This window comes from Amycolatopsis sp. PSD-21, assembly GCF_055561455.1.
The window spans coordinates 7,355,034-7,412,704 of the sequence record NZ_CM145712.1 but is presented as its reverse complement, the minus strand read 5'-3'; the positions used below and the strand labels follow the sequence as shown (position 1 = coordinate 7,412,704).

Annotated in this window: 52 protein-coding genes, 2 tRNA genes and 2 pseudogenes (1 of these 56 only partly in view); 38 read left to right on the top strand and 18 right to left on the bottom strand. The window is 65.9% G+C overall.

Going from position 1 to position 57,671, the window contains the following annotated elements; translation table 11 throughout:
* Window positions 1-89 precede the first annotated feature (89 nt).
* On the top strand, window positions 90-1,391 hold the full coding sequence (hisS, locus tag ACZ1DY_RS34785) for a histidine--tRNA ligase (RefSeq protein WP_465482216.1): 1,302 nt from the start codon (window positions 90-92) through the stop codon (window positions 1,389-1,391).
* Between the two features lie 86 nt (window positions 1,392-1,477).
* On the opposite strand, the gene ACZ1DY_RS34780 is transcribed toward hisS, so the two are convergent.
* Both ACZ1DY_RS34780 and ACZ1DY_RS34775 read right to left on the bottom strand, forming a co-directional pair.
* The gene (locus ACZ1DY_RS34780; RefSeq protein WP_465482215.1) at window positions 1,478-1,717 is read right to left on the bottom strand and encodes a DUF397 domain-containing protein; all 240 of its coding nucleotides are present in this window, start codon (window positions 1,715-1,717) and stop codon (window positions 1,478-1,480) included.
* 41 nt (window positions 1,718-1,758) lie between these two features.
* Window positions 1,759-2,628 (bottom strand): helix-turn-helix domain-containing protein, encoded by an 870-nt coding sequence (locus ACZ1DY_RS34775; protein ID WP_465482214.1) that lies wholly within the window; start codon window positions 2,626-2,628, stop codon window positions 1,759-1,761.
* Between the two features lie 654 nt (window positions 2,629-3,282).
* On the opposite strand from ACZ1DY_RS34775, the gene ACZ1DY_RS34770 reads away from it, so the two are divergent.
* Entirely contained in the window at window positions 3,283-4,032 is a 750-nt protein-coding gene (locus ACZ1DY_RS34770) for a sigma-70 family RNA polymerase sigma factor (RefSeq protein ID WP_465482213.1), read from the top strand.
* 192 nt (window positions 4,033-4,224) lie between these two features.
* Window positions 4,225-6,885 carry an MFS transporter gene (locus ACZ1DY_RS34765; RefSeq protein WP_465482212.1) on the top strand — a complete coding sequence of 887 codons (2,661 nt, stop codon included), beginning with the start codon at window positions 4,225-4,227 and terminating at the stop codon, window positions 6,883-6,885.
* Here ACZ1DY_RS34765 and ACZ1DY_RS34760 read toward each other — a convergent pair whose 3' ends face one another.
* Complete coding sequence (locus tag ACZ1DY_RS34760) at window positions 6,886-7,287, bottom strand: winged helix-turn-helix transcriptional regulator (protein WP_465482211.1); 402 nt, start codon at window positions 7,285-7,287, stop codon at window positions 6,886-6,888.
* A 1,006-nt stretch (window positions 7,288-8,293) separates the two neighbouring features.
* Here ACZ1DY_RS34760 and ACZ1DY_RS34755 point away from each other — a divergent pair.
* The 25 genes and pseudogenes from ACZ1DY_RS34755 (at window position 8,294) to ACZ1DY_RS34635 (ending at window position 31,983) form a co-directional block, all read left to right on the top strand.
* On the top strand, window positions 8,294-8,848 hold the full coding sequence (locus ACZ1DY_RS34755) for a hypothetical protein (protein WP_465482210.1): 555 nt from the start codon (window positions 8,294-8,296) through the stop codon (window positions 8,846-8,848).
* Between the two features lie 770 nt (window positions 8,849-9,618).
* Window positions 9,619-9,804 carry a hypothetical protein gene (locus ACZ1DY_RS34750; protein WP_465482209.1) on the top strand — a complete coding sequence of 62 codons (186 nt, stop codon included), beginning with the start codon at window positions 9,619-9,621 and terminating at the stop codon, window positions 9,802-9,804.
* Window positions 9,805-9,882: 78 nt separating this feature from the next.
* Entirely contained in the window at window positions 9,883-10,581 is a 699-nt protein-coding gene (locus tag ACZ1DY_RS34745; RefSeq protein WP_465482208.1) for an SAF domain-containing protein, read from the top strand.
* Window positions 10,582-10,623: 42 nt separating this feature from the next.
* Window positions 10,624-11,451, top strand: coding sequence for a hypothetical protein (locus ACZ1DY_RS34740; RefSeq protein WP_465482207.1), 828 nt, complete (start codon window positions 10,624-10,626; stop codon window positions 11,449-11,451).
* Between the two features lie 224 nt (window positions 11,452-11,675).
* The gene (locus ACZ1DY_RS34735; RefSeq protein WP_465482206.1) at window positions 11,676-12,971 is read left to right on the top strand and encodes a CpaF family protein; all 1,296 of its coding nucleotides are present in this window, start codon (window positions 11,676-11,678) and stop codon (window positions 12,969-12,971) included.
* Complete coding sequence (locus ACZ1DY_RS34730; protein ID WP_465482205.1) at window positions 12,968-13,894, top strand: type II secretion system F family protein; 927 nt, start codon at window positions 12,968-12,970, stop codon at window positions 13,892-13,894. Before ACZ1DY_RS34735 ends, ACZ1DY_RS34730 begins: the two co-directional genes overlap by 4 nt.
* Window positions 13,891-14,796, top strand: coding sequence for a type II secretion system F family protein (locus ACZ1DY_RS34725; protein WP_465482204.1), 906 nt, complete (start codon window positions 13,891-13,893; stop codon window positions 14,794-14,796). Before ACZ1DY_RS34730 ends, ACZ1DY_RS34725 begins: the two co-directional genes overlap by 4 nt.
* 83 nt (window positions 14,797-14,879) lie before the next feature.
* Window positions 14,880-15,887, top strand: a complete 1,008-nt coding sequence (locus ACZ1DY_RS34720; RefSeq protein WP_465482203.1) for a hypothetical protein — start codon at window positions 14,880-14,882, stop codon at window positions 15,885-15,887.
* Window positions 15,880-16,134, top strand: coding sequence for a hypothetical protein (locus ACZ1DY_RS34715; RefSeq protein WP_465482202.1), 255 nt, complete (start codon window positions 15,880-15,882; stop codon window positions 16,132-16,134). Before ACZ1DY_RS34720 ends, ACZ1DY_RS34715 begins: the two co-directional genes overlap by 8 nt.
* Window positions 16,135-16,179: 45 nt before the next feature.
* A complete protein-coding gene (locus ACZ1DY_RS34710) occupies window positions 16,180-16,602 on the top strand; it encodes a hypothetical protein (protein WP_465482201.1) in 423 nt (140 codons plus the stop codon).
* Between the two features lie 107 nt (window positions 16,603-16,709).
* Complete coding sequence (locus tag ACZ1DY_RS34705; RefSeq protein ID WP_465482200.1) at window positions 16,710-17,072, top strand: TadE/TadG family type IV pilus assembly protein; 363 nt, start codon at window positions 16,710-16,712, stop codon at window positions 17,070-17,072.
* Window positions 17,069-17,518, top strand: coding sequence for a TadE/TadG family type IV pilus assembly protein (locus ACZ1DY_RS34700; RefSeq protein WP_465482199.1), 450 nt, complete (start codon window positions 17,069-17,071; stop codon window positions 17,516-17,518). The genes ACZ1DY_RS34705 and ACZ1DY_RS34700 overlap by 4 nt, the downstream gene beginning before the upstream one ends.
* On the top strand, window positions 17,515-17,928 hold the full coding sequence (locus tag ACZ1DY_RS34695; protein WP_465482198.1) for a hypothetical protein: 414 nt from the start codon (window positions 17,515-17,517) through the stop codon (window positions 17,926-17,928). The genes ACZ1DY_RS34700 and ACZ1DY_RS34695 overlap by 4 nt, the downstream gene beginning before the upstream one ends.
* A complete protein-coding gene (locus ACZ1DY_RS34690; protein WP_465482197.1) occupies window positions 17,925-20,837 on the top strand; it encodes a BTAD domain-containing putative transcriptional regulator in 2,913 nt (970 codons plus the stop codon). Before ACZ1DY_RS34695 ends, ACZ1DY_RS34690 begins: the two co-directional genes overlap by 4 nt.
* A gap of 1,978 nt (window positions 20,838-22,815) precedes the next feature.
* Window positions 22,816-23,463 (top strand): annotated as a pseudogene (locus tag ACZ1DY_RS34685) (AAA family ATPase); the annotation flags it as partial.
* 69 nt (window positions 23,464-23,532) lie between these two features.
* Entirely contained in the window at window positions 23,533-24,366 is an 834-nt protein-coding gene (locus ACZ1DY_RS34680) for a DUF7192 family protein (protein ID WP_465482196.1), read from the top strand.
* Window positions 24,367-24,483: 117 nt separating this feature from the next.
* Window positions 24,484-26,052 (top strand): ArdC-like ssDNA-binding domain-containing protein, encoded by a 1,569-nt coding sequence (locus ACZ1DY_RS34675; RefSeq protein ID WP_465482195.1) that lies wholly within the window; start codon window positions 24,484-24,486, stop codon window positions 26,050-26,052.
* Between the two features lie 90 nt (window positions 26,053-26,142).
* A complete protein-coding gene (locus ACZ1DY_RS34670; protein ID WP_465482194.1) occupies window positions 26,143-26,685 on the top strand; it encodes a hypothetical protein in 543 nt (180 codons plus the stop codon).
* Window positions 26,686-26,791: 106 nt separating this feature from the next.
* The gene (locus ACZ1DY_RS34665) at window positions 26,792-27,280 is read left to right on the top strand and encodes a hypothetical protein (RefSeq protein WP_125734599.1); all 489 of its coding nucleotides are present in this window, start codon (window positions 26,792-26,794) and stop codon (window positions 27,278-27,280) included.
* 388 nt (window positions 27,281-27,668) lie between these two features.
* Entirely contained in the window at window positions 27,669-28,397 is a 729-nt protein-coding gene (locus ACZ1DY_RS34660) for a hypothetical protein (protein WP_465482193.1), read from the top strand.
* A gap of 26 nt (window positions 28,398-28,423) precedes the next feature.
* Entirely contained in the window at window positions 28,424-28,723 is a 300-nt protein-coding gene (locus ACZ1DY_RS34655; protein WP_465482192.1) for a hypothetical protein, read from the top strand.
* Between the two features lie 38 nt (window positions 28,724-28,761).
* Entirely contained in the window at window positions 28,762-29,577 is an 816-nt protein-coding gene (locus tag ACZ1DY_RS34650) for a hypothetical protein (RefSeq protein WP_465482191.1), read from the top strand.
* A gap of 17 nt (window positions 29,578-29,594) precedes the next feature.
* Entirely contained in the window at window positions 29,595-30,098 is a 504-nt protein-coding gene (locus tag ACZ1DY_RS34645) for a hypothetical protein (protein WP_465482190.1), read from the top strand.
* A gap of 683 nt (window positions 30,099-30,781) precedes the next feature.
* Window positions 30,782-31,573, top strand: coding sequence for a DddA-like double-stranded DNA deaminase toxin (locus ACZ1DY_RS34640; RefSeq protein ID WP_465482189.1), 792 nt, complete (start codon window positions 30,782-30,784; stop codon window positions 31,571-31,573).
* Entirely contained in the window at window positions 31,570-31,983 is a 414-nt protein-coding gene (locus ACZ1DY_RS34635; protein WP_465482188.1) for an Imm1 family immunity protein, read from the top strand. Before ACZ1DY_RS34640 ends, ACZ1DY_RS34635 begins: the two co-directional genes overlap by 4 nt.
* Before the next feature lie 90 nt (window positions 31,984-32,073).
* Here ACZ1DY_RS34635 and ACZ1DY_RS34630 read toward each other — a convergent pair whose 3' ends face one another.
* The 11 genes from ACZ1DY_RS34630 to ACZ1DY_RS34580 all read right to left on the bottom strand — a co-directional run bounded on the left by ACZ1DY_RS34630 (window position 32,074) and on the right by ACZ1DY_RS34580 (window position 46,686).
* Entirely contained in the window at window positions 32,074-32,751 is a 678-nt protein-coding gene (locus tag ACZ1DY_RS34630) for a GIY-YIG nuclease family protein (RefSeq protein ID WP_465485744.1), read from the bottom strand.
* Window positions 32,752-32,969: 218 nt separating this feature from the next.
* Window positions 32,970-33,887 (bottom strand): restriction endonuclease, encoded by a 918-nt coding sequence (locus ACZ1DY_RS34625; protein ID WP_465482187.1) that lies wholly within the window; start codon window positions 33,885-33,887, stop codon window positions 32,970-32,972.
* Window positions 33,888-34,458: 571 nt separating this feature from the next.
* On the bottom strand, window positions 34,459-35,418 hold the full coding sequence (locus tag ACZ1DY_RS34620; RefSeq protein WP_465482186.1) for a C40 family peptidase: 960 nt from the start codon (window positions 35,416-35,418) through the stop codon (window positions 34,459-34,461).
* Between the two features lie 16 nt (window positions 35,419-35,434).
* Window positions 35,435-36,469, bottom strand: a complete 1,035-nt coding sequence (locus ACZ1DY_RS34615) for a replication-relaxation family protein (RefSeq protein WP_465482185.1) — start codon at window positions 36,467-36,469, stop codon at window positions 35,435-35,437.
* A gap of 65 nt (window positions 36,470-36,534) precedes the next feature.
* Window positions 36,535-39,036 carry a type IV secretory system conjugative DNA transfer family protein gene (locus tag ACZ1DY_RS34610; RefSeq protein WP_465482184.1) on the bottom strand — a complete coding sequence of 834 codons (2,502 nt, stop codon included), beginning with the start codon at window positions 39,034-39,036 and terminating at the stop codon, window positions 36,535-36,537.
* 33 nt (window positions 39,037-39,069) lie between these two features.
* Window positions 39,070-39,897 carry a GP88 family protein gene (locus ACZ1DY_RS34605; RefSeq protein ID WP_465482183.1) on the bottom strand — a complete coding sequence of 276 codons (828 nt, stop codon included), beginning with the start codon at window positions 39,895-39,897 and terminating at the stop codon, window positions 39,070-39,072.
* Window positions 39,898-39,956: 59 nt separating this feature from the next.
* Window positions 39,957-41,867: a VirB4 family type IV secretion system protein gene (locus ACZ1DY_RS34600; RefSeq protein WP_465482182.1), complete on the bottom strand. Its 1,911-nt coding sequence runs from the start codon at window positions 41,865-41,867 to the stop codon at window positions 39,957-39,959.
* Complete coding sequence (locus ACZ1DY_RS34595) at window positions 41,864-43,021, bottom strand: PrgI family protein (RefSeq protein WP_465482181.1); 1,158 nt, start codon at window positions 43,019-43,021, stop codon at window positions 41,864-41,866. The genes ACZ1DY_RS34600 and ACZ1DY_RS34595 overlap by 4 nt, the downstream gene beginning before the upstream one ends.
* Window positions 43,018-45,120, bottom strand: coding sequence for a TrbL/VirB6 family protein (locus ACZ1DY_RS34590; RefSeq protein ID WP_465482180.1), 2,103 nt, complete (start codon window positions 45,118-45,120; stop codon window positions 43,018-43,020). Before ACZ1DY_RS34590 ends, ACZ1DY_RS34595 begins: the two co-directional genes overlap by 4 nt.
* Window positions 45,121-45,184: 64 nt before the next feature.
* Entirely contained in the window at window positions 45,185-45,490 is a 306-nt protein-coding gene (locus ACZ1DY_RS34585; RefSeq protein WP_038522595.1) for a pilin, read from the bottom strand.
* A 173-nt stretch (window positions 45,491-45,663) separates the two neighbouring features.
* The gene (locus ACZ1DY_RS34580; protein ID WP_465482179.1) at window positions 45,664-46,686 is read right to left on the bottom strand and encodes a hypothetical protein; all 1,023 of its coding nucleotides are present in this window, start codon (window positions 46,684-46,686) and stop codon (window positions 45,664-45,666) included.
* A 524-nt stretch (window positions 46,687-47,210) separates the two neighbouring features.
* Here ACZ1DY_RS34580 and ACZ1DY_RS34575 point away from each other — a divergent pair.
* Genes ACZ1DY_RS34575 through ACZ1DY_RS34555 form a run of 5 tightly spaced genes read left to right on the top strand, consistent with a single transcriptional unit; the run spans window position 47,211 to window position 51,495 of the window.
* Entirely contained in the window at window positions 47,211-48,191 is a 981-nt protein-coding gene (locus ACZ1DY_RS34575) for a hypothetical protein (RefSeq protein ID WP_465482178.1), read from the top strand.
* The gene (locus ACZ1DY_RS34570; protein WP_465482177.1) at window positions 48,184-49,149 is read left to right on the top strand and encodes a DNA methyltransferase; all 966 of its coding nucleotides are present in this window, start codon (window positions 48,184-48,186) and stop codon (window positions 49,147-49,149) included. The genes ACZ1DY_RS34575 and ACZ1DY_RS34570 overlap by 8 nt, the downstream gene beginning before the upstream one ends.
* Complete coding sequence (locus ACZ1DY_RS34565; protein ID WP_465482176.1) at window positions 49,146-50,399, top strand: DNA-methyltransferase; 1,254 nt, start codon at window positions 49,146-49,148, stop codon at window positions 50,397-50,399. The genes ACZ1DY_RS34570 and ACZ1DY_RS34565 overlap by 4 nt, the downstream gene beginning before the upstream one ends.
* Window positions 50,396-51,265, top strand: a complete 870-nt coding sequence (locus tag ACZ1DY_RS34560; protein ID WP_465482175.1) for a DNA-methyltransferase — start codon at window positions 50,396-50,398, stop codon at window positions 51,263-51,265. Before ACZ1DY_RS34565 ends, ACZ1DY_RS34560 begins: the two co-directional genes overlap by 4 nt.
* Window positions 51,262-51,495, top strand: a complete 234-nt coding sequence (locus ACZ1DY_RS34555; RefSeq protein ID WP_233629710.1) for a helix-turn-helix transcriptional regulator — start codon at window positions 51,262-51,264, stop codon at window positions 51,493-51,495. The genes ACZ1DY_RS34560 and ACZ1DY_RS34555 overlap by 4 nt, the downstream gene beginning before the upstream one ends.
* A 404-nt stretch (window positions 51,496-51,899) precedes the next feature.
* Here the strand turns inward: ACZ1DY_RS34555 and ACZ1DY_RS34550 are convergent, their stop codons facing one another.
* Window positions 51,900-52,109: a hypothetical protein gene (locus tag ACZ1DY_RS34550; RefSeq protein ID WP_465482174.1), complete on the bottom strand. Its 210-nt coding sequence runs from the start codon at window positions 52,107-52,109 to the stop codon at window positions 51,900-51,902.
* A gap of 9 nt (window positions 52,110-52,118) precedes the next feature.
* On the opposite strand from ACZ1DY_RS34550, the pseudogene ACZ1DY_RS34545 reads away from it, so the two are divergent.
* Window positions 52,119-52,904: pseudogene (locus tag ACZ1DY_RS34545) on the top strand (site-specific integrase); the annotation flags it as partial.
* Window positions 52,905-53,149: 245 nt separating this feature from the next.
* Here ACZ1DY_RS34545 and ACZ1DY_RS34540 read toward each other — a convergent pair.
* Window positions 53,150-53,222 (bottom strand) — tRNA-Lys (locus ACZ1DY_RS34540).
* A 195-nt stretch (window positions 53,223-53,417) separates the two neighbouring features.
* On the opposite strand from ACZ1DY_RS34540, the gene ACZ1DY_RS34535 reads away from it, so the two are divergent.
* Window positions 53,418-54,638, top strand: coding sequence for a L,D-transpeptidase (locus tag ACZ1DY_RS34535; protein ID WP_371878824.1), 1,221 nt, complete (start codon window positions 53,418-53,420; stop codon window positions 54,636-54,638).
* Window positions 54,639-54,902: 264 nt separating this feature from the next.
* Window positions 54,903-55,109, top strand: coding sequence for a hypothetical protein (locus tag ACZ1DY_RS34530; protein WP_465482173.1), 207 nt, complete (start codon window positions 54,903-54,905; stop codon window positions 55,107-55,109).
* 86 nt (window positions 55,110-55,195) lie between these two features.
* On the opposite strand, the gene ACZ1DY_RS34525 is transcribed toward ACZ1DY_RS34530, so the two are convergent.
* Window positions 55,196-55,271: transfer RNA gene (locus ACZ1DY_RS34525), tRNA-His, on the bottom strand.
* 77 nt (window positions 55,272-55,348) lie between these two features.
* Entirely contained in the window at window positions 55,349-55,957 is a 609-nt protein-coding gene (gene orn, locus ACZ1DY_RS34520; protein ID WP_126732813.1) for an oligoribonuclease, read from the bottom strand.
* Window positions 55,958-56,069: 112 nt separating this feature from the next.
* Here orn and ACZ1DY_RS34515 point away from each other — a divergent pair, with 112 nt between their 5' ends.
* Window positions 56,070-57,599, top strand: a complete 1,530-nt coding sequence (locus tag ACZ1DY_RS34515; protein WP_465482172.1) for a helicase HerA-like domain-containing protein — start codon at window positions 56,070-56,072, stop codon at window positions 57,597-57,599.
* 46 nt (window positions 57,600-57,645) lie between these two features.
* Window positions 57,646-57,671, top strand: partial view of a DUF3224 domain-containing protein gene (locus tag ACZ1DY_RS34510; protein WP_257484711.1) — the beginning only. Its footprint extends 352 nt past the window's final position; only the first 26 of its 378 coding nucleotides appear in the window; it begins with the start codon at window positions 57,646-57,648; its stop codon lies off the right edge, out of view.

Here is a 57,671-nt window from a genome sequence, read left to right as displayed (position 1 = left end):
TGCCCGCCCCCCGGGGGCCGGTCCCGTCACCGGGTCGGGTGTTCGGCCAGAATGGCCACCCAACCAACCAAAAGCACGAGGGACGGTTCATGGCGAAGGTCGAGCCACCATCAGGAACCCGTGATTTCGTCGGCGACGAGGTTCGCCGACGCAAGGCCGCGTTCGACACGGTGAGCACGATCTTCGAACATCACGGTTTCGAGCCGCTGACGACACCGGTGTTTGAGCGGCTGGAGGTGTTTGCCGGGAAGCTCGGCGAAGAAGCCTCCTCGTTGATCTTCAAGATCTTGAAGCGGGGCGCGAAAGCCGCGACCGGCGAGGCGGACTTCGCGCTGCGCTATGACCACACCGTCCCGGCCGTCCGGGCGGTCGTCACCCACGGAAGCCGTCTGCCGATGCCGTTCAAGCGGTACGTCATCGACAACGTCTGGCGAGCGGACCGGGCAGCCCGCGGCCGGTTCCGCGAGTTCGTCCAATGCGACATCGACATCTTCGGCTCGGCGTCCCCGCTGGCCGATGCCGAGATCGTCTGGGCGATCAACGCCGGGCTGGAAGCACTCGGCGTCGAGTCGTTCACATTTCAGCTCAATTCCAGGCTGGCACTGGCGGGGCTACTGGAGGCCTACGGCATCCCGGACGAGTACGGCACCCGCGTGCTCGGCTCACTGGACAAGCTGGACAAGGTCGCCCCGGACGTGGTTGCCGCCGAGCTGGTCGACCGGGGCCTGTCCGCGACCGTCGCCGAGGGGCTGGTGGCCGACGTGACCGCCCCCGACGGCGATCAGGTCCGGGCACGGCTGGCCACGACCGAACGCGGCCGCGCCGGTCTGGCTGACGTGGACCGCCTGCTCGCCCTCACCACCGACCTCCCCGAAGGACGTGTCCGGTTCACCCCGCGCATGGTGCGCGGACTGGACTACTACACCGGCCCCATCTGGGAAGTCTCCGCCGAAGGATTCCCGGGCTCGATCGCCTCCGGCGGCCGCTATGACCAGCTGGTCGCCAAGCTCGGCGGCCCGGACATGCCCGCCTGCGGCGGCTCGATCGGACTGGAACGCATCCTCGCGATCCAGGAAGCCGAAGCGCCGGCCGAACGAGGACTCGACGTCGCGCTGACCGTGCTCGGCGCCGAAGACGAGATCGTGCGCCTCGCCGGGCAACTCCGCGCCCGCGGGCTACGGACCGGTGTCTACCTGGGCTCGTCGGGCAAGCTCGCGAAGCAGATGAAATGGGCCAACGACCAGCAGGCGCGCTGGGTCCTGCTCTACGGGCCGGACGAACAGAGCAGCGGAGCCGTGACCGTCCGGGACATGGTGTCCGGCGAACAGAGCCAAATCCTCCTCGCCGATGTTCCCGCGGTTTTATCACAACGATCATCTGCGGAACCGTAAGTGGCCCGCGGATGAGGGGACCCCGGCGTCGCACCCCGACGCCGGGGTCCCCTCATGTTGGGCCCGCGGTCTACGTTGACGATGTACTAAGTCGACTTCGGCGGGCGGAGCTTTCCACTGGCCACGCCTTCTGCGAACGCATCCCATTCTCCGTGATCAAAGACCAGCACGAAGCCGTTCGGATTGCGGCTGTCCCGAAGTCCGACGGCGTCGTCAGTGAAGGAGACTTCGACGCACTGGTTGTCCGGCGGATTGCTCAGCGGGGATTTCTCCCAGGTTGTGAAGGCGGTGTTGAGGTGATCCTTATGCGTGTTCTGGATCTTCATCTACTCGCTCGTGCCCCTTCTGTTCTCGACGTGCAGCTCGGCTACAACGACGAGGCGAGGTCGAGCAAGGTTCGGCGGGTCTGCTCGGGCCCGCTGGCTACTGCCTTCTGGTAGTCCCACAGCTCGAGGTACTGCGCCGTCCGCTTGCCGTTCTCGATGTACTCGCCGCCGTCATGGTGTTCGAGGTAGATGATGTCAACGGGCGGTGTCGTGTCATAGCCGAAAACCGTGTAGTCGTGTCCCTGCCCCATGTAGTAGCCGGCGTCGAACGGCACGATCTGCAGCTCGATGTTAGGGCGATCGATGACCTCGATGAGCTTGTTGATCTGCGCCTTCATGACCGAGCCACCTTCGGTTCGGCGGAGCGCGGCCTCGTCGACAATGAACCAGAAATGCTGATTGGTGTTGTCCAGCACATCCTGCCTAGCAAGACGGTTCGCGGCATAGTTGTCGATCTCATCTGAGGTCAGGGAGGGGCGCCAGGCGCGAGCGTTGGTGCGCATGTAGTCCTCGGTCTGCAGGAGACCCGGAACGACGAGTGCCTGATAGGAGGAGTACCTGGTGCAGCTCGGCTCCATGTCGATCAAAAGCCGAAGGTACTGGCGGAACCTGGTGCTGAACGCGCTGCGCTTGGTTCGGCGGGCGCTTTCGGCCTGGAGGTCCCGCGCGTAAGCGCGGTCAGATTCGATCGCGCCGTAGCGGTCGAGCAATGCGTTCAGCTCGATCAGCTTGATCCCGCTGCCGTTCTCGATGTGAGCGATCTTCTGCTGCGAGCATCCGAGCACTGTCGCCGCGTCGTCTTGCGTCACATCGGCGACTTCGCGCAACCGAGCCAACTGGTTGCCAAGGACGATCTTCATGACGGTAGGTGGCAACGCCAGGTGCTGCGTCACTGAGTCCTTCACCTCCACGGGGTGTCCTGCTACAGCAGGTAGCCCCAATTCACCCATTTGGGCCCTTAGTTAACTTGAGTACACAAGTTAACGTTGCAAGTGTTCGCGCAAGCTTCCCAACTCCTTGAAGGAAGGAGTTGTCTTGAGTACACAAGTTACCACTCCCGTCAGTTCGGCGACGAGCGTTCCAGGTGTTGCGAGTCAACTCCCTGAGTTGCCATGAACTGGTCGGGATGGCTGGAGCGGAACTTCCGTGCGTCGCGGTGCGCTCTCGTCTTCCGTGGGGCTTAAGGGTCGTCGCCCGATTCGGTGTCTCGCAGGCTGCGGGAAGTCGAAGGGGTGAAATTTGTCGATGGCTAACTAGTAAGGGTCGGCTGGATGGTGGCGAGTTCGCTTGCCGTGGCTGCTCGAATTTCTTAGTTAGCGAGAAGGCTAAAGAATTGGAGTTCACCCGTGGTGGCCAATCTTGCCTCCGGTTGTAGTGGATGGGACGAGCGGCGCAGGCATAACCGCCGTTCTTGCGTCGTTTGCTCGAATAGGTCGGGCGATGAGAAAGTGCAATCAGCTAAGCGGTATCCGGCCAGCGTGACCGCGCGGCGTCGACTGAGCTGTCCGACTAGGCGTGCAGCGGCAGTGCGGAACGCCGGGACGTCGAGTCCGCCTGGTCAGGCGATGGTCTCGTCGGCATGCAGAGATGACCGGAGTGTGGATCTTCAGCTAGCTGAAGAGGTTCGCGACGGGAATCTGCGAGCGTATGGCTCACTATATGAACGCCACGTCGTATCGGCCCGGAATCTCGCGCGTCAACTCGCACGCTCCGAAATTGAGGCTGACGACCTGACATCAGAGGCGTTCAGCAGGGTCCTGGATGTACTGCGCGCAGGTCGAGGTCCAGGTTCGAGATTTCGTGCATATCTCTTAACTGTCCTCCGGCATCTCGCTTACGATAGGTCATGTCAAGAGCGGAAGCTTAAAGTTGTCGAGGATATCTCCACGGCGGTCGCTCCAGCTCTCGTCACCGTGCCGTTCAGTGACACGATCCTGGACAGCCTGGAACGGGTCTGCGCAGCGAAGGCATTCGCTCGACTGCCGGAGCGTTGGCAAGCCGTGCTCTGGAAGACCGAGGTAGAGGGACGAACGCCCGCGGACATCGCATCTGAGTTTGGTCTCACAGCCAACGGCGTGTCGGCCCTGGCGCACAGAGCGCGAGAAGGACTGCGGCAGGCATACCTCGGTGCACATCTGCGAGAAACCGACGCCATGCGATGCGCCCCCACAATCGACCGCCTCGGCGCGTGGACTCGGGGCGGCTTGCCAAAACGTAAGGCGGACCAGGTCGCACACCATCTCGCAGAGTGCGAGTCCTGCAGTGCCTTGTCGGTGGAGCTCGCCGCAGCCAATCCTATCGCTGGCACTCGGTAGTTCGGGGAGACTCAGAGCGCTCCTGCCCGAATTTCTGAGCCTGAACACGGTAGGTGATGACGTACCTGCGATCGGGTGAAACTTCGCTGATGGTATCCAGACGACAACTCTCCGGGCATACCGTGGCTGGTCCAGACGTGTGACGTCTTCAACGGCGAACTGGATCACAACCGCGCGTGGTGGGGAGGCCAAATGCGGCGTGTGGGAGGGGCAGGCCTGATCGACTCGTTGAGAGTCGGCGAGTTTCGTGCGCTCTGGTCGGCAGAAGCGACGTCGATCCTCGGTGATCAGCTCGCGAGGGTCGCGCTCGCCGTTCTCGTCTTCGACAGGACGTCTTCGGCTGTACTGACCGCGCTGACTTACGCGCTGACGTTCGTTCCTGCCGTCCTCGGCGGCTTCCTTTTGTCTGGCCTGGCCGACCGGTTTCCGCGCAGGCGGGTCCTTGTCGTGACCGACCTGCTTCGTGGCGCGCTGGCGGCGTCGATGGCCGTCCCCGGCATGCCACTCTGGGCATTGTGGACCTTGATCGGTCTGCTGACCATGGCGGCGGCACCGTTCAAGGCGGCGCAACTCGCTCTGCTGCCGGACGCGCTGGGCGATGACCGGTACCAAGCTGGCCTGGCGCTTCGCCAGATGACGGTTCAGATCGCCCAGGTGGCAGGGTTCGGCTTCGGCGGCATCCTCGTCGGCGCGCTCAGCCCGTCAGGAGCGCTGATCGTTGACGCCGTCACCTTCGGGCTGAGTGCACTGATCATCTCCGTGGGCGTCCGGCCCGTCGAGGCGACGAAGAGGACTGCGGTCGCTGAGGCCAGCGCGGGCAGTCGACGGCGCGGTATCGACCTGAGGCTGGCCGTGCCGTTCATCCTCGGAGCGTTGATCGGGCTCTTCGTAGTCCCCGAAGGTCTTGCTGCCCCGTACGCGGGGGCTCTCGGAGCGGGCGCGATCGCCGTCGGCCTGCTGATGGCAGCCGATCCCGTCGGCAGTGTCATCGGCGCATGGTGGGCGGCCAAGACCAGCTCGTCGGCCACGCCGACTCAGCGAGCTGTCGTGGTCCCGGCGGCCCTAGCGGGTGTGCCGCTCGTCGCATGCGCGTTCGCGCCGGGAATCGCCTGGTCGATCGCGCTGTGGGCGCTCTCCGGCGTCTTTTCGACGATCTACCTGATCCGCTTGCAACCAATGATCGTCGCGCTTGTCCCGGACTCCCGCCGCGGGGCAGTGATGGGGCGATTCAGCACGACCGTCTATGCCGGGCAAGGCGTGGCGATCCTGGGCGGCGGTGTCGTCGCTGAACTGATCGGGCCCGGCTACACCATCGCGATAGGTGGCGTGCTGGCCACAGTCCTGGTCGTCGCCGTGGGCGCGGCCTGGAAGATGGCTCGTCCCCGACGCGTCAGGATCACCGAGGACGAGCCAGCACAAGCTGATCAGGCGGGACGAAGACGCTCAGACTTCCTTGTTACGCATCGCGGCCTCCTCCCGGGACGTCCGGCTGAAGGAGGAGGTCCCGCCGGCCAGGAAGCGGCGACTTCGGAGACCGGCCCCTCCTCCGAAGGGAACGGAAGTGCGGTCAGTATGCAGGGGAAGTCACAGAGCGCGCATGGGGGTAGCCCAATTGGACGCGTAGGTTGGTCCGTCTGGTCTCACTCTGTGTATGCGCGTGCGTTTGTCGTGTTCATCGAAATGGCCGCACTCGCGGCTGTTGGCGTCAGCGCGACCCTTGATCCGCCCTCATGGGCAGACGTTCGTGTCTGCTTGTTCGTGCTGGCTTTCGGCCTGATCGCGGCTGAGCTGGCGCGCAGCGTGGAACGGCGTCGGAGGCGCTTCGCGGACACTCCACACGTCAACTTCTCGTCAGTATGGACGCTCGCGGGCGCTCTCATCCTCTCCCCATCGCTCGCCGCCGGCCTCACTGTCGTTCTGTATGTCCACCTCTGGCTGCGTTGTTCGCGGGGCGTGGCGGGGACCTTTGCCTCACGGTTCGGGTTCAACGCGGCCAACGTGATCCTGTCCTGTCAGGTAGCCGGGTGGCTCGCCAAGCAGATGCAGCTCGTGCCGATGACGCACGAGTTCGACGGCTCGGACGCGCTGGCGTGCGCCGCGGTCGTCGCCGTGTACTTCACCGTCAACTCCCTGATCGCCGCGATTCTTATCGCGATCGTGCGTCCCGACCGGACGGCGACGCGGTTGCTCGGGCCCTTCAGCGAGAACGCGCTCGAACTCGCCACTTTGTGCATGGGCGTCGTGACCGCCCTCCTGCTCAGCATGCATCCCACGCTCGTCGTACTGATCTTCGTGCCGCTGTACGCGCTGCACCGGTCGGTGCTGATCAGGCAGTTCGAGCACGCGGCCACCACCGACGCGAAGACCGGCCTGCTGAACTCGACCGCCTGGCACGCCCTCGCCGAAGCGGAGTTCGCGCGAGCTGAACGCACCGGTACTCGGGTCGGTGTCCTCATGATCGACCTCGATCACTTCCGCAGGATCAACAACTCCTTCGGTCACCAAGCCGGAGATCGAGCCCTTCGCGCCGTCGGTCAGGTCCTCCAGAACATCGGCGGCGAGGACTACAGCGGCCGGTTCGGTGGCGAAGAGTTCGTGGTGATTCTGCCCGGCGTCACGCAGGAAGAGCTCCGCGCTATCGCTGACCGGACATGCGCGGCCGTCTTCAGCTTGCGCGTCGAAGGCATTCACGACCAGGCGGCAGGCGGGCAGCATCCGCTCAGCGCATCGATCGGAGCCGCGCTGTACCCGGACACGGGGAAGAGTCTCGAGGACGTGCTCCTGGCAGCCGACCTGGCCCTGTTCGCCGCGAAGGACGGCGGGCGGAACCAAGTTCGCGTGATGACTACCTGATCAAGCCTCGTCGGTCGTTACGGCGGTGTCTTTTGCCAGGCTGTCGCGATTCTGCTGCGCCCAGGTTGCCAACGGCCGGAGGGCCCTCAGCAGCTCCTTGCCGCTGGGGGTAAGTCGGTACCAGACACTGCCGCCGATCTGGCTTCCCTCGGCACGGCGCACGACCAGCCCGTTGTCCCGGGCTCGTTGCAGCGTGTCGGTCAGCACCTTGTCCGTGACCGGCTTCGGGTGCGACACCCAGCCGACGCGTTCTTCGACGCCGTTCACGTCCGCCATCAGGTCCTTGTAGCGCCGCTCGCCGAGCGCGAGCGTGGCGAGCACTGCCACCGTCCATTGACCGGAAAGGAGAGCCAGTGCCTCATGCAAGCTTTGGCGGTACGGGACGTCCCAGTCGTTGGCCACGCTTCTGCCTATCACGAGCGGCCTTGCGCCGGTGCGGATCCGCGGTCCCGTGTCCACTGTTCGAGTGAAGATCGCCGTACTGAGCCGAGACTCAGTACGTACTTACCTTGCAGATAGTCGGGGCTGACCAGCTAGAACCGAGAAGGCCCGGACGTTTCGCTCCGGGGACGGAAGTAGGTGACCGGCTCGGCCCGCTGCCGGCGAGCATGCCGGGACCAAGCCGGTCACCATCACCGATCAGGAGGGCGAGGCCATGACGATTCACTCAGGTCTGCGCGCTTCGCCGGGGAGCGTCGCCAGTGCCGATCGTGGAGTACACAGTTGGAGTCGGGAGCTTCGTAGCAGGACCGGCTTTGCTCGCCGTCGCAGAGCGCACGACGAACACGAAGATGGTGACCGGGGGTCGGCTACGGTTCGCGGTCACTGCCGCGGTGTCGGCCGCGACAGCAGTAGCGAGCTGGATCGGCTGGCTTCGGTTGGGTTCGGCGCCGACCTGGTTGGCGTGGTGCTGGGTTTGCGCACTCGGATACGGCCTCGCGCTCACGGATGTGAGGTGTCGGCGCCTTCCATTTCTGATGGTTACGACGTTAGCGGCTGGTTGTGTCGTGATTTTCCTCGGCACGGCGATCGTGGACGGGGGCTGGCCGAGGTTCGGTTTTGCCTGCGTAGCTGCCGTGGTCGCGTACGGTCTGGCGTCAGTGACCCAGCTCTGCGCTCCGGACCACACGGGGGGAGGCGATACGGCACTGTACGCCGCACTCGCGTTGTTCCTCGGTTGGTTCGGATGGGACGGCCTTCTGCGGGGCTTTCTCGTAGCCACCGGACTTACTGCAGTGGTCGCCCTCGTGATCGCGGTGTCGTCCAAGAGCGTGAATTCCACGTTCGCTGCTGGGCCGTCGCTGATCGGCGGAGCGTTAGTGAGCGTCCTCGTGGCTTAGTTAAGGCAGTGACCGTGCCCAGAGGGCCTGTTCGTACATCGATAGTGGTCAGCAATGGGGAGGAAGTCGTGAACAACGTCGGTACTTGTCGTGTGGCTTTGCTGGTTGCCCTGCTCGGATCGGCGGCGGTGCTGCTCGTGGGCTGTAGCGGCGGCACCGGCCAGGTAACGCCCTCGTCGCCGAATCTTTCCGCTCCGCAGCAAGCCGCGAGTTCTTCGGACCAGGACGAGCGGGCAGCGGTCGAGGCGGCTTACTCCGCGTTCTGGTCTCGGACTCTCCAGACCGACGACGAGCCGGAAGATACTTGGCAGGCCGCGATGGCAGCGGTAGCGGTGGATCCCCAGCTCACCACGACGCTGAACGCGATGCGTGCTCAGAGGCAAGCTGGGATCAAGGTCTATGGCGACGTCACTGCGCGGATTCAATCGGTTCAGGTTAACGGCGCATCTGCCGTAGTGAGGGATTGCCAGGACGCGTCACGTACGGGGCAGGCGGATGCGGCGACCGGTGATCCGAAAACCGTCGGGGTGCCGAGGAACCCGGTAAGCGCCGACCTGAAGCGGGACAGCTCGGACGGCCGGTGGCGAGTCGCCAAGGTCGTGTTCCCCGGTGGGACATGCTGATGACCCGGCCACGGAGCACGCGCGCGACTTCGATGGGCCTGGCTTGCCTGGTCGGAGGAACGGTTGTCCTTGTCATGCCCCAAGCCCATGCCGCGGTGCCACCGACCGCCGATGACGGTCAGGTCATCGTGGTGCCGGGCGACTCGTCGGGGCTTGTCGCTCCTCCGACGGTCGACATGGAGGCGCTGCGGCAGCGGGGGCAGGCTCCTGTCCGGCCAGGCGGACCAGGGAGAAAACCACTAGGTCAGGACCGGCGGGCGGCAGCGGGCAACGGAGCGCCGGAGCCGTCGGACGGGCTTCCTGCGGGCTGTTCGCTTGGTGGTTTCGGTGTTGGTGGCTCGCCTGGTGTCGGTCGTGCAGGTGGCAGTGCGTTCGGGATCCGCTGTCTTCCTTCGCTTCCTGTCGACGAACTCGCTGCTTCAGGTAGACCGGTGGCGCCGCCTTTGCCGACTCCGGCGGAACTCGCTGCGCGCGCATTCGAGCAGTTGCGGTTGCCGTTGCCGGTACCTCGTCATTCGCCGGATGTGCGGTTGCCCGATGGGCGGGCGGCCACGATTGTTGGGGAGAACACCTGGATCTGGACTGATCGAAGCGTGTGGAAACCGGCGGTCGAGCGGGTGCAGGCTGGCCCGGTGTGGGCCGAGGTGACCGCGACGCCGGTGGGAATGACGTTCAGCTCGGGTTCTGGCGGGTCGTTGGTCTGTTCGGGACCAGGGACGCCGTATGACCGGTCCCGTGGGTTGCATGCTGCCAGTCCTGATTGCGGTTTCGTGTACACCCGTAGTTCGGTCGGGCAGCCCAACGATCAGACCACCGCGGAGTGGGCGATCCAGTGGTCGGTGAGCTGGATCGGCTCGGACGGGACCGGTTCCGTCGGCGGCGACTTCCCGCTGATGCAGTCCCGGGCGAGAGCGACGTTCGCTGTCGCCGAGGTTCAGGCTCTGCGCGGGAATTAGAACCGCATTCCGCGCAACCGTTTCAATGACGTTCTGAGCACGTCGAACGTAATTCTTGGATTGTGAAGGAATACCGCTATGGGTACCGCTTTGTCTTTTTCGCGCCGACCGCAGGAGCACGGCAGTGACTCGGCGTTCGCCGAACAGCTCGGAGGTGACGAGCCGCCGCGGGTGCCGAGGCGACGGCGCTGGTGGCTGTTGGGGGTCGCGGTGGTGCTGGCCGCGGTCGTCGCGTTCGGCAACTATGCCCTGATCGCGGGGCAGGACGACCGTGTCGATGTCCTCGTGCTGACCCGTGAGGTGGGCTGGGGGCAGACGATCGAAGAGGGCGATCTCGGTGTGGTCAAGGCGGTTCCGGATCAGCCGCTGGCCGTTATCCCGGTCGGTGACAAAGCCAGGGTCATGGGGCAGGTCGCGCGGTCGATCTTGCCCGCCGGGACGGTGCTGGCGCCTGGGCAGTTGTCCGGGCAGCCGATTCCGGGGCCGGGCGAGCGGCTGGTGGGGCTTCCTGTGCGGCCGGGCCATTTACCAGCCCGCGGTTTATCGGCTGGGGATCTGGTGCAGGTCACTCCGATCGCGGTCAGCAACGGGCCGGACGTGGGGCAGTCCCCGGCGAGCACGTCCGGTCCGTTTCGTGCGCGGGTGCTCGGCGTCGGCCCGCCGGATTCCACTGGCGCGGTGACGGTCGATGTCGTCGTCGGCGCTGACGCCGCGCATGCCGCGACCAGTGCCTCCGCGGGGCAGGTCGTCATGGTCCAGCTCGGACCGGGCGCGTGAAAGAGACCGGCTGTCGAAAGGGATTGGTGAGAAGAGATGGCGATGATCGCGATCGTGTCGGGGAAGGGTTCGCCCGGCGGGACCACGTCGCTGGCCGCGTTGGCGGCGGCGTGGCCAGCGCCGGTGCTGCTGGCCGACTGTGACCCTGCCGGGGGCGATCTGGCGCTGGGCTGGCTGGGGCATTGGGTGGTGAATGGGCTTCTCCGTACTGATGTCGGTGTGTTGTCGCATTTCATCGAGACCCGGCACGCGACGTCCGGGGACCCGGGCTCGCTGATCGAGCACGTGCAGGCGGTGCCTCCGGCGCGGCATGTCGGCCTGCTGGCCGGGCTGAGTACGCCGGGCCAGCACACCGCGGTCGGCACGGCCGGATGGACCCGCCTGACCGTGGCGTTGGCCGCGTTCAAGACCGAGGCCGGGCATCCGGCTGACGCGCTGGTCGACCTGGGCCGTTTCAGCTCGGCGACGCCGTGGCCTGTGCTGCTCGCGGCGGATCTTGTGCTGGTCGCGGTGCGCCCGACGCAGCGGCATGTGCTCGCCGCGCGTCCCGTCCTGGCCGAGCTCGCCGAGCGGATTCTGCCGCAACGGCTGGGGCTGGCCGTCTGCGCGACAACGCCTGCGGGCACCCGCGAAGTCCGGGTGGCGCTGGGGCGGGAGGCCGCGGTGGAAGTCCCGATGGCCGCGCGGACGGCGGCGGTATTCTCCGACGGCATTGACGGAGGAACGCCTCCGCACCGGTCGCCGCTGCTGCGCACAGCGCGCCGTGCCGCGCGGCGCCTGCACGGTACCTACCACGCCTACACGCCGAGTGAACCGCGCATTCCGGCCACTGCCGCACCCTTCCGTCTGCTTTCCGGAGGTGCACGATGACGTTGCCGCGCAACGGGTTCCGCCCTCCAGATGATCGAGCGCCGCTGCCGTCTCCCGTGACGTTGCCGCCATCGCGCAGCGACTCGGCGGGACCCGCAACAGGGATACCGCGGACACCGCCGCAGGACAGTGTGCTGACTGGACGGATCGACCCCGAGGTTGTTCGGGAGATCCGGGAAGCGGTCGCTGCCCGGCTTGAGCGCGTCGCGGCGGGTGAGTCCTATGTGGACACACCACTAACGGGCGAGGAACAGCAGGCGCGGATGCGTGCCTATGTGGCCGACGAGGTTGCCAGCTGGGTGCAACGCCGCGCGACCGCCGGACACGCGCCGCTGCCCGTTGCCGAAGAACGCAGGCTGACCCGGGCGGTCGTCGCGGCGCTGTCCGGGCTGGGTGCCTTGGAGGAGCTGTTGGAACGCGACGATGTCGAGAACATTCACGTGCACGGCTGTGACCGGGTCCTGCTGGAGCTGGCGGACGGCACGGTCGAGCAGTGGCCGCACCCGGTTGCCGACACCGACACCGATCTGGTGGAGATGTTGGCGGCGATGTTCGCCCGCCAGGGCCAGACTTCCCGGGAGTTCAACGCCGGGCGTCCGCTGGGGAATCTGCGGATCGGCGCGGGTGGCCCGTTGGGGGCGCGGGTGGCCGCGGTGATGGAGGTGTCCGACCGGCCGCGAGTGGCGATTCGCCGCCACCGCCTGGTTGACGTCGGCCTGAACGATCTCGTGGCCAATGGCACGCTCGATCCTCTACTCGGCGCTTTCCTGCGTTCGGCGGTGCGGGCGGGCTGCAACGTGATCGTGTCCGGTGGCCCGGCCGCGGGCAAGACGACGTTGCTGCGCGCGTTGTGTGCGGAGATCCCGGACTACGAGCACGTTGTCACGGTCGAGGAGGAGTACGAGCTCGGTCTGCACATCGGCGCACGTCCCTTGGTCACACCGCTGGAGGCCCGTCCGGCGAACTCGGAGGGGATCGGGGAGATCTCCTTGGACGATCTGCTGAAGCAGACGCTGCGGCACTCGCCGAGCCGGGTGATCGTCGGGGAAGTCCGGGCCGGGGAAGTGACCGCGATGCTGCGCGCGCTCGGGAACGGCGCCACGGGCGGCATGTGCACCTTGCATGCCACGAGCGCTTCGGCGGTGTTCGACCGGATCGGCGCGCTCGGGCAGCTCGCTCATCCGCCGCTGGCGATCGAGGCGGCTCACCAGTGGACTGCTTCGGCGATCGACCTTGTCGTGCATGTCGCCCGCGCTGACCACGCCGCGGCTGGTGGGCGGCGCAGGCAGCGGTTCGTCACCGAGATCATCGAGGTCGGCCCGGTCGGGGATTCCGGCCGGCCGGACACCACCAGGATCTTCGCCCCACGTCCGGAAGACGGCCGCGCTGTCCCGGCCTACCCACCGAGCCGTGATCTGCTGGAGCGCTTGACGAGGCACGGGTTCGACCGCCACATGTTCGACACCGCCGGAGCCGACACCTGGCAGACCACCGAGCTGCCGGGCGGAGGAAGGCGATGACGGGCGTCTGGGCGGGCCTGCTCGGCGTCGCCGCGGCGGCGGCGATCGCCTGCGCTGTTGCGGCCTTCCGCCCACCTGACGCGCGGTCGACGACACCGCGCACGGCGCGCAGCGGGGGCTGGAAGACGTTCGCGGCACGGGTACCGCGGCGGCGGGTCGTCGTCGCGGTCGCCGCGGGCGGGGTCGTGTGGTGGGGCACCGGCTGGCCGGTCGCCATCATCCTGGCCGTCGCCGCGGCGCTGACGGTGCCGATTCTCGCCCGCGGCCACGACGCCCGCCGCGTGATCGCGAGGTTGGACGCCCTTGCCAGCTGGGTCCGGCGTCTCGCCGATGTCCTGGCCTCCGGCGCCGGCGGACTGGAGCAAGCGATCGCCACCTCCGCCCGCACCGCCCCCGAAGCACTGTGCAGCGAGATCGAAACCCTGGCGGTTCGTTTGCGGACGCGTGGCCTGGAGGCCGCGCTCCGCGCCTTCGCCGAGGACGTGGGAGATGAAGCCGCCGACGAAGTCGTGCTCGCGCTGATCCTGCGCGCCCGCGCGGGCGGACGCGGGCTGGTCGACATTCTCGACAGCAAGGCGACCGCCCTGGATCGCGAGGTCGTCGCCCGCCGCGACATCGAAGCCGACCGAGCGAAACCGCGCACCGATGTCCGCGCCATCCTGGGCATCACCGCGCTCCTGCTCACCGGCCTGGTGGTCTTCGCGCACGAGTTCCTTACCCCGTTCAATGACCTGCTCGGCCAGCTCGTGATGGCCGGGATCGGCGGTCTGCTGGGCGCTGCCGGGTGGTGGATGCACCTGTTGACCCGGACGCGCCGTCCCGCTCGCATGCTTGGCGCCGCCTCGAGGATCCCTCCCGGGGCACCGAAACCGAGGCGCACCCCGATCGCTGCCACCGATGTCGACGTGGAGGTGCCGCGATGAATCCCGGGATCACCGCTGCGCTGCTGGGCGCGCTGGGCGGGTTGGCTCTGGTCTGCGTGCTCCTGGCGCTGCTGCGCCCGGCTCCGGTCAACGTGGCCGCCGCGGTCGCCGAACTGGACGACCGTGCCGCCCGCCGTGCTGACGGAGCGCCGCCACGCAGCCGCTGGTCGACCCGGATCGAACGTCTGGCCGGAGTCTCCGGACGGTCGTCGAACCGCTGGTGGGGCATCCCTGCCACCGACCTCGACGTCCTCGATCAGACCGCCGACCGCTACCTTGCCCGCCGCCTGACCTGGGCTGCTGCCGCTGCCGGAACCGTGTTCGTGATGGCCGGGCTTAGCTGGTTCGGCGGCATCGACCTTTCCGCCCCGGTGGTGGTGCTGGCCGTGATCGCCGGCGCGGCGGCCGGATCGGCGGTGCCGGTCCTGGCCGTGCAGGAGGACGCCGCTCGGGCGCGGGAGGAATTCCGTCGCGCCACCGCCGCCTATCTCGACCTCGTCGCGCAGGAACGCGCCACCGGCCGCGCCCCCAGCCAGGCACTGGGGGAGGCCGCCGCCGTCGGAGACTCGTGGGTGTTCGCCCGGATCAGCCGCACCCTCGGCCGCGCGACCCAGGCCGGTCATACCCCGTGGGAAGCCTTGTCCCGGCTGGGGAAACGCATGGGCGTCGTCGAACTCAGCGACCTGGCCGACATCCTCGCCACCGCGGCCGACGGCGCCGCCATCTACACCACCCTGATCGCCAAATCGAGCTCCCTGCGCGCCGCCGCGCTGGCCACCGACAAAACCGACGCCAACGCCCGCTCCCAACGCCTCGCGCTCCCCGTCGCACTGCTGCTGGTCGCGTTCCTGCTCCTGGTCATGTACCCCGCCATGATCCGGTTGGCCGCAGGAGGGGGCTAGCCAAAATGCGCGACGCCTCCCGTCGCCACCTCCACTTCCCTTTCCAGAGGAAGAAATCGGCCCCGGCTGAAGGAGAAGTCTTGATGCACAACCATCAATCGCCTGCAACGGTGCCGCCGGTACTCGACTGCATGCTCCCCGACGGCTACGCCACAGTGCTGCTCAATCCTGCGATGACCTCCCGGCAGTGGCGGCGCAGGCAAGCCCTCAGTCTCGTTCGCCCCACGACCATCCTCAAAGGACTCTTCGCTGCAGGGCTGGTCATTCAGATGTCCCGCGGCGGTCACGGATTCGGCGAGAAGTTCGGCATCGGCCTGGTGACCTTGATCGTGGTGCTGGGTGTCTTTCGCCTCCTTGGCCACTCAGCCAGTGAGACCTCCTTCGAGTACGAAGGCGTACCGCGGCTTCGGCTTCGGTGGGGAGAGTTCTACCGGCGTCGCGATTTCGATGACCTGGGTGCAGATTCCCGTGAACTGGTCGCCGAGTTGCTGACGGGGATGCAGGTTCTGCACCGGAGTCCGGCGCTCGCCTGGCTCGATCCCGCATTGCCGGGTGAGATCCACACAGTGGTGTGGCGGGCTTTGTGCTGCCTCGACCGCAGCCGCGAGGCCCGCGCTCTTGCTCAGGAGGTCGCTGCCGAGCTCGACACGACCGATGACCTGGTCACCGCGACGCGGCGAGCGGTCGACGACATCGATTCGAGCCTGCGGGAGGTAGCGCGGCATGTGCGAGGGTGCGTGGTGCTCTGTCGTGCATGGGAACAGAAACTCCGGCGACACGATCTCGCTGCCCGCGTCGGTCACACCCTGACCACCATTCCGGGGCAAGAACACCTCGCCAGGTTGTCGCAGGACTCGGACGCGTTGCCGCGAAACGTGTTCGCTCACGTCACCGCGGCACGAGATATCACGCATTCCGGGGCATTCCCGTGGGAACAACCTCCGTCCGAGTGGCCCGGAGCAGGTCGCCTCCCGGTCGGGCGAATCAGCAACACGCCTAACCATGAAGAGGCAGCCGCGAACGCGAAGTCAACCGGCAAACCTTATAGGCCAACGACTTCATTGGGAAAGGAGAACGAGACTCATGCTTAACCAACTCAAACGCTGCGCTACCACAGCCCGGCGACGCGGCGCCCGGCTCGGGCTGTTCCTCACCGCCTGGGTGCTCAGCTACGTCGTGACTGCAGAAGACCACTGGTCGCGGGCCCGTGCATCGGGAGACCGCGGATCCGAGTCCGTGGAAAAGGCGGTCCTTGTCGCGATCGGCCTCGCCGTGGCGATCGGGCTTGGCTTCGCCATCCGTGCCGCCGTCCAGACCTACCAAGGCCAGATCAAGTGAACCTGTACGTACCTGGAAGCCCTTGACCGCAAAGGAGACCACACGATGCTGACCGCTGAGGAGATCGAACGACGTGTCGAAGTAGCAGACGCTGCTCGGAGTGAGAGGAGGTCCGCCGCGGCGCGGCGCGTCGGTGACTTGGCAGAACGCCACGCCGAGCTGGCCGAGCAACTCGGCGGCGTCGAACGCGAACTGGGTGAGGTGCTGGCCGAATCCGGCGACGTGATCGAGATCGACGAGCTGGCCGCCTTTACCGACGTCCCCGCAACCGAGCTTGCCCGCTGGCTCAACAACGCCAAACCCGGACGCGCCAAGCGGAAGAAGCCCGCTGGAACGAATCCTGCGAAGACCACCCAGGCCCGGAAGCCGACCACTTCACACCAGTCAGCGCACACCAATGTCGCCGCCGCGCAGGACATTCCACCCGTACGCGGCGGCACCGTTCCTCTCCCGGCGGTAGCGTCGTGACAACATCAACTTTCTCGCTCCGCCAGGCCGACCGGCCACTATGGACACGGTGCCGAGTATTCGTCCGGGCGCGGCTTCACGACGACAGGGGAGCGGAGTCCGTCGGCTTGGCCGTGCTGTTTCCGTTGGTGTTGCTGCTGATTCTCGCTGTGGTGCAAGGCGGCCTGTGGTGGCACGCGCATTCCGTGGCCGCTCAGGCGGCACAGGCCGGTGTGGACGCCGGACGTCCTGTCGGCGCCACGCAACCCGTCGCGGTCGCCGCCGCACGGTCGTTCGCCGACCGCGCAGGCCGCGGTGTCCTGACCGCACCCGAGGTTCGTGCCACCATGACCGCTGACACTGTCCAGGTCGCGGTGTCCGGCACGACGGTCCGGCTGCTGCCGATCCCCGGGCTTGATATCGGGGTCGAAGTGACCGCGCGAGCGGTCAAGGAGCGCTTCACCACGTCGTTGACCGGGGGCGGCTCGTGACTCGCCGCGCACGTGCGCTTCGTTTCGGTCGGTTGTGGACAGATACGGGTTCCGTCAGCGTCGAAGCCGCAGTGCTCGTGCCCGCCGTGATCCTCGTGGGGCTGCTGATCATCGCGGGTGCTCGCATCAGTTCCGCGGAGCAAGCCGTCGACAACGCCGCCACCGCGGCTGCCCGCGCCGCGTCGATCGCCCGCAGCCCTCACTCGGCGCAGCAGGCCGGAGCGGCTGTGGCTCGTGATCGTCTCGGACGTGAGGGCATCACCTGCCAGGAAACCAGTGTGTCGGTCGACGCCAGCCAGATCGCCGTCGGTCGCGCCGGCTTGGTGAGGGCCAGCGTGACGTGCCGTGTCGCGCTCAGCGACCTCGCCCTCCCCGTCCCCGGCGGTACTCGCCTGATCACCAGTTCGTTCACCAGCCCCACTGATCCGTACCGGGGACGGCCATGATTACCGTGGCACGGCCACGGGATGCCGGGTCGCTCAGCGTGATGATCGCGGTCCTGGTGCCCGCGTTGCTGTTCGTGCTCGCCTTGGTCGTCGACGGCTCCGCCCGGCTGCGGACCATCGCCCGCGCTGACGCCCTGGCCGCCGAAGCCGCCCGCGCCGCGAACACGGCCGTGGACACCCGCAGCCTGCAGGTCGGCATCGACACCGCCACAGCCGCCCGGGCCGCGGGCGACTACCTCGCCCGTACCGGGAACCCCGGCCAGGTCAGCATTACCGGTACCCGCACAGTCCGGGTGACGGTCACGGTCACCGAGCCCGCGCCTATCGGACTGCTCGGCCGTAGTGTCCAGGCCACCGGTACCGCGGTGGCCGAACTCGGCGTCGGGACCCGCGACGGCGGACTCCCATGACGTCCCCGGCGGCACAGCGCGTCCGCGGCACGCTCGCCGCGCTGGCTCTGCTCGCGTTCGTCACCGGCATCCCAAGCGGGCTCCTGGCCCTTGGCGCCGATCCCGCCCGCCTGATTCCCGAGCGCTGGCCAGACCCGGTACAGATCACCCAGTGGCCCGAGCAGATCTGGGCCATGCTGCGCTGGGCGTGGATCACCGGCGACCTGGTGATCTGGCTGATCGTCGCCGTGGCATGGACGGGCTGGCTGGCCCTCACCGTGTCCGTGATCGTCGAAGTGATCCGCCAGACCGGCCGAGCCGCCCGCGGCCCGCTGCGGCGAATCCCGACCGGCCGGTGGATCGCCGGGCTCGTCGCCGCCGTCCTGATCGCCACATCCGCAGGCACCGCGGCAGCGTCCGGACTCCCCGCCACACCGACCGCGGCCACCGCGCCACCACGGCCTCATCCGAACCCGGCCGGCGCGCCCCGCGATTCCGCCGCGGCCACGGCGACGACAACCACGCACGGCGCGATCCCGTACATGGTTGTGCACGGCGACACCCTGTGGGACCTCGCCGAACGCCATCTCGGCGACGGCAGGCGCTACCACGAGATCGTGCGGCTCAACCCCGGCCTGCTCGCCGGCAACCCGGATGACCTCGAACCCGCCTGGACCTTGCTGCTTCCGCTAGACGCCGCCGGTCTTCCCCCGCGCCATGCCATCACCTCGGAGACCGGACGGACCGTGACGGTGCAGTCTGCGGACACACTCTCCGGCATCGCCGAGCGCCACTTCGGCGACCCGGACGCCTGGCGCGTGCTCTTTGACCTCAACGCCGGGCGGCCCCAGCCCGATGGCCGTGCCCTGCGCCACCCCGACCAGCTCCTACCCGGCTGGACGCTCGCCCTGCCCGCCACCGCGCCAACCACCCCACCGGCAGAACCCCAGGAACCACCGCCGAGCATGTCCGCACCCGCACCCCTGGACGATCCACCCGCAGCCGGCCAAACACCGCCGCACACACCCGGGGACGAACTGCAGAAACCCGCGGCGTCCGGAGACGGCGGCGTGTCGCTGCCGGGCGGGGCGTTCGTCGGCCTCGGACTGGCCGCTCTCATCACCCTGGCGACGGTCACGGTCCGAATGCGACGTCGCCGCTGGTACCGGCCTGGTATCCGAACCGACGACGATCCCACGGGATTGCCGGTCGTGCGCGCGCTGCGCATCGCCCACGACGTCGCCACGCAACCTCCGGCCGACCAGGAGACTCCGGCGACCGAACCGGCGAACTCCCGGCACACCCGGCAGGTCGAGCTGGACACCCGCGACCGAGCTAAAGCCGTCGTCCGCGCCGCACACCCGACGACACCCGGGACCGCAGTCGGCATCCGGGACGGACACACCATCGCGCTCGACCTCGCCCGGACACAAGGCCTCGGGCTCGTCGGTCCCGGCGCCCGCTCCGCCGCGCGAGCCCTCATCGTCACCCTGCTCGCGCAAGCCGCCAGCGACGGCCTCGACGCCACGATCGTCATCCCGCACCCTGTCGCCCGCTCGTTGTTCGGGCACACCCTCCCAGACCGTGTACCGGAACGGCTGAGAATCGTCGACGACCTGCCCGCTGCTCTCAATGTGCTGGAAGCCGAACTGCTCGCCCGCACGCACGGCCAGAGCCTCCCCGGGAACGACCCGGATACCCAGACACCGCACCCGTCGAGCCGCCCCGGTCCCTTTCTCATCGTGGCCGCGCCCAGCGCGGACGCCGACCGGCGCCTGCACACCATCCTCGAGACCGGAGCCCACCTCGGCCTCACCGGATTGCTCCTTGGCCCATGGCGTCCCGGCGGTACCGTGCGCGTGACTGGTGACGGCATCGTCGACACGGCTTCCCCGGCACTCACCGGCAACCTCGCCGGCGCGCGGCTCTTCTCCCTTCCGGGCGCCGACGCCCTCGACCTACTCACGCTGCTCCACGCCGCCGAGCCCGACCGCACCGAACCGTCACACCGCTCCACCTGCGTCGATAGCGTGGCCACGACCACATCCGAATACGAATTCAGTAAAGCTGGTCCCGAACACGGCCCTGAAGCGCCTCAGGCGACTACGCAACGGGACGTCGGGACGGCAGAGACCAGCACCGCGGACCGATCCCCGGATCGGTCGCTGCGGCTGCAGGTAGTCGGCCGTCTTCGCCTGAATCGCACCGGCCCAGAACCGTATGACCTCGTTGAAGCGCTCGCGCCGCGACAACGGGAGATCCTTGTCTACCTGGCATTGCACCGCGAAGGCTGCCGCCGCGAAACCCTTAGCGCTGCGCTCTGGCCCGATGCACCGGCTGATCGCCCCTACAACACCTTCCACGCAACCCTGTCTCAGCTCCGCCGAAGCCTCCGCCGCGCCACCGAGAACGACGCCCTCGACATCATCACCACCCAGGACGGCCACTACGCCCTCAACGAACAGCTCGTAGCCGTCGATCTCTGGCAGCTGCACGACGCGCTCACCGCCAGCCGAACCAGCACACCGGCCGACGCCACCCAGGCGCTGAACACCGCCATCGCGCTCTACCGCGGAGACCTCGCCGAAGGCATCACCGCAGACTGGATCGACGGACCCCGCGAAGCGCTCCGCCGCGAGGTCCTCGATGCGTTCAGTACCCTGATCCGCGCAACCCGTCGCGACGCGCCCGAACACTCTCTCACCCTGCTGGAACAAGCCCGACGGCTCGACCCCTACAACGAAGCGATCTACCGCGACCTCATGCGCACCCAAGCCCGCCTCGGCCAGTACGACAGCATCCCGCGCACGCTGCGGCTGCTAATTACGGTGCTATCCGAACTCGGAGAACACCCTGCCCGCGACACCATCACCCTTGCCGCCGCACTTCAGCAACCGAGGAATGGCGTGCCGGACAGGCAAGCTAGCTGACCTGACAGAGCAGCGCTTCATCGAGGCGGCAAGAGCTTGTCCGCCTACTTCTCCAGCTTCCTTTCCGCCTTCCTCTCCGGGGGCCTGCTAGAGCGGAAGGGGCAGCGAACGGGCTTTTCGCAGCACAGGTACGTCGGCACCCCTTCCTCTGTGCCCTCCAACTTCGGTGCCAGCAGGCATCTGAACAGTCTGTCGGGTGGGTGGCCGGCTTCCGTCTGTTTGGATTCGGCGGTCACGTTGGGTGCGACGGCTGCGTTCGCGTGCGAGGGGCTTCCCCGACATCCGAAGTATCCTTCCGCCCGCCAGTCGCTGGCCGCGGGGCCGGCCTGCTGGCAGCCGTGTTGTCATGCCCTCATGACTGTCCACTATGGACCATAATGCCGTCCCTTGAGATAGGGGACGACGCTTAGCGGCCGCTAAGCGCACGTGTGGTCGGCTAAGCACGACTAAGGCGCCCCTGGGGCTCGGCTAGGCACTAACGGGACTCTGCTTAGCTCACGGGTACAGGGCCTGACGTGGGCCGTACCTAAACGACCCAGTTTGGTTCTGGGGCACTGATCGAAGCGCGACGCCTTAACTGTGTGTCACCCGGCAGTGCCTCCGGTCGCACCGGCTCCTGACGCCCGGGCCAAACATCTCGCGCTGCCCCAATCGAGTGACGTTGACTTCCTAGATCTCGCGCTTGACCTGCGCTTTTAGGCCAAAGTGCAAGAAAGAAGGTGCGGGGAAACTTGCAGATCCCCGTACGGGGTGCTTGTATAGATGACGTACCGCCGAAAGCGAGGCAGGAGAGGTTCTCCGGCTGACGCAAGAGCAGTACTTCGCACCACTGTTGATCTTTCAAAACCGCATGCACTGCGAGCCGCTCCCTGGGCTTAGATCACCGTTCTCTCGAACGGAAACCGCTTGCTGGTCAAGATGGGGAATGAAGTCCTGCCGTGTCACGCAACGCGCTTAAGTCGCGTGACGTGGGACCCAATTCCAGCTAACCGCAAGGGAAGGGGCGTCATCATGGCGCATTCCGGCCGGACCATTGTCCGGTGAGGAATGAAAACCCGCTCTGATGTCTCGCTGTGCAGCACCTAAGCGCGCTTAATGCGGTTTAGATGCTTGACACATACATAGTGAGCTTAGCTTTCAAGGGCCCGTATCCGCTGCTGTATGTCGGATGCGCAAACGTTTAGCGGTTCGCCTCCGCGCCGGATTAGCTCGTCGACTTGTCCGACCTATATCCAAATGCGGCCATTGAAAGCGCAGTGCCCCGGCCCTGGTGAATGGCCTATGTGTTGAGCGGTGACAGTGCTCAACGTGCATGTCGTAGAGATTAGCGGATCGTAAGCGCGGCTACGTCGCAAAGTCACTACTACGTGCAGCGTAAGCAGCAAGTCGGGTTTTCGCGCGGCACTTTAATACCGGAGTTTCCGGGGGCCTTCTGGCTAGGAAGCCTTCAGTTTCAACGGCTGTAGACCGGTTCAATTCCGGCAGAAGGTGCAAATTTGTGACCCAGAAACGAAAATTTTAGGAGCTGATGAAAGATGCTTATCAAGCACTCAAAGCGCACGATACGAAGCGGCTGCAAGAAATGCGGCGACAAATCGCTATATTGGGCCCATGATACGGCGCAGTCAGGTGGTGATCACTGTGACAAATGTCAAACTTCCGGGAAATGGGTCCTCATCGACGCTGCGGGGGAGCCGCACAAATGCGGCAGTGATGTTTCCCCGGTGGCGGAAAAGATGGATGCAGGAAATGTCAGTGTCGAGGTCAAAGCGACGAATGTGCACGAGGGAGACTCTGTGTCTGATTCAACTGATCACGCAGCTCCTTTGACTGGTGGAGGGGATGCTTTTGCTGCGTTCCAATCGCTGGTTGCTAGCCTTGCGCCTAAGGTTGATCGGGACGAAGTTTCCGCGATGATCAAGCGTGAGCTGGACAACGTCCTCGTGCCGACCCGAACCGTTGTCGAGCAGGTACTGGTAAGAGCACTATTGCGGAGCAAGCAGCCGAGAGTATCGGTATACCGTACTATTCGATCAGTCTTTCTCCGATGACTTCCGCCTCGCAAATACTTGGATACATGCAGGCTGAGGGCGAGTATGTCAGGTCTCTCTTTCGGGAAGCATTCGAGCACGGCGGTGTGTTTCACTTCGATGAGTTCGACAACGGACACCCGAGCGTCCTGGCTGTGATCAATGCAAGTTTGGCGAACGGTCAGATGGCATTCCCTGACCAGATGGTTAAGCGAAACCCGGACTTCCGCTGTGTTGCGTCAGCCAACACTTATGGGCGTGGGGCTGATCGGGCCTACGTGGGTCGGCAGCAAATCGACGCGGCTACGCTCGATCGCTTCTCGGTTGAAACAATCGGTGTGGACGAGGCGCTGGAAACGTCACTATGTCTCGCAACGGGACTCGACAAAGTCATGATTGACAAGGTTCTCAAATTCGTGCGAACCCTGCGCGAGAACGCGGAAGAGCGCGCTATGTCGGTCGTCATCTCCCCGCGTGCAAGCGTGGGCATGTGCCGATTGCTTGCCGCTGGTAAGTCGTGGGACTCGGCTGTTGAGTCTCGCATCCATCGTGGAATGAGCGAAAAGGACTGGAATAAGCTCAGTTCCAATAGGTGACGTTCGGTGACATGGTTGTCCGACTCCGGTTGTGATTCCTTGGTAGATTCCGTCGAAGGAGTTTGAGTAATGAGAGCCAGTGAAAGCGCTAGGGAGATCGTGCACGTTTACGAGTCGGTAGGCGAACTGGCGGCGGTAGGGATTGGCAACTTGGATCTCTTTTTGCGTAGTCGGGAACTGTGTGAGGAATGGCATGGTGTAGGCACCCTTGACGATTTACGTGCGCTGGTTTCTGACGGATGGCTAAGTGAATCTAGTGTGGCAATGGACGTCGCATCCGATGCGGTCGAACTGGTTGAGCAAGAGCACGACCTAACAAGCTTTCGGCCAATGTGGGACGTCTCTGGTTGTGAGGTCGACGTAGGTCGGTATCTCGCAGGGGAGCCGGACAACATGATTGACTATGAAATCACGCAAACTGCGCGATCCGGCCGTGTAATCGTACTGTGTGCCTCGGCATCCTACAGCGGTGCAGTATCGGGTGACACTATCAAGAAGCGCGGCCATGGCATCGCAGCTCTGGCTTTCGCTCTCTCCAAACTGGGTTTTGCAACTGAACTGTGGGTTGACGTGAGCAGTCAAGGTCCGGATGGGAAAACTGCGGGACGGTTCCGGGCTAAGGTTAAGGGTCCCAATGATGCCCTGGACCCGGCGTTGATCATGTTTGCCTACTCTCATCCGGCCGTGCTTCGTACTCTTTTTATGCCAGCGATGCATGAGGTTCCTGAACGGTTCCAAGAGGCGCTAGCCGTTGGTGCTTCCTATGGAACTCCTCTAGATCCTAAGCGGGACTTGGAGGAAGGGGCGATTTATCTGCCTGCCGTCAGTTCAAATGATGATGTTCCCGAAGCCAGGGAAGCCCTGCTGGTGCACTTGCGCGAACTCGGCATATTGGACAGCTGAAAATTCTTTTGACAAGTGACTGTGTTGTCTCGGTGCCGCGCGGTTGATGTCTCCGCGTGGTCGCCGTGACCACACAATCAGTGCCGATTTCACTGCTAACCGGGAAGGGAGGTTGGCGTGGTCAGCCTGAATAAAATTGCTATGGCTGTAGCCTTGGAACTAGGAGAAGAATGGAGTGTCGAACCAGGTCAAAGATTCGACGGCAGAGATGTCTACCTGCGTGGTGTAGGCGACATTCGCCTACGTGTTGCTACGGAACACCACCGAAAGTACGGAAGCAACAGACTCTTCATCTCGGAAGCAGTCGGCGGCGAATTGCGTAGGTTTGTTCAATATGACGTGGTGATCAGCGTATCGAAAGACAGGGCCGCCAAGGAAGTCGCGGGAGAGATTCGGCGACGCTTGCTCCCGGGGGCAGAGGAGGCAATCGCTAAGGCGCGTGTTGATAAGGCTGCGAGTGACGCGCGCGACGCTGAACATCAAGCAATGTGTGAAGCCATGGCCAGCGCGCTTGACGGCGCGACCTACAGTCATGATCCGAATAAAGTCCACTTTGGTTCTAGCAGTGATGGTGTCAGCGGGTCTGTCGAAGTTCGAAAATTCGGCGACAATGTCAAATTTGAGATAGCTGTCCCAAAACCTCTCGCGTCGGCAATGGCCGAAAGCGTTTCCCTGCTGCGTCGGGTGGAAGTGTCGAAAGGATGTGATCCCCAAGTGGTTTCCGAAACTGTTCCCAAGCAAGAAACGCCTACGCAAGGTCGATCTGACGAGACGAACGGTCGGAGCGGAAGGCGCAGGCAGCTCACACCCGAAGAACGTAAGGAGCGACACGACGCCCTGAACGGAAAACTTGCCGATGGCATCGCTGAACTGGCAGAAGACGAGGACCGGTGGGCGGAGTTCCTCACGGCGGCGCAGGGCTTAGCCGCAGCGTGGAGCTTCAACAACATCATGTTGATCCTGCTGCAAGCAGCAGAGCGAGGCTTCACACCGTCGATGGTGAAAACGTCCAGGGCATGGAACAAACTCGGACGCAAGATCAAGACAGGTGAGAAGGCCCTCTACATCTTCGAACCGATGAAATACCGCCTCTCACTGGAGGAGGCGCAGAAACAAGGCAAGAATGGCTTCGACAGTGACGGCAAGCCGCGGATGACGATTCGCGGCGTGCGACCTTCACCTCGCTTCGACGTCACTCAAACCGAAGGAGAGCCGATCCCCGAGGACCGGACCACCCGTGCCCCCGTCACCGAAGACGAGATCGCGGAAGTCTGGGAGACGGTCGCCACCGAGATCCGGGCAACCGGCTTTGAGGTGACAGGCGGCCCGCCCGGCGACGTCGACAGCTACACCGACCCAACCGCCCGCGAAGTATGGGTCTGCGACACCCTGGACGACGAAGCGGCTATCACAGCGGCACTCCGAGAGCTGGCACACATCCGGCTCAATCACCTGGCCGACGCAGACGAGTACCGCCAGCACCACGAACGGATGGACCGCGAGGCGACAACGGTGGCGATCATCGCAGCGGGGGCCCTCGGCCTCAACACCTCGTCGCATGACCAACCTGCCCTCACCGGCTGGCTAGAAGGCAACGCCGAGTTGCTCGCCGAGACCGCCGAACGAGTAACGGCTACAGCTCAGGAGATCATCCGCGCCTTCCAGGAACCCGCCATACCCGAGTAGTCACGCGTGCCAGCCGAAGGCCGTGCCGTAACGGTCGCGCGCATCTCGGATGCGCGCGTGCCGTGGCCACACGGAACACGGAGGAGACCGATGGACGACACGACACATGAGCACCACCAGCTTACGAAACGCCGAGACCGGCAGGACCCGGTCGCGTTCCGGCTCGCCACGCCGGCGACCGTAGGCGGATACACGGTCATCGAGGCCGCGTTCTTCACTCCTCAAGGTCCCGGATGCCACGCCTCAGCGTTGGCCGTGACCCGCCGGGGCACGAACTACAGCACGCACGTCTTGCTGTACGACGAGAGCCAGGATGCCTGGTCGCTCGAGGTCGGGCACTACGACTTCGCCACGTTGCCGCTGGCCCAGGAAGACCTCGCCGCACGGGCGAACATCACCCTCGGAGGTGCCGTCCCGCCGATCGAGGTCAAGGAAATGCAGGACGTAACCCACCTGCCGTCGACGGGGACACGCGAGCAGATCGTGGAGTGGGTCCGAGAGCATCAGGGGAAGACCCCGGCAGAGATCGCCGCAGGACTTGGGCTCGGACGAGACCAGGTCCGGCAAGCATGCCGAAGGATGGTGCGCGATGGCCAGCTGCGAAGCACGCCCGGAGGCACCTACTACCCCTGACCGGCTACGGTGTCACTCGACGCACGCTGAACAGGCGGAACGGCGGATTGGTCCGGCCTCAGCGATCGGACTGCCGCGAACGCGCGGTGACACGGAAGTGCAGGTGATGACGCAGGTGGAGCCGCTGGAGCTAACGCCGGAGGTTCAGACGGTCATCGATGCCTGCCGAGAGTTCATCACCGGAGGCGGGGGCTCCTCGATAGAGGCGCTCTACGGCGGCAGCGATCTGCCAGAGCTACAGTCCGCGGTCCGTGAGCAGGTCGACCTCCTGGTGAGGCTCGCGCGGGCTGGCCAGCTCGTCGGTGTGGAGCTCGAACCGCCCATGGGTGGCGAAGACTCGGACGACGATGCCGTCGCGCGCTGCTCGCGTGCCGTCGCCCGATGGAGGGTCAGCCGGGACCTGCACAAGAACCTCCGGGCCCGGACGACGCAGGCGAAAAACGACGAGCGCGAGAAGCAGCAAGCCCGAGACAAGGCCGTGCTGGACCTGGCGGCCGCGCGACCGGACTGGGGCACCCAACGAATGGGTAAGGCAGTCGGCCTCCCGGAAAAGACCTTGCGCGACATCCTCACGAAAGCCGCCAATCCGCGCTAACAGCCCAGCCAGCTTGCCCGCGAGAGCAAGCTCTTCAAGATGTTAAGGGCGCACCCGTCGATTCAGGCGATTAAGCCGATATCTGAACCGCGCCCAGCCTGAACAGCTGAAGTACGAGCGCGGCCGTGCATGCGTGCCCTCACTGCCGTAGAGCCGTCCATCTATCACGCCTTGCGGGTTTCAATAGCTCGCATGTCCACGCGACTTCCCCGAGGTTGATGTAGCAACCGGGGCATAACGCCAGAATTCGTTTGTGCATCGAGGACGTGCGCAGGCCACTGTGGAAGATTTGTAATCCCTCGCCTGTTGGATGCTCTTCAAATTTCTCCACATAGGGACAGTTATTTAATCGATCGGCCAAAATGAGTATCTCATTTGAGGAGTAGTCATGGTTACGTCGGCTAATTTGAACGCGGCAAGCAACGAGGTCTATGTCGCCTTGCTGGTGCCAGACGCGCCATCCTTCCCTGCAATTGTCGATGATGAGAGGTGGAACACCTTTGCGGTGCCGAGGTTTCGGCGCGCGACTGCTGAAGCGGTCGCGTCGTGGCTCAATGCCATGCACGAGGAAGACCCGCGAACCTGGCCGGGTGGAGCCGCTTTTGGTCCGGACGGCGTCCTGACCGTGCTGGAAGGAGAAGAACGCGCGACCGTGCGGGTTCTTCCGGACGCGGAAGGCAGGTACGCGATCGGCTTTCAAGGTTGGGCGTGGGTACTTAGCGCTCCGACCATTGACACGCATCGCAATGCTGAATTGCTCGACGATCGGGCGCGGCTAACGGCGGAGAGTCGCGAAATCCTTGTCACCATCAACATCGATGGCACGGACCCCGTGTTTCCCGCGCTGCCCTCGGCGGAGCACGGCTGGTCCCGGTCGGGGTGTCCGCGGTTCCGGCGCGAGGTCGCCGAGGTGGTCGTTGCCTGGATCAATGACGTCGCCCGCAGCAGCCCAGAGGGCGCAGACCGCGCGTACTGGGACGCCGACACGATCGTGCTGCTCGACAACCAGGCAATCGCCGACGACGGCTACCTGCCAACCCGAATCGACGCCGATTCCGACGGGCGGTACGCGATCGGAACAACATTCGAATGGGAGCTTGTCGATCAAGAACTATGAATTCGTAAGCCATTCGAGGAGGAAACATGGAAGAACGAGACGACATGGTCGTGACACTGGATATGCCCGGAACCATCGCGGAGTTCTTGCAAGATCTGGATATGGAGGACGACGAGATCGAGGCATACGACGGTGCGCGATTCATCAATCGGTCTCGCGGATACACGCTCCGCGTCACGGCGACACTGGCTGTGCATAGAGCGTTTCTCGGCCGTTGCTGGACATTTGAAGGTGGCGACGGCATCGAGTCGAGCTCAACCGAACGATCGGCTTACCGCGCGTACGCGCAGCGGATAGAACGCGCAGAGCATGACCCTAGTAGGTAATCGATACCGCATGCAAGCACGCCAGAAGGAGTGGGAAGATGGTCAATAATCACGAACCAAAATACCCGTTTCGGATTCTGCGGACTGCTAAGAACGTCCGCCGAGTCTCGATTCCCTATGACACACGCGAAGCGCGGGATGCAGCGGGCAGCCGTTATGCGGAGCAAGACGCCGCGCGGGTCCTGCTGGAGTTCTGGAGCGAAACTCACCCGCAGGACCCGCTGAACGAAGGGTGGGCTTGTGACGGACATGTCGATCCACCCGGAGCGGCCCCGGCAGGCCCGTTGGACGATGCCTCCGCACTGCTGACCCGTATCCGCGATGCGCTGATGCAGATCGACGACGCCGCCCACATGGCCGAGGACGCCGACCGGGCAGGGACGTCTGGTGACGAAGACACGGCACATGAACGGCGCGAAGCCCTTCTCGATGACCTCGTCGGGTCGGTGGACGTCCTGGACAAGCTGCTCTCCGAGGGCGGTGCCCTCCCCGGAGCGTGGTCGCGGCGCAGCACCAAACAGGCAGTGACCTACGCCGCGGTCACCCCCGATGTGTCGGACGTCTGCCTGACCCAGGCCGGAGCGAAACTCGGCCCCATGGTCGTCCAGGGCGTCGAGGACGCCACGAATGCCGGTGTCTATCACTGCCGCTGGTGCAGCAACGCCTTCAACCGGCAGCAGCAGGCAGTGCTTGCGCGGCATCCGAACGAGGACGAGCTCCACGGCTTCCACGAAGCCTGTGTCGGGGACTTCGCCCTCAACTACCTCCCCATCGTGGTGACCGTCCGGCCGGACCGCTCAGCCCAGGTCACCGGCCCGCCGAACACCAGCGTCACCGTGCTCATCGAGGACTAGCAACTAGGAGGAAGGCCATGCAGCAGAGGACAAGAACGATCTACGTCGCCGTCCACCGAGTCACTGGGCAGGAGCTGGAAGCAGGCTCGCCGGTGAAGGTCGCAGGCCCGCACGGGCGTGGCGCTGTGTTCCTCCACGTCGTACGGCCTGATCGCCGCGAGCCGCACCGGGAGCTGGCCGAGGTTCACGTCCGCTGGGACGCGAACGGCCGCACCAGCGACTGTTGGGCGCGAGACGTCGGGATCCGGGTCGAGCCACGCGAAGTACCCATCACAGGCACGACGCCGCTCGTACCGGTAACGGCGCGCCAGCAGGACGCCATACGCCACGCCGTTCCCACGGCCCAGCTGGACGGTTGGCATTTCGGCACAGGGAGCATCGTCGTGCCGCACCCTCCGCTAGAGGCACTCGCGGTAGTCCAACGGGCCTTCGACTGGGCGGCGGAGAAGTACGGCGCAAACAAGTTCCCTGCGGCTTCACTTCGCTCTGTGCTGAAGAGCCTCAAGGAGAGGACGAGCTAAGACCCGAGGGACTTCGGTACGTGCAGGTCGGCGCGGGTACGCCGATAAGTGCCCGCGCCGACCTCAAGTCCTAGCAGACCCATCGGCGGCACGTCGTCCCACCGCTAGCGCCTTCCAATGACAGCGCGAGGGCAAGCGGACAGGACGTGCCCCCTCGAATCGCAACCGGCTTGGAGAAGAGACCATGACTGCGCGCCCCAACAGCCCCGACCCGTCCGCCTTCCCTCTGGAGGCGACATGCCCTGCCTGTCACGTTGAAATCGGACAAGCTCATGAACATCGCTGCGAGGTCGCCCGCTGCTTGGCCACCGGCCGACAACGCAACGGCCACATGTACTGCCGTTGTCCCGAGGACGTATGGACGGGCCTGATGTCCGGGATGGCCGAATGTATCGAGTTCGGCTGGATGCAAGAAGGAGACCCCAGCCTCCCCGACCTCAACCGCCTCTACACCGCCGCGACCTGGGACCCTCGCAGCCGCCGCTGGAACCGGCCCTGATCGGCTGACCCCGCATAACCACAATCGAATGATCCGGTCATCCGGGAATGTGAGAAGCACCTCCGTCACCTCGACCGCACGGCGCCGTCGATTATGGACTCTGCCGCCGCAGGTCATCGAGCTCAGCTCCTTTGTCAGACCCTCATGTCATGATCCAGGACAGGTCCTGACAGGGGGAGTCAACGTGAGCGACATCGAAACGATCGTTGCGACGTTGGAGACAGCCATGGCAGCGATCGACCAGGCAGAGCGGGCAGGCATGCATGCGGCCAGCGGGTTCGAAGAGTCCTCCCAGCACCTTGGCCAGGCCGTCTCCGGCACCAGCGACGCCGAGGTAGCAGCCTTGCCGGGGCTGCTGAACCAGGCCCGCGAGGCAACGGAGCAGGAATCCGGCCGCCTACACGCTGCGAAGGCGAAGATATCGGCTTACCTAACCAAGCTCGGAGGCTCGAGCGGGCCGGCGGAGCACGACGCTACCGAGCCAAGCCCGCGGGCTGATGCTCGTCGGCGGGAGCCGGATGCCGAGACAGCAGCCCAGTCCAAACCTGATCCGGTTTCACAGGACAGCGTCGACGAACTACGGCGCAGCCTCCCACCGCCCGTCCAGCCGAGCGAGCGGCAGAAGACTCACGGGGAGTGGGTCGCCGGTACGGGCGGCGACGAGGTCGGTGGACGCATTGTCAGCGGGCGGGATGACATGGAAGCCGCAGCCGTCCAGTTCTTCAAGGACCAGGGGGCGCGGCGGATGCCTTCCACCGTTGCCGACGTCGAGGTCAAGCTCGCTGTTCACATGCAGAACCAGGGCATCACCAGCGCAACGGTGGCTGTCAACAACGAAGTCTGCAAAGGCCCGTACGGCTGTGACACGCTTTTACCTAAGATCCTGCCTCAAGGAAGCGCGCTCACCGTCTACGGGACCATGCCTGACGGCGAACCGACCGGGGCAACCTACCTGGGACAGAGAAGGAAGCCATGATCGAAGCTTGGTACGACAGCAACGCATCGGGGGCGACTACGGTCACCACCGCGGAAGACCTCGACAGAGTCCTGGACGCCGTAGCGGCCATGGAAGGACCGACGCTCGCCGAGCTGTACACCGACGGTGACCCCGATAAGTCATCGCTCGAAATCGGCCTGGACGGCGAACGTGCCAGCTTGCGATACCTGGGCGACGACGCCCCGAACGGGGCCTACTCGAAGGGCGGGATGTTCGTACCCCCGCCCGGCGGTGAAGTGCTGTACTACTACATGAGAAATCCCCGTGAGTACCCGGCTGACGCGGAGATCCCTGTAGACGTAGCGAGGAAGGCTGCACATGAGTTCCTTGTGTCCGGCGGACAGCGTCCGACCGGCTTGGCTTGGACCAAACAGGAAGGACCGCTATAGGTTCAGGTCAGTTTCCGAGCGGAGTGGGATTTTTGCGGCCCTCTTATCGTGTCGCCCATCGGAACGGCGCGATAAGAGGGCTGTCACGAGTCAATCGACCTTGTCTTCTACGGCCCAAACTTCCCAAATATCATGAGTTTCATTGGAAAAATAAGGCCGCTGGAACTCGATATTAACCTCTTGGCCAGCTTGCAGCGGGTATCGTCCGGACTCTCCGAGGTCGGGATCATGCACCCGTCCAATGATCTGGTCTCCGTCGGTGAGCCGGAACCGTGCCCACAGATCTGAAGAGTGCTCGGTAGTGGCAGCAGAAGTTAGCGCGACGGCAGATAGCGCGAATTCGATCGTCCCGACACACCGACCGCAGCAGCACGACACATCTTCATACCGGACTCCGACACCTTCAGCTATGTGGCGCGCGACGGTGAAGGGAATGGCTTGAAAGTACTCACGGCCGCTCGTGCGCCACCCTAGTTTCTCCAGCCGCCGAACTAGGAGATCCTCAGCCCGAACTGCGTCATTTGCGGGTCCGGACCAGAAGTTCACCACTTCCAGTCCAAACCGGGCTCCGTCGCGCGTATGATCCGCACGGCGGACATCCACCTTGGATGTTCGCCCCACTTTGATTACGCCGTTGTCAAACTGGATGAGGTACAGGCTTCCTGGGACAGGACGTGCGCCGTGCCTCTTAGGGGGCCGTGTTGCCGCTCGTGTAGTTGAGACAGTCACGTCGGCAACTCTAGCCGGAAGGTATGACAACCAGAGCATTGCACCGAATTCCGATCGCATCGTCCTCTGATGCTCCCCCTGGCACGTGAAGCGAACCTTGGCAGCTCGCCGGCTGGGCCGGTTCGTGGGGGGCCCTCGACGGTGGCCCCGCAGGGGTCCATCGGGGTCTACCGTGGCTTGCCAGATTGATGTTCATGGCAGTGTGGGTTCAAAGGCGTGCATGATCGTCATTGTTCAGAGCATGCCGGTGAACCAGATCAGGCTCCTATTTCTGTCGTGCTGATACCTAAGCCAGGAGTGCGCATGGTCGTCAGCCATTGGCGAATGGCACTGTGGTCGGCAACATCGATCCCGTAACCACGTGCGTCGATCGTTTTGGCCGCACCAACGGACAACGTCGACGTTGTGGCAACCAGGCCGCGCATTGACGAGTTAGCTACGACATCTGCCCACAGCGCCTTGACGATCACCTTCTCGACCTTTGTCTGCTGCCTTTTGCATTGAACGATCACAAGAGGCGGTTCGCCCGCCTGTGGCTCTGCTGGCCACATCCGGATGTCGACGCCATCGTCAGAACCGCCGGGCCCCAATTGCACGAAGTAGCCCTGTCTGTGCAGATACTCGGCAACAAGTCTCTCGAACTGACGCCAGTGAATATGCGATACGGCATCAAGGTTTGCGCATAGGTGGTCAATAAAACGTTGATCAATAAAAGTCCCTTTCGGGCATGGGGCAGCGCTCTTTTTGTATAGACTAGACAAGTCGAGGAGATCTATTGCTGTTTCGCGATGAATTCTCCACCACGGGTCTAGGTGCTGTTCGCATCGGTACGTGTGGAGAATGGCTGCGCAGTCGTCACGTACTTCTCTGCCGTATCTCGTCAGGGCCATACCCAGGAAGTGGTTGTCATCGAGGGCTGTCAGACTCGCTTCTGAGATGTACCGGTCATCCACACTTGCCGCAGCGTAAATATCCGGGTCGTATCCAAGCTTGGCAATAGTCTTACTCGTGAGCCGATCCGGCACAATCAGTCGACAGTGGGGGCCTTCCGTGTGCGTGAACCGGCCGCTTCCCAAGTCCTGTTGGTGAATTTCCTGGTGCAGTAGGTCTGCCGCTTTAATGTAGCGTTGCTCGCCTATTCTGAATATCAGATTCAGTCGCGGTTGGTAACCCATGGACGTCCACGTGTCCCCCGCGGAGTGGAGAACGCTGAATGTGAGCCTTTTGAAGTCGGAAGCTCGCATTCTAATGCCGACCGCCTCGGGTGGTAAATCCGAAAAAACTTCCTTGATGTGCGGGTTCAGGTCTGACTCGGACCACGCCAGCCCGGTTCGAACACCGACTATATTACTCAGCTCGTCACGGAGCCTTTCAAAAGATATTGGAAACGATCCCATGTCAACCCTAAGCGGTCTGTGTCGAGCGAGCACCCGAACTCAAATTGATGAGTGCGACTATACAGTCTATCGGTCGGGGAACGGGGATGTCTGGCCCTGTGGGGCGTCGGGCTGACCAGCCATGGGAACGCGATCCGCGGCTCGGGTCACGCCTCGGAGATCCCCGACTTCCGTGGGGCATCCACTGTAACACAGGCAACGGACATGCCCCTTCGGCTGCATGGCGCCCGGAAGACGTGCACTGTCGCTCGATCACCGAAAGAACTTTCCGCGGCATCTGGTCACGAGATCATGCATATATCATCTAGGTGTGGAACACGTCATGTTCCTCCGGAACTAAAAATAGTTCCTATTTCGATGGCCTGGTGGCACCCGCGTAGTCGTCTCCTGGATGGCGATGGTTGTCGATCTGCACGGGTTGGCCAAAGGTAGGGGCGTTGATCATTTTGCCTTGTCCGATGTAGAGGCCGACGTGATGGATCCTGGCAGGTGTGCCGTAGAAGACGAGGTCGCCAGGTAAGAGCGGCTGCCCGTCGGGCACTCGGGGTCCGGCGTGAAATTGAGTGTGTGCGGTGCGGGGTAGTGCGATCCCTGCTGCGCTGTAGGCGGCCTTGGTCAGTCCGGAGCAGTCGAAACCGTCATGTCCGTTGTCCGGGCCGTTTCCGCCCCAGACGTAAGGTAGTCCACGCTGACGGCAGGCGTAGGTGATCGCGGCTGTCGCGGCGGGAGTGGGCGCCTGGATCGCATTGCAGTCGCCGGATCCGCTGGTTGTACAAGTCGCGCCATGGACTGCGGCAACGATCTGGCGAGCGGCTGGTTCGAACTGGGCGTAACGGCCGGGGAAGCCTGATCGCTGCACGGTTTGGGCGGCTTCGGCGACGGGCATGGTCTGCCAGTTCGGCAGCGCCATGAGATGCCGGTAGAACTGCTCGCTGCTGTAGTTCGGGTTCATGATCTGGGCGACGGAGCCCCAGCCTTGCGAGGGGCGCTGCTGGAAGAGGCCGATGCTGTCGCGGTCGCCGTAGCTGAGGTTGCGCAGTCGCGACTCGGTGATCGCGGTCGTGATCGCGATGACCCAGCCCTTTGCGGGAACCCTCATCTGCTTGCCGACGGCGACGATCGTCGTCGCGTGACCCATTTCTTCGGGTCCGTATCCGGCTGTCGGTGCGCCGGTTGCGCCCGCGGGGATGCAACTCGTGCTTTGAGCGGAGCTGCCGACCACTGCTTGGACGACGGCGATCGCACCTCCGCCGATGAGAAGAAGCAGCACGACGAAGAACGCGACGCCGGCTAAAGCGAGCTTAGCCATCGCTTAAGGAACCCCCTTAGCTGTTAAGGCGTGAGGAAACGGCTGGCGGCATCGGCGTGGGCGGCTCCAGCCCCGGTCGCGTGGCGCGCGTGGCATCGAGGTTGCGCCCACCGCTCGACGGCGGGGATGCGGGTAGATGCGGCCAAAGCTTCGGAAGCTCGGCCAGGGCTACCCGTCCCAGAGCTCCGGAGTCATCGACCCGGAGCCACCGGGATGCGGTCATGTCGAGTGGATCAGCGGAGGACTCGCCGCTCGTCGTCGCCACTGGCACTCGCACGGGGCTGTCGAGACCTCGCAGGACTTCGGCCAGTACGCGGCGCGCGTTGGCTTCTCTGGCGGCGGTGGGAAACCAGGCCAGAACGGGTGTGGCGATACCCGTGGCGTCGGCGAGGCGCTCGTAGCGGACCAACTTGTTCGCCAGGCGGGGCAGTGTCTCTGTGCCGAAGTCGAACTCGACGAACCATTCGATCTCCCGTCCGGCTTCACGCCACCTGCCGTAGCCATCCGGGGTGACGATGTCGCCCCAATGTCGTCCGCACCGGGCCGCCGACCACCAGGTGGTGAGCTTTGCGGTGGCCTCGGGTTGGCGGGACGCGCGAATCAGGGTGGTGAAGAGCGCGTTGCAGCCCACGGTATGGGCGAGTTGGAGGGAAAAAGCGCGGCCCACTTCGCGTTCGCGGCTGTAGTCGAGGTCTTTGAGCTCAAGGCCGTCTTCATAGGCGATCGCCGCGGCTCCTGCGGTATCGAGGACGTAGTGCATCGGGTGCGAGCCGAGGGACCGGTGCGGTTGGAATCGGTGCACGACGCCCCACCGGTAGAGGTTGTGCAGGCGCAGGTTCGCGGCGCGGCGTCCGGGGAAGGCGATGTCGACGATCTGAGTGCTGGTGAGGACGTGGTGCTCGAACAGCATCCGGCACAACCAGCGGTCGCGGTCGGTGAGATGCCGGGCGAGCCAGGCGTGGTGCTCGGCGCTGTTCAGTACGCGTGGTGCGGGACGTTCCGGCCGGTGTGCTCGCAGCTGTCGTTGCGGGGTGGGGTTGCTGATCTTCATGTGGTGCACCTCCAAGTGCGCCAATGCGCGGCGGTGGGTTCAAACGACGAATGGGGAGTGCCGGGTCAGGCGGCACGCCGGGGATCGAATGCTGCGGGTCGTGCGTGTGCGGCAGTGTGCGGTGTGCTCGGAGCCTTTGCGTTGGTCCGTGCGAGCTGGCGGATCTCCTTAGCGCGTCCGGGTATGGCGGGCGGGAGTTTCTCTGTGACAGCGGTAAACGGGGGTGCTTCCTCGCTGTTGAGCATTAGCCGTGCGGCGATGTGGTAGCGGCCCAGGTTGGCGAGGTCGTGTTCGGAGAGCTGGGGCTCGGTGTGCCGCGCGAGGTCGCGCGCGTCTTCGGGCGATGCGGAGAAGATGATCTTTGATCGGGCGTTGGCGCTGATGCCTTCTTCCAGCTCGCGGGGGAGTTGGCGGAGGTATTGGTGGGCCAGGGTCATCGACATCCGGTAGCCGCGGGCTTCGGCGAGCATGTCTTCCAAGGGGTAGGCGAGGGACAGGAAGTTGTGGCATTCGTCGATGTAGAGCGAGCTGTCGAGCCTTTCCCGCTGGGGGATTCGGACGCGTCGGGTGGCGGCTTGCCAGGTTCGGGCGACCACGATCGAACCGACCAGCCGGGCGGTGTCGATCCCGAGCGAGTTCTTGCTCAGCCGGACGAGGCAGATGCCGCCGTTGAGGACCGCGTCCATGTCGACGGTGGATTCGCCGCCAGCGAGGGAGGCCCGGATGAAGGGGCGCAACAGTAGGCCGCGGAGCTTGTTCATTAGCGGGGCGACGACCTGGGCCTTGCTGGCGTCGGATAGGTCGTCGTACCAGGCCCAGAAGCCGCGCAGGACGTCGTCGGAGACCTGTGCGAGTGCGCGTTCCCGGAAGCTTGGCACCGTGAGCAGTTTCGGCAGGTGGGTCAGGGTCGGGGTGCCGGGGAGTTCGCGCAGGGTCAGCAGCCCGGATCGGAGGATGTCTTCGGTGCGTGGGCCCCAGCTGGAGGAGTACACGTGGGAGAAGATCGACACCAGGTCATCGACGGTGCGAGCGGTGTCGGCACCTTCGAGCGGGTTAAGCACTGGCGGTCGGGACCGGCTGTCGGCGTCGAAGAGCACGACCTTGTCTCCGAGCCGTGACGGAAGCCGCATCAGGACGTCGGTGATCAGGTCGCCTTTCGGGTCGATGACCACCAGGCCGCGGCCGGCGTCGGCATCGTCGAGAATCATCCGCGCCATCAGTTCGCTCTTGCCGCTGCCGGTGGCCCCGAGGATGTGCAGGTGGTGACGGGCGTCAGAGACACGCAGCCCGACCGGACGGGTATGGCCGGAGTCGCTAACCCCGATCGGCTTCACTCCGGCTCCGCCGGTGGCGATGCCCGGTGGCGGTGGGACAGCCTTTGCCCCGGCGCGCTGCAGGCCGGGTATGGCGTCGTCGGTCGGGAGGTGCGCGAGCGCGGCCAGTTCGGTGATGGAGAGCAGGTCGCCGTCGGCGAGGCGGCGTTCGGTGACGGCCTGGATTGGGCGGGTAAGCCGGACGCGTCGGTAGTAGTTGTGCTCGCTGTAAGCCGCGAACGCACTGGCGATGGCGTGGCCGCGTCCGGTCAGGTGCTCGTGCACCGGCGAACGTTTCGCGTCGGTCAGGTCCTTGTCGACGAGGGTGGCGACGGCGTAGCGGACGCGGGTTTCGTACTGGGGGCCGCGCTGCTTGGCCACGATGACCCGATCTTGGGACGAGGTCTCTAAGACTGTCTGGCGATCGGCGACCGGCTTAGTCGCGTTGGCTCGGGATCTGCGTCTCTTCGTGTGCGGGGTGATCAGGTCCAGGAAGCGTCCCGCCACTTTCGCGGAGCTTCCGGTGCGGACGTGGCGGGCGGCTCGGCGGGCCTTGCGGACACGCGCACCGGTGACCGGTCGCGCGAGGATCTGCACGACGGCGCGTTCGCGGGAGCCGAGCCCTGCCGGTGCGCCGAGAAGTGCGCGGACCGGGTCGGCCGGGAAGTCGGAGCGGATCGGCAGCGCTTCGCTGCGAGCGAGCCGCATTTCCCCGCCGACGGCCTCGACGGCTTTTCCCACGGGCGTGGATTCCGGGATCGGTGGTTTGGCCGGGGTGGTGCGGGTGTGGGCGCCGGGCCAGGCCGCTTCGATCGCGCGTTCGGCCATGCCGGGCGGGACGATCCCGGGCAGCCATACTCGGATGGCGACTCCGGCGTGGGAGAACACGTATTCCCATACGATGTGCGGCTGGCCGTGGATCCGGCGTTTCCAGCCGGGACGTAGGAGTCCGACCAGGTTGGAGAAGAGCGCCTCGGCGCCATCCGGGTCCACGGTGGGCGGGGCGAGCACCGTGACCAGCCTGGCTCCGGCCGCCATCCGGTCGTGGCGGCGTCGCATCCACCACCGGCGCCCGAGAGTAGCGCCGGTCCAGGCCAGCGCGAGCGCGGGACCGGTGACCGGTCCCCACGAAACGGCGACGTCTCGCACTGCGGCGAGCAGGGCGTGCACTGCGCCTCCGGGGTCGCGGAGGTAGTCCTGCAACGGAGAGGTAAACGCCTCCGCGTAAGCGGCCACGGATGGGGCAGAAGACATGAGCACTCCGTTCTGTACTGAGAAGTCAGGCGGTCAAGCTGCGCGACGATCGGAGTCCGCCAGGCGCGGAAGGTTCGACGGCACCGCCGGGCTCGTGCCGGGTACGAGCCGGAGGTGTCGGCGTCGTTTGCGGGCACGGTCGGCGTCGATTTCGGCCTGCCATTCCGACAGTCGCCGCCCGTCCATCCGTTTGAGGAAGTGCGGGATGTTGTTCGCGGGTACCCCGACTAGCCGCGGGCCGAGTACGGCCAGCAGGTCGGAGGCTTCTTGCGAGGACCATCCGGCCGCGGTGATGGCGTCAGTGTCGGGGAAGACGTCGGCGACCCGATCGCGGCTGGGGTCGATGTGGGCGTCTTCTTTGCCGCCGTAGCTGTAGACCCACAGGAAATTGCTGGGCGGATCCGGCTCGATCAACCGCTTGAATCGAAGGACTTCCTTGGTATAGGCATAGAAAGTCACGTCCGGGCAGGCGCGCATGACGCGGCACCATGCGAGCGTGTAGGGGTCGTCGAAGAAGTCTCCGGCGTCGTGGACGCGGATGAATTTGCCGGTGAACCGTGACGCTGAGAGTTCGCGGATCATCGCCGTTTCCCAGCCGGGCAGGTCGTCGAGGACGAAGGCGAGATTGGCTTGGTGGCGGGCTTTCACGGCAGGGAAGCGGTAGGTTCCGTTGCGGGCGTAGCAGATCTGCGCGCAGGCCGAGGCCGCGGGACACGTCACCTGTGTGCGCCCGTCGGGCAGCCGGGCCGCCAGCGCGGGCAGTGTCCAGTTCCAGACGCCGATGGCGCGCATCGCCCGGTTCTGCGTCAGCAACCGTACGGGCCGGCTGACGTTAGCCAATTTCGTGCCGGGTAGAGACATAAAGCACCTCACACAAGCAGGCAGGAGCAAGGAAAGGGAGCGGCTAAGCGGGCTTAGCGTCAGGCGGCGGGATCGACGTCGATGTGACGTTCGGTGTCGTCGTCGAACGTCGCCTCGTTGTCGATGCCGTCAAGGTCGACGAACGCGCTGTCGTCGGCCTCGACGCCGGGTTCGGCATACGCGGCGAGCTCGGCCGGATCGGTGGTGATGAGCGCGTTCTCTTGGGGTGAGGCCAGGGCTTGGAACGCGACTCGTTGTGTCCCGGTGCTGAGCAGGCCTTGTCCTTTGTCCGCGGAGACGAGGAACTGTTTCTCCCCGTCGGACAGGTTGAACGTCGTCACGATCTCGTCGATCGCTTGGGTGGCTTGGCGGAGCAGAATCTGTGTGGCGGCGTTGGCGATGATCGCCTTGCCCAGCTCGGTGCCGAGGACGTCGCCGACATCCTGAGTCGCGATGGTCAGGCCAGCCCAGTGTTTCCGGGCGGCTTTGGCCATGCGGTGCAGGAACCGCGCCCCGGCGGGGTCCTGCATGAGGAGCCACGCTTCCTCGACGGTGATTAGCCGGGGCCGCCGGACGGCGGGGTTGGAGACCCGCCGCCAGATCGTGTCCAAGGTGAGCAGGGTCCCGATCGCGCGCAGCTCGTCTGGCAGGTCGCGGAGGCTGAACACGGTCAGGTGGCCCTCGGGCCTCGTAGTGGTGGGCCCGGAAAACATCGCTGAGGATGCGCCGTCGACGAACGGATGCAGCCGGGACGCGAGGTCGGCCGCGACCGGATCACCGGTTCCGGTCAGGGTCGCGGACAGGTCGGCCAGCAGCGGGGTCTGACGGCCCCAGGTCCGGGGATCGCTGGTGATCCCGGCATTCTTGTAGGTGGCGAGGATCGCGCGGTCGAGCACGGCCCGCTGGTGCGCGGACAGTTCCATGCCGAGCAGGACGCCGATCACGGTGTGCAGGAACAGAACACGTCGTGTCAGCGCGTCCTTCGGCGCGGTGCGGCGCCCGTCCGGGCGCGTCGCGATCGGCAGGTCGAAGGGATTGATGCGGACCGCGGGATCGCCGAGGCGGATGTAGGTGCCGCCGATCGCCTCGCACAGCCGGCGGTATTCGTCTTCCGGGTCGATGATCGCGACTTCGACGCCCCGGTAGAGCGATCGGAGCGCTTCGAGTTTGACCAGGTAGCTTTTCCCGGCGCCGGACCGGCCGAGGACGACGCTGTTGTAGTTGTCCGCGGCGAACCTGTTCCAGTGCACCAGGCCCTGGCTGCCGATGTTGAACCCGTACAGCACCCCGTCCGGCGCGGCGACGCTGGTCGGGTCGGCGGGCGGAAGATCGGGTGAGGTGAACGGGAACGCGGCGGCCAGCGCGCTGGTGTCGAAGGTGCGGCGCATGCCGATGAGGTCCAGCGCGAGCGGCAGGGTCGAGACCCAGCCTTGCAGCGACCGGTAGGTGGTGGGCTGAGCGTTCATCAGCAGCGACGCCGCGAGGGAGCGGACCGCGGCGACGTGCTCGGCGAGATCAGGTTCGCTGGTGGCGTGCACGGTCAGATACAGGCCGAACCGGTAGAGCTTTCCCTCGCCGCGGGCAACGCGGGCGGACAGGTCGTAGGCGTCCTCGGTGGCGGCCTCGACCATCGGGTCCAGCAGCCGCCCCTTCTCGTTGCTGTGCCGTCGCCCGGATTCCAGTTTGGACAGCTGGCGCTTGAGCCGGTTGGCGGCGGTGACCGGGTCGATCGGCTCGATGTGCAGCGAGACATCGACCCGTCCGGGATAGGACAGCAGCGGCTGAAGCCATCCCGCGTGCACTTCGCGCGGGTAGCCGGTGATCGCGAACGATGCGACCCACTCGCCGCCGATCTCCAGATGTCGCGGCGAGACCGAGAGCGAGTCCGGAGTGAACGCGCTCGCCCCGCCCACCGGTGTCGCCGCCGTTCGCCGGGCGCGTCCTCGAGTGTGGCTGGTTTTCCTGCTCATAGGTCGTCGCCCTCCCAGTCGTCGAGTGCTGTTGCCTCCGGTGCCGCGCGGCGGGTGGGCTCCCCGCGGGGCCTCGGGGTTCGGAGGGGTGGTTCGTCCTCGGGTTCGGCGGCGGTGGTGATCACCTCATCTGCGCCTGCGAGCCCGGCCGACGGCGGGATGAGGGTGTCGGGATTGCAGGCGGTGGCGAGGACGGCGGTGGCCTGCCCGGCGTCCAGCGGGGTGATCGTGATCCCGGTGGGGGAGAGCAGCTCGATGGCTTCGCCCAGGCGGCGCACGAGCCGGGTTTCCGCCGACCGCAGCGCGCTTTCGGTGACCGTGTCGTTCCGGTTGGCGTGGCGGCGTGCGCGCAGGACAGCCAGCGGTGACGCGCCGCCGAGCCCGTCGGTCGGACCGGCCGCGCGCACCGGTTCGCGCAGGACGATCAGCACCTGGCGGCGCAGCAGATCGGTCGAGCGGCGCAGCTGGTCGAGGTAGGTCGCGTGCTCGCGCGCGGCCGTTTCGAGCATCGGATGCGGCAGGCCGGGAGCGGCCTCGCGCAAGTCGTTGATCTGGTGGCTCAGGTCGAGCCGCTCGGCGCGGACGAGGATCTGCACGGGGGCGGAGATCGAGTGCAGGTACCGGCCGAACGATGCGACCAGCGCTTCCTGTTCGCCGGGGGTGCGGAGCGCGAAGTTCACGGTGCTGGCGACCGCGACCATGGCTACGCCGTCGGACCCGAGGTCGATGACACCGGCTTCGGTGACCCCTTCCGCGGGCAGTCGCAGCGCGGCCGGTGACACCTGCGAACCGTCCGCCGCGCCAGTGTCGTCGTTCGCCGCGACCTGACTGGTCAGCCAGTCGGGCGCGGGACGGACACCTTCGGGCGCGGCTACCCGATGCCTTGGCTGCATGCGCTGCCGGATGGCCGCGAGCACGAGCCGGTCAAGGCTCACGCCGTCGCGCTGCCCCAGGGCCAGCACCGCGGCCACGACCCCGATCGGGACGGCGATGATCAGGTACACCAGCAGCGGCACCGTGCCGCGGACCAGCGTCCACCCGCCGTAGAGGACGATTCCGGTCACCGCGAGGATCGCCAGCTGCCGTGCGGTGAGATTGACGAGGACACGGTCCTCCCGATCCACATCGGACGGTATGCGCACGGGCTGGGTCATGACGTCTTACCTCCACGGGACGAGGGCTTCGGCGCGGCTGCTGGGGGCGCCGGTGGCGGAGTCGGCGCACGGAACGCGACCGGGGGAGCAGCCGCAGTGCGCGGTCTGGCGTCCGCGGGACGCGGCTCGGGACGCGGGGTCCGGAACACCGGAGCAGACGGCGTCGCCGTCGCGGGCTTGACTGGCCGGGACACATGGCCCGGTTCCGGCGCAGCGGGTTGGAACCGCAAGTGCGGCGGGACCGCCGCGACACCGACCGGCCGCGCGGGCGCCTGCCCGTTCCCCTGGCGGTGTGACGGATTCGCCGTCTGGAATCGCGGGTTCGTCACGCGCCGCCGACCACCTCCAGGCGGTGGGAGCGGAACGGCGGGCCGGGGCGCCGAACTGAACTTCGGCTTGGGGGGCGGTCCCGATGGAGCCGGGCTGACGGCGGGGTCGTGCGTCGTGGTTTGCGGACTCGGTTGCAGGAACTTCGGTTCTTGCGAGGGGACGCGCGGCTGCTGGACGGCCCGCAGCCGCTCGGCGTCGTACTGCTGTTGCATGCGCTTGTTCACCGCTTCCGGAGTCGGGGCCAGCCGCGGTTGCGGCGGCCAGGGCGGGTCGGCGACACGGGCACGCCCATTCCCGCCGCGGCCGCGGGGTGTCGTGGCGATGCCGGCTGCGCGGGACGCGCCTAACCCGCCGGAGCTACCGGCGATGGCGCCGAAGGTCTTCGCAGCGATCACGGCTTTGACCAAGCCGCCGAGAAACGAGCGGCCGCCCCCGCCGAGCTTCGTGGCGGAGAGAAACCAGGACGGGATCTTGATCAGGATGTAGAGCAGTCCGAGGACGGCGAAGAGCATCATCAGACCGCCGCCGACGGAGCTGAACAGCTTCGTGCTGCCGTTGAGGAAGGTGTTGACCGCGACGATCAGCGTGAGCGATTGGACTACCTGGATACCGAGCGTCGCTCCGGTCGCCCGCCAGCCCCAGCGGGCGATGCCGTCGGTATGGGGAAGGGCGTGGCAGGCGACCCAAAGCGGGGCGGACACGGTCAGGAGCAATGTGATGATCACCCGCACCACGTAGACCAGCAGCAGCGCGATGACCGCGATGACCAGAACGACTTGCAGCAGGATGACGAACAGCCCACCAGAGGCCATCGCGGAGTAGGTGCCGTTGATCGACTGGGTGAGGTTGTCGCCGAGCTTGGGCGGATCCGCCCCGCCGGACAACACAGCGGTCGACAGCGCGTTCGCGAGCCGGATCGCCTTGTCGATGACGAACAGCGACAGCATCGAGGCGATGAAGGAGATGACGAGACGGGGCGCGATCTCCTTGATCGAATAGCGGCTCTGGACCGACTCGTGCGACATCACGATGATCCCGCCGATCATGATCAGCCCGCTGTAGCAGGCCAGCACGATCAGCCAGGAGTTGTTCCACAGGTTCGTCACTCCGGGCAGCGAATCCAGCGTCGGCGTGCTGAACGCGGTGTCGCCCAGCAGTTTCAGCAGAGGGTCAAGCGCGGACTTGACCAGCTCGCGGAACACCGCGTTGATGGCCTTGTTGATGCAACCTTCGATGTTGGTGATCCCGCAGTCCGGATCGTCACCGTCGGCGCCCGGCCCGCTCGGCCCCGGAGGCGTGGACGGCGCGGGGGAGCTGGGTTGCGGGATGCACCCTTCACCGACGCAGGGACTGCCGGGGCTGGTGGTCGGAGCCGTGTCCGGTTCACCGGGTGCGCAGCCGACCTGGCCGGGGAAACAGCTCTCCGACGGCGGCAGTTCGGTGATGGGCGGCAGCGGGGTCGCAGGGACCGACGGCCGTGGCGACCCAGTTGGGAAGTTGCAGATCGGGTCCGGCGATCCCGGCGGACACGTCTCACCCGGTGCGACCGTCGGGAGAGGCAGGGGAAGCTCGGGCTGCGGTTGCGCCGCCGCAGCCTGCGACACGGTGGACGGCGGCGAAGACTCCGGCGCCGCCCACGCTCCCACCGCGAGAAGACAGCCGAGGACCACGACCAGGCCGAGCGGAAGCAACCGCAGCAGGCGACGCCGTGGACCACCGGTCCCGCCCGAGGCGGACGGGCTGAGCAGGATGCGCCCGCGAACCGTCACACGCGTGTCGGTCTCGCTGCGACCGGATGTGAGCGCGGGGTCGGGACGGGACGTGGCCATGACCTCAGGCCCCGACAATCCCGCGCAAGATCTCCACGGCGAGCGGCGCCAGCGCCGCCAACCCGTAACCCCACGCAGCGTTGCGGAAAGCCGACTTCGCCTTCTCCGTTTCACCCGGGTCGCCACCGGCCAGCAGATACCGAACACCGCCGACGGTCAGGAACACCGTCGCCAGACCCGCCAAGATCCCGACCAGCCAGTTGCGGATGTTGGTGAAGACCTGATCGACGGTGGTCGCGAGCGCGACAACATGCGTTGAGGCCTGCGCCGAATCCGCCGTGTGCGTGGTCAGAAGGAGCGCGGTGACGATCGCCGAGCTGACCAGTCGGGAGCAAATGGCGCGCGCGGTCCGGGAACTAGTGCTCGGATGACTGGTCTTCGAGTTGCCGCGCGCTTCGTTCGGCGGAGCAGGCCGCGCGTGCTCGGTAGTGCTTGCCGCGTCTGGCGGCGGCGAGACGGTGGGCTGGGTCGAGGGATGGGGTGTCAGGCGCATCGGCGCACCTCCGAAGTCGGCTCGTTCTCGGCGGTCCGCGGAGAGTTGGTCGGGCTCTCCCCGCACCCCAAGAGGCCGGATTTCGGGTTGTTTTTCGACACCGAGCGTGACGCTTTCTTTCGGTTCGCCGGTCGCCCGTTGCGGAGACGCCCGCTCACCGTGCGTGACTTGTGGGTGTCGTCGTCGGTGGCGGCGGCAGGAGTGGCCGCCCTGAGCGCGCTCAGGGCGGCGTCGGCGACCGGGTCTTCGTCGCCGGTGCCGTCGGTCTGCTGCCGCAGCCAGGACACCAGTCGGTCTTCGGCCCGGTTGCGCGCCTTGTATGCCGTCGCGAGGGCCGTGTCGTGGCGTTGTGCCCATGCGGTCATCGACGTCTCGCCGAGACGCGTGGCGGAGATCAACTCCGCTTCGGCAGGGGTCAAGATCTGTTCACCGACTGCCGTCGCGAGCACCAAGTCGGGGTGTCCGTACGGTGGCTTCGGAACGGTCGACCGAAAGGCCATCCCGACGGGACGAGGTGCGTCGAGGGACTCCTCCAGTGCCGCCTGGCCGGCGCGGCGGGCCGCGAAATGGAGCCGGAGGAAGATGCCGGGATCGGTCAGGTCTACGGTCGCCAACGCCTCGATGAACCCGGCAAGAACAGCCGCGTGTGCGTCGACTCGGTCGCCGCGGTACCGCGCCGCCAACCACCCTGCGCTCGATGCCAGCGAGGGCAGCGCCATGCCGACGCAGGCCACTGTCCACGCGCCACCTTGAGCGCGCGAGCTCAACACAAGATGTGCCCAGACGGCATCGCGAGTTCGCGATGGGCACTGCTTGCTCAGCAACCGGTCCCGGAGCTCGTCCAGCGGCACCGGCCGCCGCGGCAGCCCGGCGAACTTGGAGCCGTGCACGGCCATCGGATCCGGGCCGGTGACCAGCCAGCTGAATGCATCGCGGGCGGTATCCAGAGGCAACCATTCATGCTCGTCCTGGCCATTCCGAGATGAGGTGGAGAAGGTGTCGTCGACCGTCATGATCTGCTCCTGTTCTGCTGATTTGGAAATCCGTGAGAACAGGACGCCAGGGCTCCGGCAAGAAAAGAACAAGAAAAGAACAAGGCCAATTCGAGATTGGAACTAAAGAACTACTAAATAGGCCGAAGGTGATCGATTCAGTAAGTGGGTTTCGAGGTGTCGAGACCGCGCGTCGACCCGTGGCAAAGGTGCGCAAATATGCGTCTCTACCTGGTCTTTAAGTAGTTGTTAGTCGGGTCTCGCGGGTTGTGCGCGTCGAGGCCCTTGGCTGTCAGTCTGGCAGTTCGGTCATGCTCATAATCGGGGTGAATGGTGTCGCAGGCGGCGGTTTGCAGACTGCGTCCGCTTGACCGTCTCGCAAGCATGGGCGGGCGCAGTCCTTGGGTTGCTGCAATAAGATTTTTCGGCTGCCCCGGCAGAGTTGAGGGAATTCGGCGTGCGGTGTCGAAAATCGGGCTCAAAAGCGGCCTCTTGGGGTGACTTGGCAGACCACGCCGAGGACTGTCCGCGAGGAAGGGCTACCGATGACCTCGACACCGCACCGTGATCACAACGGCCGCCCCCGCCGCACACCACGGCATCACCCGACCCACGACGGTCACGACAACCACGCCAGGCGCCGGACGGCGTCCCTGGGCTCCGCCCGGCGGCGCATCCGCGGCCCCCGGCCGACGACATTCTGGGCATTCGCGGACGCCGAGCAACTGCCCGGCACCGCACAGCTCGCCGGTTGGCTGGGGCGTACCGTCGTCACCCTCGTCACGACCTACACGAGCCCGGGTGACCGCGTCCTTCTTCTCACGCCGCCCGCGCCGAACCAGGTTCCGCCGCGCGCCACCGGCAGGGTCCACGACTCCGTCCACTACGGCGGACTCGCTGAAGCGGTCTGGACCGTCAGCCGCCTCGGCCGCGGCGTCGACACCGCGGCCGCCGTGCCGGTCCGGGACCAGTGCAGCGATCGCGCCGACTCGCGCCCGGTCACTCGAAACGAGTCGGTGACGCGACCCCGCCCGAGTCGGCTCGGCCTTCGGTCGGTCGCCGAACCGTCCCCCGACTCCACGCGTTGCGCGCGGGCCGACGGAGACCGCTCCCGCGGCACATTCGACCTGATCATCACCGCTGTCGACCCGGGTGCCACCGACTGGATCGGACACACCGACTGGAACACGCAGATCACTCCGGAAGGCATCGTCGCCCTCATCACCCACAGTGAACGACGAGCCGGGCGCCTCGTCGAACCCATCGCCGAACTGTCCGCCACGCTCGGTAACTACCAGCTGCGTTGTCTCGACCACATCGCCGTGCAGTCCGCCCATGCCTCTGACTTCTCGGTCGCCCATCAGGACGCGCATACGAGGGAGGGCCGTGTCACTAAGCCTTCCGCGAGCCTCGACAGGCCGGTGCACTTCCGGCAGGTCCACCACGACCTCGTCCTGTTCGCGCGGCCATTGGTCACAGAGGACGAAGCCGACGTTGCCAGGGGAGGAGAAACCTCAGATGTCTGAGCGCACGAGCCGACCGCTGTCCGCTGGAGAACTCGACCAGGAAGACCGTCTCGTGCCGACTTCGGTGTGGCCGACGGGGACGCTTTCTTTCCGAACTCAGCTCGAGGACGGTGGTTACCACGAGGCCACGGGCACCGACTCCGCGCTCATGGCTCCGGCGATCGCCCGATACGCGATCTCGGCCTTCACGAAACCCGGAGATGTGGTCCTCGATCCGGACTGCGGAGCAGGCACAACGGTCATCGAAGCGCTGCGCTGCGGAAGGCACGCGATCGGGCTGACCGATCAGCGCCGGTGGTGGCGGCTCGCCCGGGCGAACGTGACCACCACCAAGGCCGGTGGCGTGTTCGTCGACGGCATGGTCCTGGTCCTCGACCGGCGCCCCGGCACGGCCGTCGCCGCTGCGACAGCGGGCCTGACCGGACGCGTGGATCTCCTGCTGACCGCGCTGCGTCCCGGCCGGAACAGCGACATGGAAGGCGACGTGGACCGGTTGGGAACCTTGCTGGCGCAGTACCGGCCGCTGGTTCGTCCCGGCGGCCATATCGTCGTCACCTGCTCCCCGTGCCGCCACCCGACTCGGCACGAGCTGATCGACGTTCCCGGCCGGATCGAGGCGATCGGGAACGCAGCCGGACTGGTCCCGGTGGCCCGATGCGTCGCCCTGACCGCGGCGGTGCAACGAGGCAGGACCCACACCCGCACGACGTTCGCCCAGCGCCGCGCCGTTCGGCGAGCAGAAGACGCCTTCGGGTACCCGATCGCGCTCCCGGCGCACCACACGGTGCTGGTCTTCCAAGCCGATCCGGACGCCATCGACCAGGCCGCGGCCGAACCGGCGTGGCCGTCTCCCACACGCGTGGACGTGCACCGACGACGACGCAGGAGCCGTCGACGTCCGGAGGCAGCGACTTCCGGCTTCGACACACGAACAAACGCGGATCAGGAGGCGGCGTGAACACGCAACCGAGGAGCACCGTCCACTACCGCGACGAGTCGGTCACGCTGCTGACCGGCGACGCCGCGTCGACCCTGACCGGAATGCCGGATCGGTCGGTGGATTGTGTTGTCACCAGTCCGCCCTACTGGGGTTTGCGTGACTACGGAACCGGGAGCTGGGTCGATGGCGACGCCGACTGTGCGCACCTGGCCGCGGCCGGGCGCGGCGGCAACGTTCGCCAGTCCATACAGCGTCAATCCGCTTACCCTGCCTCGGCCGCGCATCGTGGCGGTGCACCCGCGCGTTGTCGCCGGTGCGGCGCGCGGCGGGAGGACGACCAGCACGGTCTGGAGCCGACGCCGCAGGACTACGTCGACCGTCTCCGCGAGGTCTTCGGCCAGCTGCACAGGGTGCTGGCCGATACCGGCACGGTCTGGCTGAACCTGGGGGACTGCTACGCCACCGAGCCTCCCGGTCGCGCCGGCGACGCGATGCGGGCGAGCACGTTGACCGGTCGGAGCTCGGCGGCGCAGCTGCGGGATTCCGTCCGCCGCGCGGGAGCAGCGCGCGCCCACGACCTTCCCCGGAAGAACCTGATGGGCATGCCGTGGCGGGTCGCGTTCGCGCTCCAGGAAGACGGGTGGATCCTGCGCAACGCGATTGTGTGGCACAAGCCCAACGCCATGCCCGAATCCGTGCGAGACCGACTGTCCAACCGGTACGAGATGTTGTTCCTGCTGACGAAACAGCAGAAGTACTTCTTCGACCTCGACCCGATCCGCGAACCACTCGCCCGTCCTGAAGCGGTCGGGGAGGGCATCGTGATCGGCGGCGCGAACAAGGGCCGCTACGGCGGTATCGACGCGACCGCACGCCGCCGTGGCAACAGCGTGTACGGCAAATACCGGGACACCGAACCGTTCGCCGGAAAACCCCACGGCGACGCGATGCGCCCGACCGGCGCCCAACACACCGCGGCGCATGCACGGGGCAAAAACCCCGGGGACGTCTGGTCGATCACCACCCGACCGTTGCGGGAGGCGCACTTCGCCGCGTTCCCGGTCGACATCCCGCTGCGCTGCATCGCCGCCGGCTGCCCGGACGGCGGTGTGGTGCTCGATCCGTTCAGTGGCGCAGCCACCACCGGCCTGGCCGCGAGGAAACTCGGACGGAACTACATCGGTATCGACCTCAATCCCGACTTTCACGACATCGGGCTGCGGCGCCTCGGCCTGGCAACCAGAGGTGGAGATGAGGTGGCGGCATGACGGACTCGCACATGGCCAGCCACAGCCGACACGGCCTGGTCCCCTCCTCTAACGGGGATCGCGTACGGCTGTGCCTCGGGGACGCACGCGAAGTCCTCGCCGCCATGCCGTCGGCGTCGGTGGATTGCGTGGTGACGTCTCCGCCGTACTGGGGCTTACGCGACTACCGGGTCAACGGCCAGCACGGGGCGGAGCCCACGATCGAACAGTACGTCGACCGGCTTGCCGATGTCTTCGACGAAGTCGGGCGCGTGCTAACACCGACCGGCACGGCGTGGCTGAATCTCGGCGACAGCTTCGGCGGCTCGTGGGGGAACTACGTCGCCCGCGGATCCGTCGCCCGGACCGCGTCAGCCCGCTCGGCGCAGGCCTACGGGGTGCACCGCCCGCCCCAGTCGAGGTATCGCGCGAAGGATCTGATCGGGGTTCCGTGGCGTGTCGCGTTCGCCTTGCAGGACCGGGGCTGGTTGCTGCGGAACGCGGTGGTGTGGGCAAAGACCAACGGGCGTCCGGAAAGCGTCCGCGACCGGCTTTCGCAGCGCTACGAGTCGGTCTTCCTCTTCGCCCGCAACGGTGAGCACTGGTTCCGCGGAGACGGTGCCGTAGGAGTGGATTCGGATGTCTGGACGGTCGCGGCGGACCGCGGCCGGACCGGGCATCGCGCCGCCGGAACCGTCGAGATCGCCCACCGTTGTGTGCGGCTCGGATGCCCGGACGGCGGCGTCGTGCTCGATCCCTTCTCCGGCAGCGGAACGACCGGCCTTGCCGCGTTCGCGCAGGGCCGCTCGTTCATCGGGATCGACCTGGATCCCGAATGCCATGCCCTGGCCCGACGCCGGCTCGGAAGCTTCCTGGAAGAGCCGTGAACCCGGACGCCGAGCGGTTCACGACGTTGACCCTGGACGAGGTCGCGGCGCTGCCCGCCGTTGTCGATTTGATGACCGCCGCGCGTGCGTTGGGGATCGGCCGGACCACGGCCTACGGCCTGGCCCGCAACGGCGACTTCCCCTGCCCGCTGCTACGTGTCGGTGGCGAGTACCGCGTACCCACCTCCGGGCTTCTGCGCGCGCTGGGGATTGATCCATCCATCAGGTGAATTCGTCACCTCTCGGGCTTCCCCGAGAGGTGTGGTCAGCGCGAGCATCGTGCGGACCCGCTGATTCAACCGAACAGAAAGGAGGACGACTGGTGGCACAGATACCGCTGGGGTCGGTCTTCAAGCGTTGTTCCTGCCGGGACAACAACAATCGCGAACTGGGCAGCAACTGTCCGAAGCTGACTCAGCATCGCCATGGCCAGTGGTGCTGGCGGATCGAGCTACCCGCCGACACCAGGGGCACTCGGCGTCCCCGTCGCCGAAGTGGCTTCGAGTCGGCGACGAAAGCCCAAGAGGAACTGGACCATGTCCGGGATCTGCTCGCGATCGCCGAAGACGACGACGAGGACACGCGACGAAAAATCGGTGACGTGATCGCCACAGCGGTCGCGAAGAAACAGAAGCTACCGGAAGCAGACGACGTCCGGCGCCTCGTGCGCGCGGGCGCCAGTGTGCTGGAACATCCGTATATGCACGAGGTCTTCACGGCCTTCCTTGCCTTGAAGAAGAAAAATCGGAGCCGCAACACCTACCGGTCGTATGAGTCGCATGTCCGGCTCTACCTGCGCCCGCACCTCGGTCACATTCGCCGAGACAAACTCGGTGTGCCGCACCTGGAGAGCATGTTCGACGCGATCGTGGAGCACAACGACCGCATCGCCGAGTACCGGAACAGCGGGGACCCGCAGAAGATCGCGGCGGTGAAGTGGCAGCGTCCGGTCGGGCCGACGTCGATCCGACGAATCCGGGAAACGCTGCGTGCGGTGCTCAGCCCCGCGGTGAAACAAGGCCTGCTGACGGTGAACGTGGCATCGCTGGTCGAGTTACCACCGGCAAAGCGGCCAACGCCGAAGGTGTGGACGGCCGAGCGCGTTATGCGCTGGAAGCTCACGGGAGAGATCCCGTCGCCGGTGATGGTGTGGACACCGGAGCAGACCGGCCAGTTCCTCGACGCCGCGGTGAACGACCCGCTGTATCCGCTCTACCACCTGATCGCTCATGTCGGCCTCCGGAGAGGGGAGGCCTGCGGACAACGCCGGGCAGATACCTATCTGGACGCAGCGACGTTGGAAGTGGCAAACCAGATCGTGCAGTACGGGTGGGAGACCGGCCAGTCAGCGCCGAAGACCAACTCGTCGGAAGGCCTCGTCGCACTCGACGCGAACACCGTCCTCGTCCTGCGTCAGCACATCGCCTGCCAGGACGCGGACGAGGTCCGGCTCGGCAGCGATTGGGTCGACAGCGGGCTGCTGTTCACCCAGCCGGACGGGAGCCCTCTGCATCCGGCCGATGTCACTGAGCGGTTTTACGAGATCGTCCGCCAAGCCGGGCTGCCGCCCATCCGCCTGCACGACCTCCGGCACGGCGCCGCCACGCTCGCCCTCGCCGCCGGTGCCGATATGAAGGTCGTTCAGGCCATGCTCCGGCACTCGTCGATCACCGTGACCATGGACACCTACACCACGGTTCTGCCGGAAATCGCACTCGCAGCGGCCGAGGCCACGGCCAAACTCATCCCCAGGAACCCCGCCCGACAGCTCGGGCTCGTCTCGGGCGCGGATCAGACCACAATGGACAGTAAGGAAGTGGAAGAAATGCATCCACATAACACAAAGCCCCACGTCATCGAAACCGAAAACGTGGGGCTTGGGTGTGCGCCATCAGGGACTCGAACCCCGAACCCGCTGGTTAAGAGCCAGCTGCTCTGCCAATTGAGCTAATGGCGCCTGCTTGTTCCGCCGCTTTGGTGTTCCCCTCGGCGACGTGGAAAACATTAACACAGGGTTGCTGGGGCCCGTTTCAGGGGGGTCCCCTAACGACGGGCCGGGACGTATTCGGCCATCCGGCCGCGAGCGTTGCGGCCGGTCAGGCAGACTATAGCCAGACGTTGGGGTTGGTACCACGCGAAACGGGCGGTGTGCATGAGGGTCTGGGGAGCGACGGGGCGGTCGCGGGTGGCTGTGGTGGCGTTGGTGGCTGGGTTCACACTGGCCGCGTGCAGCAGTACACCGTCGGGTGAATCGCCGTCGCAGGGTGGTGCTCCTGGGGGTTCGCAGCCGAGTGCCGCGCCCGCGCCGGAGCCGAAGCCGGCCGTGGTGACGCTGACCCCGGCGCAGGGTGCGGCGAACGTGGCGCCCGGCGAGCCGGTCACGGTGGCCGTGGCCGACGGCAAGGTGGGCGAGGTCAAGCTGACCGGCGCCGACGGCAAGGTCGTCGCGGGCAAGCCGAAGGAAGACGGTTCGGGCTGGGAGTCGGCGGAGCCGCTCGGCTACGGCAAGACCTACACCGTCACCGCGGCCGCGACCGGCACCGACGGCAAGCCGGTCACCTCGACCTCGACGTTCTCCACGGCCAAGCCCGGCCGTCAGATCGGCGTCTCGATCAACCTGGTCGAAGGGGAGACGGTCGGCGTCGGCCTGCCGTTGATCTTCACCTTCACCGGCAACGTGCCGGACAAGGCGGCGACCGAGAAGATGCTGAAGATCGTCACCGAGCCGCAGGCCGAGGGCGCGTTCCACTGGTTCGGCGAGAAGACCGTGATGTGGCGGCCCAAGGAGTACTTCAAGCCGGGCACGAAGATCTCGGTCAACGCGGCGATCTACGGCAAGAACCTCGGCAACAACACCTTCGGCCGCGAGGACAAGCCCGCCAAGGTGGTCGTCGGCGACAAGCTGGTCGCGACCGCGGACGGCGGCACGCACCAGATGAAGGTCGTGGTGAACGACCAAGAGGTCAAGCAGATGCCGATCTCGATGGGCAAGCCGTCGAGCAGCACCCCGGCCGGGACCTACACGGTGATGAGCGAGCACACCGGGTACACGATGGACTCCAGCACGTACGGCGTCCCGACGGACAGCAAGGCCGGCTACCGCACGTTCGTGAAGTACGCGGTGCGGATGTCCAACAGCGGCATCTTCTACCACTCGGCGCCGTGGTCGGTCGGCTCCCAGGGCAAGCGGAACGTGAGCCACGGCTGCATCAACCTGTCGACCGAGAACGCGAAGTGGCTGATGGACACTTCGAAGAAGGGCGACATCATCACGGTCACCAACTCGGGCCCGCAGGTGCTGGAGCCCACCGACGGCTGGTCGGTGTGGCAGATGTCGTGGGACGACTGGAAGACCGGCGGAGACCGGAACTGACCTATGGCCATGAGGGGTCCCGTTAGGACGTCCTAACGGGACCCCTCATGGCGTTTCCAGGGGGCCCGTAGTGGTGCTCCCACTGCATTTCGCCGCTGGTCTTGTAGCGGCACTTCTGGGTGCCGGTGTCCCAGATCTTCGCTGGATCGCGTAGACACCGCTGGTACTCGAGTTCGGCGAGGTACTTCTGCGACTGGGCCTTCGTGCAGTTCGGGTACCCCGGTTCGCATCGCCACGGTGACTTCTTGGCCGAAGTGCGAAGGCTTGGGTGGGCTCACCGTCACGGTCACCGGCGGCGGTACCGAAGTGGACGGCGTCGCGGTCACGGTCGTGACCGGTGTCGACGTCATCGCCGGCACCGGTGTCGGGTTCGGCGGGTGGGCCGTGCAGGCCGAAATCAGCGCGAAGAGTCCCGAGATCACCAACATCGGCCAGCGTCTCATGGCATCCTCCGCGCGAGTTACTTCCTGAACTCGCGCGAGCGCCACGCCGCGTTACCGATACCCGGAAAAAGCGAAACCCCAGCCTGCCGGAAGAACCGGCCGAACTGGGGTTGATGGGGTGAGCGACGGGTTTCGAACCCGCGACCTCCTGGACCACAACCAGGTGCTCTACCAGCTGAGCTACGCCCACCATCGCCGGGCTCGGGGAACTCCCCATCACCTCGGCCGCACTATATTAGCGTGCCCGTTTCGGGGGCTCGCAACGGGTTACCCTTGGTGGCGTTCCTGCACTTCAGCGGCCGCGGCCTTGGCCTGTTCGGTGGTCGGGCCGGGCTGCGGGACGAAGGCGGCGCGACGGTAGTAGTCGAGCTCCCCGATGGATTCCTTGATGTCGGCGAGCGCGCGGTGCGCGAGGCCCTTCTCGGGCTTGGCGTAGTAGATCCGCGGGTACCAGCGCCGGACGAGTTCCTTCACCGACGAGACGTCGACCATGCGGTAGTGCAGGTGCGCGTCGAGCAGCGGCATGTCGCGGGTGATGAAGCCGCGGTCGGTGGCGATGGAGTTGCCGGCGAGCGGGGCGACGTTGGCCTCGGGCACGTGCGCGCGAACGTACTCGAGCACGCGCTGCTCGGCCTCTTCCATGGTCACGGTGGAGCGCCGGACCTCTTCGGTGAGGCCGGAGCGGGCGTGCATTTCGCGGACGACCTCCGGCATGCCGTCGAGGGCTTCGTCGTCGGCGTGGATGACGATGTCGACGCCTTCGCCGAGGACGTTGAGCTCGGCGTCGGTCACCAGCGCGGCTATTTCGATCAACGCGTCCTTGCCGAGGTCGAGCCCCGTCATCTCGCAGTCGATCCAGACTAGGCGGTCGTTCACCCCGAAACCCTAACCCGACCCGGGGATTCGTGGCGCGCGACGTGCGGGTTCGGCGCGTTGCTGGCACCGTGTGCATCCTCAGGTGAGTCATGTCACAGATCGGGGAGCGACAGTGGCCGAACAGGGTCCAGCCCAGGAGATCGCGCAGGGATACGTGAGCGAGGGGGCGGCGGTCGAGCTCGGCGCCGTCGTGATCGACGGCAAGGCCGACGCCGGCGCGGCGGTCCGCCTGCCGCTCGCGACGCTGAACCGACACGGGCTGGTCGCGGGCGCGACCGGTACCGGCAAGACGAAGACCCTGCAGCTGATCGCCGAACAGCTGTCGGCCGCGGGGGTGCCCGTGGTGCTGGCGGATGTGAAGGGCGACCTGTCCGGGCTCGCCGCGCAGGGCGAGAGCAACGACAAGATCGCCAAACGCGCGGAAGAACTGGGTGACTCCTGGGAGCCCGCCGCGTTCCCCGTGCAGTTCCTGTCGCTGGGCACGGGCGGCAAGGGGTCGCCGATCCGCGCGACGATCACCAGTTTCGGCCCGATCCTGCTGTCGAAGGTGCTGGGGCTCAACGAAACCCAGGAGTCGACGCTCGGCCTGATCTTCCACTGGGCCGATCAGCGCGGGCTGGCGCTGCTGGACACGAAGGACCTCCGCTCGGTCATCACGCACCTGACGAGTGACGAAGGCAAGGAGGACCTCAAGGGCATCGGCGGCGTCTCGGCCGCGACGGCAGGCGTGATCCTCCGCGCGTTGTCCAATCTGGAGGCTCAGGGCGGCGAGGACTTCTTCGGCGAACCCGAGCTGGACGTCCACGATCTGATGCGCGAGGTCGACGGCAAGGCGATGGTGACCTTGCTGGAGCTGGACAACCTCCAGTCGAAGCCGGCGCTGTTCTCGACCTTCCTCATGTGGCTCCTGGCCGAGTTGTTCGAGGAGCTGCCCGAAGAGGGAGACCTCGACAAGCCGAAGCTGGTGTTCTTCTTCGACGAGGCGCACTTGCTGTTCAACGACGCGTCGAAGGCGTTCCTGGAGCGCATCGAACAGACCGTGAAGCTGATCCGGTCGAAGGGTGTCGGCGTCTTCTTCTGCACACAGCTCCCGACGGACATCCCGAACAACGTCCTGTCCCAGCTGGGTGCGCGGGTGCAGCACGCGTTGCGCGCGTTCACGCCCGAGGATCAGGCGGCGCTGACGAAGACGGTGAAGACGTATCCGAAGACGAAGCACTACGAGCTGGACTCGGCGCTGACGTCGCTCGGTATCGGCGAAGCGATCGTCACCGTCCTTTCCGAGCGGGGCGCGCCGACACCGGTCGCGTGGACGCGCCTTCGCGCGCCGCGTTCGAAGATGGGTTCCATCGGCGCCGAAGCCATTTCCGCGGCGACGACGTCTTCGGACCTGCACGCGAAGTACTCCGAGACGATCGACCGTGAGTCGGCTTACGAGAAGCTCGCCGCGAAGGTGGCGGCGGCGCCGCCGGCCGGTGAGGCGCCGCCGCCCGAGGCTCCCGCTCCGAAGCCGGAGAAGGAAGGCCCCGGCATGGTCGAGCAGGCGATGAAGAACCCGGCGGTCAAGTCGTTCCTCCGCTCGGCGGCGAGCGCGCTGGGGAGGGAAATCACCCGCGGCCTGTTCGGGAACCGGAGGCGGTGAGGAATACCTGACGCGATCTGTCAGGTATGTCGGGCAGGCTCGGCGCATGACCAACACCGCGACAGCGTCGTT

Excerpts from the sequence above, each read along its gene's own strand:
- ACZ1DY_RS34560 (WP_465482175.1), top strand. The coding sequence starts at position 50,396 with ATGACGGACTCGCACATGGCCAGCCACAGCCGACACGGCCTGGTCCCC.
- ACZ1DY_RS34625 (WP_465482187.1), bottom strand. The coding sequence starts at position 33,887 with ATGGGTTACCAACCGCGACTGAATCTGATATTCAGAATAGGCGAGCAA.
- ACZ1DY_RS34610 (WP_465482184.1), bottom strand. The coding sequence starts at position 39,036 with ATGTCTTCTGCCCCATCCGTGGCCGCTTACGCGGAGGCGTTTACCTCT.
- ACZ1DY_RS34630 (WP_465485744.1), bottom strand. The coding sequence starts at position 32,751 with ATGCTCTGGTTGTCATACCTTCCGGCTAGAGTTGCCGACGTGACTGTC.
- ACZ1DY_RS34690 (WP_465482197.1), top strand. The coding sequence starts at position 17,925 with ATGACGTCCCCGGCGGCACAGCGCGTCCGCGGCACGCTCGCCGCGCTG.
- hisS (WP_465482216.1), top strand. The coding sequence starts at position 90 with ATGGCGAAGGTCGAGCCACCATCAGGAACCCGTGATTTCGTCGGCGAC.
- ACZ1DY_RS34645 (WP_465482190.1), top strand. The coding sequence starts at position 29,595 with ATGCAGCAGAGGACAAGAACGATCTACGTCGCCGTCCACCGAGTCACT.
- ACZ1DY_RS34780 (WP_465482215.1), bottom strand. The coding sequence starts at position 1,717 with ATGAAGATCCAGAACACGCATAAGGATCACCTCAACACCGCCTTCACA.
- ACZ1DY_RS34615 (WP_465482185.1), bottom strand. The coding sequence starts at position 36,469 with ATGAAGATCAGCAACCCCACCCCGCAACGACAGCTGCGAGCACACCGG.
- ACZ1DY_RS34680 (WP_465482196.1), top strand. The coding sequence starts at position 23,533 with ATGAGAGCCAGTGAAAGCGCTAGGGAGATCGTGCACGTTTACGAGTCG.
- ACZ1DY_RS34740 (WP_465482207.1), top strand. The coding sequence starts at position 10,624 with ATGATCGCGATCGTGTCGGGGAAGGGTTCGCCCGGCGGGACCACGTCG.
- ACZ1DY_RS34575 (WP_465482178.1), top strand. The coding sequence starts at position 47,211 with ATGACCTCGACACCGCACCGTGATCACAACGGCCGCCCCCGCCGCACA.
- ACZ1DY_RS34720 (WP_465482203.1), top strand. The coding sequence starts at position 14,880 with ATGCACAACCATCAATCGCCTGCAACGGTGCCGCCGGTACTCGACTGC.
- ACZ1DY_RS34535 (WP_371878824.1), top strand. The coding sequence starts at position 53,418 with ATGAGGGTCTGGGGAGCGACGGGGCGGTCGCGGGTGGCTGTGGTGGCG.
- ACZ1DY_RS34670 (WP_465482194.1), top strand. The coding sequence starts at position 26,143 with ATGGACGACACGACACATGAGCACCACCAGCTTACGAAACGCCGAGAC.
- ACZ1DY_RS34745 (WP_465482208.1), top strand. The coding sequence starts at position 9,883 with ATGGGTACCGCTTTGTCTTTTTCGCGCCGACCGCAGGAGCACGGCAGT.
- ACZ1DY_RS34695 (WP_465482198.1), top strand. The coding sequence starts at position 17,515 with ATGATTACCGTGGCACGGCCACGGGATGCCGGGTCGCTCAGCGTGATG.
- ACZ1DY_RS34715 (WP_465482202.1), top strand. The coding sequence starts at position 15,880 with ATGCTTAACCAACTCAAACGCTGCGCTACCACAGCCCGGCGACGCGGC.
- ACZ1DY_RS34725 (WP_465482204.1), top strand. The coding sequence starts at position 13,891 with ATGAATCCCGGGATCACCGCTGCGCTGCTGGGCGCGCTGGGCGGGTTG.
- ACZ1DY_RS34710 (WP_465482201.1), top strand. The coding sequence starts at position 16,180 with ATGCTGACCGCTGAGGAGATCGAACGACGTGTCGAAGTAGCAGACGCT.
- ACZ1DY_RS34620 (WP_465482186.1), bottom strand. The coding sequence starts at position 35,418 with ATGGCTAAGCTCGCTTTAGCCGGCGTCGCGTTCTTCGTCGTGCTGCTT.
- ACZ1DY_RS34655 (WP_465482192.1), top strand. The coding sequence starts at position 28,424 with ATGGAAGAACGAGACGACATGGTCGTGACACTGGATATGCCCGGAACC.
- ACZ1DY_RS34770 (WP_465482213.1), top strand. The coding sequence starts at position 3,283 with ATGGTCTCGTCGGCATGCAGAGATGACCGGAGTGTGGATCTTCAGCTA.
- ACZ1DY_RS34650 (WP_465482191.1), top strand. The coding sequence starts at position 28,762 with ATGGTCAATAATCACGAACCAAAATACCCGTTTCGGATTCTGCGGACT.
- ACZ1DY_RS34580 (WP_465482179.1), bottom strand. The coding sequence starts at position 46,686 with ATGACGGTCGACGACACCTTCTCCACCTCATCTCGGAATGGCCAGGAC.
- ACZ1DY_RS34635 (WP_465482188.1), top strand. The coding sequence starts at position 31,570 with ATGATCGAAGCTTGGTACGACAGCAACGCATCGGGGGCGACTACGGTC.
- ACZ1DY_RS34605 (WP_465482183.1), bottom strand. The coding sequence starts at position 39,897 with ATGTCTCTACCCGGCACGAAATTGGCTAACGTCAGCCGGCCCGTACGG.
- ACZ1DY_RS34600 (WP_465482182.1), bottom strand. The coding sequence starts at position 41,867 with ATGAGCAGGAAAACCAGCCACACTCGAGGACGCGCCCGGCGAACGGCG.
- ACZ1DY_RS34570 (WP_465482177.1), top strand. The coding sequence starts at position 48,184 with ATGTCTGAGCGCACGAGCCGACCGCTGTCCGCTGGAGAACTCGACCAG.
- ACZ1DY_RS34660 (WP_465482193.1), top strand. The coding sequence starts at position 27,669 with ATGGTTACGTCGGCTAATTTGAACGCGGCAAGCAACGAGGTCTATGTC.
- ACZ1DY_RS34665 (WP_125734599.1), top strand. The coding sequence starts at position 26,792 with ATGACGCAGGTGGAGCCGCTGGAGCTAACGCCGGAGGTTCAGACGGTC.
- ACZ1DY_RS34595 (WP_465482181.1), bottom strand. The coding sequence starts at position 43,021 with ATGACCCAGCCCGTGCGCATACCGTCCGATGTGGATCGGGAGGACCGT.
- ACZ1DY_RS34730 (WP_465482205.1), top strand. The coding sequence starts at position 12,968 with ATGACGGGCGTCTGGGCGGGCCTGCTCGGCGTCGCCGCGGCGGCGGCG.
- ACZ1DY_RS34765 (WP_465482212.1), top strand. The coding sequence starts at position 4,225 with ATGCGGCGTGTGGGAGGGGCAGGCCTGATCGACTCGTTGAGAGTCGGC.